50 protein-coding genes and 9 tRNA genes (1 of these 59 cut by a window edge) are annotated in these 49,867 nt (G+C 47.6%); 42 read left to right on the plus strand and 17 right to left on the minus strand.

The features are described from left to right. On the minus strand, nt 1–1,586 hold the 5' portion of the coding sequence (locus AKJ31_RS09105) for a ligand-gated channel protein (protein ID WP_053408789.1). The gene continues 373 nt to the left of window position 1, outside the view; only the first 1,586 of its 1,959 coding nucleotides appear in the window; its start codon is at nt 1,584–1,586; its stop codon lies beyond the left edge, outside the window. Between the two features lie 135 nt (nt 1,587–1,721). Here AKJ31_RS09105 and AKJ31_RS09110 point away from each other — a divergent pair, with 135 nt between their 5' ends. After that, the gene (locus tag AKJ31_RS09110; protein ID WP_053408790.1) at nt 1,722–2,624 is read left to right on the plus strand and encodes a LysR family transcriptional regulator; all 903 of its coding nucleotides are present in this window, start codon (nt 1,722–1,724) and stop codon (nt 2,622–2,624) included. On the opposite strand, the gene AKJ31_RS09115 is transcribed toward AKJ31_RS09110, so the two are convergent. Together AKJ31_RS09115 and tkt are read right to left on the minus strand one after the other, a co-directional pair. Further along, nucleotides 2,621–4,267 carry a diacylglycerol kinase family protein gene (locus AKJ31_RS09115; protein WP_072161285.1) on the minus strand — a complete coding sequence of 549 codons (1,647 nt, stop codon included), beginning with the start codon at nt 4,265–4,267 and terminating at the stop codon, nt 2,621–2,623. The two genes, AKJ31_RS09110 and AKJ31_RS09115, sit on opposite strands and share 4 nt — an antisense overlap. Nucleotides 4,268–4,432: 165 nt before the next feature. Further along, nucleotides 4,433–6,427 (minus strand): transketolase, encoded by a 1,995-nt coding sequence (tkt, locus tag AKJ31_RS09120; protein ID WP_053408792.1) that lies wholly within the window; start codon nt 6,425–6,427, stop codon nt 4,433–4,435. 305 nt (nt 6,428–6,732) lie between these two features. Here tkt and metK point away from each other — a divergent pair, with 305 nt between their 5' ends. From metK to ruvX, 8 genes are all read left to right on the plus strand, one after another. Beyond that, a complete protein-coding gene (gene metK / locus AKJ31_RS09125; protein WP_053408793.1) occupies nt 6,733–7,887 on the plus strand; it encodes a methionine adenosyltransferase in 1,155 nt (384 codons plus the stop codon). Between the two features lie 273 nt (nt 7,888–8,160). Next, entirely contained in the window at nt 8,161–8,958 is a 798-nt protein-coding gene (locus AKJ31_RS09130) for a DUF2189 domain-containing protein (RefSeq protein ID WP_053408794.1), read from the plus strand. A gap of 83 nt (nt 8,959–9,041) precedes the next feature. Further along, nucleotides 9,042–9,539 (plus strand): SprT family zinc-dependent metalloprotease, encoded by a 498-nt coding sequence (locus AKJ31_RS09135; protein WP_053408795.1) that lies wholly within the window; start codon nt 9,042–9,044, stop codon nt 9,537–9,539. Nucleotides 9,540–9,617: 78 nt separating this feature from the next. After that, nucleotides 9,618–10,319 (plus strand): deoxyribonuclease I, encoded by a 702-nt coding sequence (endA, locus tag AKJ31_RS09140; RefSeq protein ID WP_053408796.1) that lies wholly within the window; start codon nt 9,618–9,620, stop codon nt 10,317–10,319. A 104-nt stretch (nt 10,320–10,423) separates the two neighbouring features. Further along, nucleotides 10,424–11,155 carry a 16S rRNA (uracil(1498)-N(3))-methyltransferase gene (gene rsmE, locus AKJ31_RS09145; RefSeq protein WP_053408797.1) on the plus strand — a complete coding sequence of 244 codons (732 nt, stop codon included), beginning with the start codon at nt 10,424–10,426 and terminating at the stop codon, nt 11,153–11,155. Between the two features lie 13 nt (nt 11,156–11,168). After that, nucleotides 11,169–12,119, plus strand: a complete 951-nt coding sequence (gene gshB, locus AKJ31_RS09150) for a glutathione synthase (protein ID WP_053408798.1) — start codon at nt 11,169–11,171, stop codon at nt 12,117–12,119. 58 nt (nt 12,120–12,177) lie between these two features. Then, entirely contained in the window at nt 12,178–12,741 is a 564-nt protein-coding gene (locus tag AKJ31_RS09155) for a YqgE/AlgH family protein (RefSeq protein WP_053408799.1), read from the plus strand. Between the two features lie 23 nt (nt 12,742–12,764). Further along, complete coding sequence (gene ruvX, locus AKJ31_RS09160) at nt 12,765–13,187, plus strand: Holliday junction resolvase RuvX (RefSeq protein ID WP_053408800.1); 423 nt, start codon at nt 12,765–12,767, stop codon at nt 13,185–13,187. A 92-nt stretch (nt 13,188–13,279) separates the two neighbouring features. Here the strand turns inward: ruvX and AKJ31_RS09165 are convergent, their stop codons facing one another. Together AKJ31_RS09165 and AKJ31_RS09170 are read right to left on the minus strand one after the other, a co-directional pair. Then, nucleotides 13,280–14,386: a PilT/PilU family type 4a pilus ATPase gene (locus AKJ31_RS09165; RefSeq protein WP_053408801.1), complete on the minus strand. Its 1,107-nt coding sequence runs from the start codon at nt 14,384–14,386 to the stop codon at nt 13,280–13,282. 11 nt (nt 14,387–14,397) lie between these two features. Next, on the minus strand, nt 14,398–15,438 hold the full coding sequence (locus AKJ31_RS09170) for a type IV pilus twitching motility protein PilT (RefSeq protein WP_053408802.1): 1,041 nt from the start codon (nt 15,436–15,438) through the stop codon (nt 14,398–14,400). Nucleotides 15,439–15,463: 25 nt separating this feature from the next. Here AKJ31_RS09170 and AKJ31_RS09175 point away from each other — a divergent pair, with 25 nt between their 5' ends. The 7 genes from AKJ31_RS09175 (at nt 15,464) to hemW (ending at nt 20,256) form a co-directional block, all read left to right on the plus strand. Next, nucleotides 15,464–16,180, plus strand: a complete 717-nt coding sequence (locus AKJ31_RS09175; RefSeq protein WP_053408803.1) for a YggS family pyridoxal phosphate-dependent enzyme — start codon at nt 15,464–15,466, stop codon at nt 16,178–16,180. Between the two features lie 51 nt (nt 16,181–16,231). Next, nucleotides 16,232–17,050 carry a pyrroline-5-carboxylate reductase gene (gene proC, locus AKJ31_RS09180; RefSeq protein WP_053408804.1) on the plus strand — a complete coding sequence of 273 codons (819 nt, stop codon included), beginning with the start codon at nt 16,232–16,234 and terminating at the stop codon, nt 17,048–17,050. Between the two features lie 36 nt (nt 17,051–17,086). Beyond that, nucleotides 17,087–17,644, plus strand: a complete 558-nt coding sequence (locus AKJ31_RS09185; protein WP_053408805.1) for a YggT family protein — start codon at nt 17,087–17,089, stop codon at nt 17,642–17,644. Continuing rightward, nucleotides 17,644–17,934 carry a DUF167 family protein YggU gene (yggU, locus tag AKJ31_RS09190; RefSeq protein ID WP_053408806.1) on the plus strand — a complete coding sequence of 97 codons (291 nt, stop codon included), beginning with the start codon at nt 17,644–17,646 and terminating at the stop codon, nt 17,932–17,934. The genes AKJ31_RS09185 and yggU overlap by 1 nt, the downstream gene beginning before the upstream one ends. Nucleotides 17,935–18,004: 70 nt before the next feature. After that, nucleotides 18,005–18,436: a DUF4426 domain-containing protein gene (locus tag AKJ31_RS09195; RefSeq protein WP_053408807.1), complete on the plus strand. Its 432-nt coding sequence runs from the start codon at nt 18,005–18,007 to the stop codon at nt 18,434–18,436. Between the two features lie 36 nt (nt 18,437–18,472). Continuing rightward, nucleotides 18,473–19,075: an XTP/dITP diphosphatase gene (locus tag AKJ31_RS09200; protein WP_053408808.1), complete on the plus strand. Its 603-nt coding sequence runs from the start codon at nt 18,473–18,475 to the stop codon at nt 19,073–19,075. Next, on the plus strand, nt 19,075–20,256 hold the full coding sequence (hemW, locus tag AKJ31_RS09205; RefSeq protein WP_053408809.1) for a radical SAM family heme chaperone HemW: 1,182 nt from the start codon (nt 19,075–19,077) through the stop codon (nt 20,254–20,256). Before AKJ31_RS09200 ends, hemW begins: the two co-directional genes overlap by 1 nt. Here the strand turns inward: hemW and AKJ31_RS09210 are convergent. The 3 genes from AKJ31_RS09210 to trmB form a co-directional block, all read right to left on the minus strand. Continuing rightward, nucleotides 20,253–20,879 (minus strand): DNA-3-methyladenine glycosylase family protein, encoded by a 627-nt coding sequence (locus AKJ31_RS09210; protein ID WP_053408810.1) that lies wholly within the window; start codon nt 20,877–20,879, stop codon nt 20,253–20,255. The two genes, hemW and AKJ31_RS09210, sit on opposite strands and share 4 nt — an antisense overlap. A gap of 29 nt (nt 20,880–20,908) precedes the next feature. Beyond that, the gene (gene glsB, locus AKJ31_RS09215; RefSeq protein WP_053408811.1) at nt 20,909–21,829 is read right to left on the minus strand and encodes a glutaminase B; all 921 of its coding nucleotides are present in this window, start codon (nt 21,827–21,829) and stop codon (nt 20,909–20,911) included. 109 nt (nt 21,830–21,938) lie between these two features. Further along, on the minus strand, nt 21,939–22,658 hold the full coding sequence (gene trmB, locus AKJ31_RS09220) for a tRNA (guanosine(46)-N7)-methyltransferase TrmB (protein WP_053408812.1): 720 nt from the start codon (nt 22,656–22,658) through the stop codon (nt 21,939–21,941). 206 nt (nt 22,659–22,864) lie between these two features. Here trmB and mutY point away from each other — a divergent pair, with 206 nt between their 5' ends. The 13 genes from mutY (at nt 22,865) to AKJ31_RS09285 (ending at nt 28,823) form a co-directional block, all read left to right on the plus strand. Further along, nucleotides 22,865–23,929 carry an A/G-specific adenine glycosylase gene (mutY, locus tag AKJ31_RS09225; RefSeq protein WP_053408813.1) on the plus strand — a complete coding sequence of 355 codons (1,065 nt, stop codon included), beginning with the start codon at nt 22,865–22,867 and terminating at the stop codon, nt 23,927–23,929. Between the two features lie 9 nt (nt 23,930–23,938). Beyond that, nucleotides 23,939–24,211: an oxidative damage protection protein gene (locus tag AKJ31_RS09230; protein WP_053408814.1), complete on the plus strand. Its 273-nt coding sequence runs from the start codon at nt 23,939–23,941 to the stop codon at nt 24,209–24,211. A gap of 281 nt (nt 24,212–24,492) precedes the next feature. Next, nucleotides 24,493–25,629, plus strand: coding sequence for a membrane-bound lytic murein transglycosylase MltC (mltC, locus tag AKJ31_RS09235; RefSeq protein ID WP_053408815.1), 1,137 nt, complete (start codon nt 24,493–24,495; stop codon nt 25,627–25,629). Between the two features lie 103 nt (nt 25,630–25,732). Next, a tRNA-Phe gene (locus tag AKJ31_RS09240) sits at nt 25,733–25,808 on the plus strand. A gap of 55 nt (nt 25,809–25,863) precedes the next feature. Then, nucleotides 25,864–25,939 (plus strand) — tRNA-Thr (locus AKJ31_RS09245). Nucleotides 25,940–25,946: 7 nt separating this feature from the next. After that, nucleotides 25,947–26,022: transfer RNA gene (locus tag AKJ31_RS09250), tRNA-Phe, on the plus strand. A 40-nt stretch (nt 26,023–26,062) separates the two neighbouring features. Beyond that, a tRNA-Asn gene (locus AKJ31_RS09255) sits at nt 26,063–26,138 on the plus strand. A gap of 336 nt (nt 26,139–26,474) precedes the next feature. Further along, complete coding sequence (locus AKJ31_RS09260) at nt 26,475–28,100, plus strand: methyl-accepting chemotaxis protein (RefSeq protein ID WP_053408816.1); 1,626 nt, start codon at nt 26,475–26,477, stop codon at nt 28,098–28,100. A gap of 221 nt (nt 28,101–28,321) precedes the next feature. Beyond that, nucleotides 28,322–28,397: transfer RNA gene (locus tag AKJ31_RS09265), tRNA-Phe, on the plus strand. 54 nt (nt 28,398–28,451) lie between these two features. Next, nucleotides 28,452–28,527, plus strand: a tRNA-Thr gene (locus AKJ31_RS09270). Nucleotides 28,528–28,550: 23 nt separating this feature from the next. Further along, a tRNA-Asn gene (locus AKJ31_RS09275) sits at nt 28,551–28,626 on the plus strand. Nucleotides 28,627–28,666: 40 nt separating this feature from the next. Further along, a tRNA-Thr gene (locus AKJ31_RS09280) sits at nt 28,667–28,742 on the plus strand. A 5-nt stretch (nt 28,743–28,747) separates the two neighbouring features. Then, nucleotides 28,748–28,823 (plus strand) — tRNA-Asn (locus AKJ31_RS09285). 335 nt (nt 28,824–29,158) lie between these two features. On the opposite strand, the gene AKJ31_RS09290 is transcribed toward AKJ31_RS09285, so the two are convergent. From AKJ31_RS09290 to mlaF, 8 genes are all read right to left on the minus strand, one after another. After that, nucleotides 29,159–29,887 (minus strand): 1-acylglycerol-3-phosphate O-acyltransferase, encoded by a 729-nt coding sequence (locus AKJ31_RS09290; protein WP_053408817.1) that lies wholly within the window; start codon nt 29,885–29,887, stop codon nt 29,159–29,161. A 119-nt stretch (nt 29,888–30,006) separates the two neighbouring features. Further along, nucleotides 30,007–31,266: a UDP-N-acetylglucosamine 1-carboxyvinyltransferase gene (gene murA, locus AKJ31_RS09295; RefSeq protein ID WP_053408818.1), complete on the minus strand. Its 1,260-nt coding sequence runs from the start codon at nt 31,264–31,266 to the stop codon at nt 30,007–30,009. A 9-nt stretch (nt 31,267–31,275) separates the two neighbouring features. Further along, the gene (gene ibaG / locus AKJ31_RS09300; RefSeq protein WP_053408819.1) at nt 31,276–31,530 is read right to left on the minus strand and encodes a BolA family iron metabolism protein IbaG; all 255 of its coding nucleotides are present in this window, start codon (nt 31,528–31,530) and stop codon (nt 31,276–31,278) included. Between the two features lie 13 nt (nt 31,531–31,543). Next, nucleotides 31,544–31,852 (minus strand): STAS domain-containing protein, encoded by a 309-nt coding sequence (locus AKJ31_RS09305; protein ID WP_053408820.1) that lies wholly within the window; start codon nt 31,850–31,852, stop codon nt 31,544–31,546. Further along, complete coding sequence (gene mlaC, locus AKJ31_RS09310; protein WP_053408821.1) at nt 31,849–32,490, minus strand: phospholipid-binding protein MlaC; 642 nt, start codon at nt 32,488–32,490, stop codon at nt 31,849–31,851. Before mlaC ends, AKJ31_RS09305 begins: the two co-directional genes overlap by 4 nt. A gap of 9 nt (nt 32,491–32,499) precedes the next feature. Beyond that, nucleotides 32,500–32,982, minus strand: a complete 483-nt coding sequence (mlaD, locus tag AKJ31_RS09315; protein WP_053408822.1) for an outer membrane lipid asymmetry maintenance protein MlaD — start codon at nt 32,980–32,982, stop codon at nt 32,500–32,502. A gap of 2 nt (nt 32,983–32,984) precedes the next feature. Further along, nucleotides 32,985–33,773 (minus strand): lipid asymmetry maintenance ABC transporter permease subunit MlaE, encoded by a 789-nt coding sequence (mlaE, locus tag AKJ31_RS09320; RefSeq protein ID WP_416340955.1) that lies wholly within the window; start codon nt 33,771–33,773, stop codon nt 32,985–32,987. Further along, nucleotides 33,773–34,570, minus strand: coding sequence for a phospholipid ABC transporter ATP-binding protein MlaF (gene mlaF / locus AKJ31_RS09325; protein ID WP_053408824.1), 798 nt, complete (start codon nt 34,568–34,570; stop codon nt 33,773–33,775). Before mlaF ends, mlaE begins: the two co-directional genes overlap by 1 nt. 242 nt (nt 34,571–34,812) lie before the next feature. Here mlaF and AKJ31_RS09330 point away from each other — a divergent pair, with 242 nt between their 5' ends. From AKJ31_RS09330 to mgtE, 12 genes are all read left to right on the plus strand, one after another. Then, nucleotides 34,813–35,784: a calcium/sodium antiporter gene (locus AKJ31_RS09330; protein WP_053408825.1), complete on the plus strand. Its 972-nt coding sequence runs from the start codon at nt 34,813–34,815 to the stop codon at nt 35,782–35,784. A 19-nt stretch (nt 35,785–35,803) separates the two neighbouring features. Continuing rightward, nucleotides 35,804–36,769 carry a KpsF/GutQ family sugar-phosphate isomerase gene (locus AKJ31_RS09335; protein ID WP_053408826.1) on the plus strand — a complete coding sequence of 322 codons (966 nt, stop codon included), beginning with the start codon at nt 35,804–35,806 and terminating at the stop codon, nt 36,767–36,769. Further along, the gene (gene kdsC / locus AKJ31_RS09340; protein WP_053408827.1) at nt 36,769–37,326 is read left to right on the plus strand and encodes a 3-deoxy-manno-octulosonate-8-phosphatase KdsC; all 558 of its coding nucleotides are present in this window, start codon (nt 36,769–36,771) and stop codon (nt 37,324–37,326) included. Before AKJ31_RS09335 ends, kdsC begins: the two co-directional genes overlap by 1 nt. Then, nucleotides 37,323–37,886 (plus strand): LPS export ABC transporter periplasmic protein LptC, encoded by a 564-nt coding sequence (lptC, locus tag AKJ31_RS09345; protein ID WP_053408828.1) that lies wholly within the window; start codon nt 37,323–37,325, stop codon nt 37,884–37,886. Before kdsC ends, lptC begins: the two co-directional genes overlap by 4 nt. Next, on the plus strand, nt 37,867–38,364 hold the full coding sequence (gene lptA, locus AKJ31_RS09350; RefSeq protein WP_053408829.1) for a lipopolysaccharide transport periplasmic protein LptA: 498 nt from the start codon (nt 37,867–37,869) through the stop codon (nt 38,362–38,364). The genes lptC and lptA overlap by 20 nt, the downstream gene beginning before the upstream one ends. A 2-nt stretch (nt 38,365–38,366) precedes the next feature. Then, nucleotides 38,367–39,092 carry an LPS export ABC transporter ATP-binding protein gene (gene lptB / locus AKJ31_RS09355; RefSeq protein WP_053408830.1) on the plus strand — a complete coding sequence of 242 codons (726 nt, stop codon included), beginning with the start codon at nt 38,367–38,369 and terminating at the stop codon, nt 39,090–39,092. A 51-nt stretch (nt 39,093–39,143) separates the two neighbouring features. Next, a complete protein-coding gene (locus AKJ31_RS09360) occupies nt 39,144–40,604 on the plus strand; it encodes an RNA polymerase factor sigma-54 (protein WP_053408831.1) in 1,461 nt (486 codons plus the stop codon). Between the two features lie 25 nt (nt 40,605–40,629). Next, entirely contained in the window at nt 40,630–40,917 is a 288-nt protein-coding gene (gene hpf / locus AKJ31_RS09365) for a ribosome hibernation promoting factor (protein WP_053408832.1), read from the plus strand. 4 nt (nt 40,918–40,921) lie between these two features. Next, nucleotides 40,922–41,368: a PTS IIA-like nitrogen regulatory protein PtsN gene (gene ptsN, locus AKJ31_RS09370; RefSeq protein ID WP_053408833.1), complete on the plus strand. Its 447-nt coding sequence runs from the start codon at nt 40,922–40,924 to the stop codon at nt 41,366–41,368. Further along, nucleotides 41,368–42,237 carry an RNase adapter RapZ gene (rapZ, locus tag AKJ31_RS09375; RefSeq protein WP_053408834.1) on the plus strand — a complete coding sequence of 290 codons (870 nt, stop codon included), beginning with the start codon at nt 41,368–41,370 and terminating at the stop codon, nt 42,235–42,237. The genes ptsN and rapZ overlap by 1 nt, the downstream gene beginning before the upstream one ends. Before the next feature lie 4 nt (nt 42,238–42,241). Continuing rightward, complete coding sequence (locus AKJ31_RS09380) at nt 42,242–42,520, plus strand: HPr family phosphocarrier protein (protein WP_053408835.1); 279 nt, start codon at nt 42,242–42,244, stop codon at nt 42,518–42,520. Nucleotides 42,521–42,625: 105 nt separating this feature from the next. Further along, nucleotides 42,626–43,981, plus strand: coding sequence for a magnesium transporter (gene mgtE / locus AKJ31_RS09385; RefSeq protein ID WP_053408836.1), 1,356 nt, complete (start codon nt 42,626–42,628; stop codon nt 43,979–43,981). A gap of 60 nt (nt 43,982–44,041) precedes the next feature. Here mgtE and metH read toward each other — a convergent pair whose 3' ends face one another. Next, a complete protein-coding gene (gene metH / locus AKJ31_RS09390) occupies nt 44,042–47,722 on the minus strand; it encodes a methionine synthase (protein WP_053408837.1) in 3,681 nt (1,226 codons plus the stop codon). 170 nt (nt 47,723–47,892) lie between these two features. Here metH and AKJ31_RS09395 point away from each other — a divergent pair, with 170 nt between their 5' ends. Continuing rightward, a complete protein-coding gene (locus tag AKJ31_RS09395; RefSeq protein ID WP_053408838.1) occupies nt 47,893–49,215 on the plus strand; it encodes a cation:proton antiporter in 1,323 nt (440 codons plus the stop codon). The last annotated feature ends 652 nt before the right edge of the window (nt 49,216–49,867 follow it).

The following is a 49,867-nucleotide window of genomic DNA, read 5'->3' on the forward strand; positions in this document are numbered from 1 at the left end:
ACCGTGTCACTGACTGGCATCGCGAAAGTCGCCTCAACGCCTTGGGTCACCGCTTCGTCAACGTTGATACGGTATGTTGGGTCAGCCCCCCATTGGTTTGGTCCGTCGGTACACAGCGTGTCCGGACACACCACTCGTGTGATCTTATCTTTGAATTCGTTATGGAATACCGTCAGGGACGCATCCAGTCCTGATTCGCTTTGGTACATCAGGCTGATTTCTTTGTTGAGTGAGGTTTCCGGATCTAGGTCTGGGTTACCGTAAATGTTGCCGCCACCGCTGACTTGCGCCCAACCCTCGGTAATTTCACGTAGCTGAGGAGAGCGGAAGCCTGTAGCCACACCACCTTTCAAAGTCCAAGCTGGGTCAATTCGCCAAACACCGTAAGCTCGAGGGCTAAAGTGCGAACCGTAGTTTTCATCGTGGTCTAAACGTCCACCCAAAGTTAAGCTAAATGGTTCAACAATGGTCCATTCGTCTTCAATAAATACCGCCCACTGGGTGTTTGATGTTTCCGTCTTTGATGAAGCTTTGTTCGACGTAAAATCCTCCAGCTCGGCATGGTTCGCATCGACACCCGTCGTCACCATGTGGTTGCCGATATTGGTCGCCAAACTCGATTTGAATGTCGTATTCACGATCGTCATTTCACGCGATTTATTCTCACTCTCTTCGCGCTGCAGGTAAGTATCTGAATAACCGAGCGACTCCCAGTCCCCTGTGTGACTTACCGTCACGTAAGTACGGCGGTACTCGTTGAGTGAGTCCTCACAGCCGCCACGACAGCCCGATGTAGGTACCGACAATCCCACGTTGCCACGGCGACTTTGTGCGGAAGTACCACCTTCTAGTTGAACCGAATGGCGGTCGTTGATTTGATAAGTGAGCTTAGAAGAGATGCTTTGCAGGTCTTTGTCTTCATAGCCGTGTTCAATGTCGTCTTCTTCACGAGCAGTGTACTGACCATAAACTTGCAGTGATAAGTCTTCCGCTATCGGGCCATTCAAGAAGAAATTAGCACTTTGCTCACCGCCAGAACGGCTGTTCTCTTGCACTACTGTGCCAAGCTGTACGTTACCGGTCCATTCAGGTGCGTCTTTTCGAGTGATCACGTTGATCACACCACCAATCGCATCTGAACCGTAGAGTGTAGACATTGGGCCGCGGATCACCTCAATACGCTCAATTGCTTGTAGCGGTGGTAGCCAACCTTGTTCAATCCCTGGACCATCACTGTTTGGGCGAGTTTCACGAGTACTCTGACGCTTACCGTCCACTAGGATCAAGGTGTATTTTGACCCCATGCCACGAATACTGACATCCGTCGTATCACCACCGCCGGTGACCACGACACCCGGTACACTTTTCAGCGCGTCGGTCACATCACGGTAGTAACGAGACTCTAAGTCTTGGCGGGAAATAACACTGATACTCGCGGGAGCATCAGCCTGTGATTGTTCGTAACCTGATGCAGTCACAACCACTGTATCCATTTGAGATACTGCATCATTGGCAAACACATGAGGAACACTGACGAAGGCTAAAACACCAGTCGCACTGAGAACCGGCAGTTTGAGGGTAGACATCTCTATCTCCATAATTGATAATGATTATTATTTTCGAACGAGAATTATTCATAAATAGAATGAGATGTATAGTGAGACTTGTGGAACGGTTTTTCCCAAATATGGAACGCTTTGTTTGCGGGTGTAGGAATTAAAATGCACGATCTAGCTTCGATTCGCGCTTTTGATGCGCTCAATCAACACAAAAGCCTGACTGCCGCGGCCAAAGCACTCAACCAGCCAAAATCAACGTTGAGCCGACGCTTAGCGCAATTAGAAGAAGACTTTGGTCAGGCGCTCACAACCCGCCAAGGTAATCGCTTGGTGTTGACTCGCGCTGGCGAGATCTTTGCACACTACAGCCGACAAATACTCGAGCTCAGTGAAGAGAGTTACGATGCGCTGCAAGGATTGAACAACCAAGTGTCTGGCTCGCTGAATATTGTCTGTCACGCTGCTTTGGTACGCAGTTGGTTGGGTGATGTACTTAACCAGTTCCTCGCCGATAACCCACAAGTCAGCATTCGACTGACCAGTGACTTTTCTGATCAGCACCACGACCCAGATTTATTTATCTGGCTGGGTGAACACGGAGAGTTGGACTGGCGCAAGCAAACACTTGGTCATTTTCGCTATACGCCGTTTGCCGCTCCAAGCTATCTTGAAAAACACGGGGCGTTCAAACATCCAAGAGATTTACTTACCCACCCTTGGATTGACTTCGGCTCTGTGCGGGAAAACGGGTTGCAGCTTACCCATCCACAACATGGCAGTTACTACCTTGAGCCAATGACCAGTCGTTTATACAGTGACAACATCGCGATGCAGATCGACAGCATCGCGAATGGACACGGGGTTGGCTTGCTCCCGACTTGGACGGCGCAAGGATACGAAAAACATCATCCAGGCCGAATCACAGCCTGCCTTGAAGGGTGGTTGTCTGAGCCTATCGCGATCAATTGCTACACGCCAGCCGGGCGCCCTCCGCTGCGTTTATCCGCTCTGCTCGAAAGCATCCAACGCAGCGTTCCAGAACTGTGGTTGAATTGTTCTGTTTAAAGGGTCACATCCGCAAGGTCAGGCTCTTTCGGCGACATTACGCTTAATGCATCGGGCTTGACCTTAATTTGCAAGCGTTCACCTTCAAACAACTCGCCATCAATAACGTACTTGAGACCATCAGGGTGATGAATTTGCACCGACTCCACTTGTTTGTGCTCAGTAAATCCACCGATTTTTTCAGAAGTAAAACCGGAGAGCACTAACTCGGTCAATGACAATACGTGCATTCCCGGCAGCTCCGCTTCAGGGATCCAAGTGACGTCCAACTTACCATCATTGATGTCGGGTTCACCGCTCCCTTGCGCCAGCAAAGTGCTGAATGGCGCGGCATTGGCAATAACCATACTGTGGGTATCGATCACTTGCTCTTCTTGATCGTCAAAACGTACATACAGCGAGAGCACTTCTCCGCTAGTGACTGCATTAAGGAAGCCTTTTAGATACGCCCCTTGCCCGTCGTTGTTCTTTTCATCCCGGTTCGCGAATTCGATCATCTGTTGCTCGAAGCCAACCGCGACGATCAGTAGCGCAATCTGATCATTGCACTGCGCGACGTCGATCATCCGTGTATCACCGTGTATGATCGCATCACACGCCATAGTGACTGGGGTAAATTTAGAGCGAATCCCCCACATTGCATGACAGAGCGCATTCGCAGTACCACAAGGCAGAATCGCAAAACGTATGTTGCTGCCGACCATTTCTGCTGCAACTTCATTGACCGTCCCATCGCCACCAGCGGCAATAACCATATCGGGCTGTTGAACCAGAGCTTGCTTAGCCAATTGTGCAGCCGTTACCTGCTCGGTGGTTTCTTTTATCTCGATAGTAAAATAAGGCGATAACGTCGCCAAAATATCCGCTTTGTTCTCAGGCCATTTGCCGCCGCCAGAAACAGGATTAGCGATAATGACGATCTGTGGTTTGGCCAGGCCAAACTCTTGGTTGGCGATGTATTCTTGCAGCGCTTTGTACTGCGAAGAGTTAAGTCGCGCGCGATGACGAATTGACTGGATTTGCTCCATCACCTCAGCGATGCTTTTGTCCGGGTCTCGAGCTAACAAGTAGGCGACCATGATCATCACCGAGCGTCCACGTCCTAACGCACAATGTACCACCACCGAGCGGTTCTTCTTGCGTTGTGATTCAATCCAACGCACCGCTTTTAATAAGGTAGGAAAATCAGGATAAGCATGGTCGAGCACGGGAACATTCAAATATTCGATCCCCTCGCCGACTAGCGATACATTTAAGCTCTCAAACTCAGCCGTAACGTCTAATACCGCGTCAATCTCATGCGCGTGTAACGCCTCGACATCGGCTGGCGTTAATCTGGCCGCAAGAAACAAACCGGGTTCAATACGCTGAATACTGGGCAGTGAGGTAATCGAGCGTATTATGCGGTTGTATGTGTAGACGCCCAGCATAAAAGGCCAGAAGAGAATTCTAACGGCTTTCGGGATGGTTCCATCGCTGCGTTTACGGAAAATACGTCCGTTATTTTTGTAATAGGCCAATGCAACCAAGGCTAAGGATATTGCAACCCACAACATCAGCACAGCTAAAACCCACCAAGGGCTCAACAACGACAAGACGAAAGCAACAATGCTACCGAACATATAATAGGTGGCTATTCGCATACACACTCCATAATTTGGTCTAAAAGCACGATGGGGCGAATAGTGAGTATAGTTACTCTATGTCATTTTTTAACTTTATCTATCAAACACTTCTGTCGCATTAATTAGAATATAAAAAAAGAGAGCCATCGATGATGGCCCTCTTTTTCTTCAACAGTCGTTCACTTACGCTAGCAATTCTTTTGCTGTGTTCACTACGTTTTCAGTCGTGAAGCCGAACATCTTGAACAGTTCGCCTGCAGGTGCAGATTCACCGAAAGTTGTCATACCGATGATCTTGCCGCCAAAGCCTACGTACTTGTACCAGAAGTCCGCGATGCCCGCTTCGATAGCGATACGCGCTGTTACGTCTGATGGCAGTACTGCTTCACGGTAAGCCGCGTCTTGCTTGTCGAATGCATCCGTTGATGGCATTGAAACAACGCGTACTAGCTTACCTTCTGCTGTTAGTTGTGCTGCTGCTTCTACTGCGAGCTCAACTTCTGAACCTGTTGCAATCAAGATAAGTTCTGGCTTGCCTGCGCAATCTTTCAGGATGTAACCACCTTTTGCGATGTCCGCAACTTGCTCAGCTGTGCGCTCTTGTTGTGCTAGGTTCTGACGCGAGAAGATAAGCGCTGTTGGCGCATCTTTACGTTCGATAGCTAGTTTCCAAGCCACTGCTGATTCAACCTGGTCACATGGACGCCATGTGCTCATGTTTGGAGTCAGACGTAGAGACGCCATTTGCTCAACCGGTTGGTGAGTTGGGCCATCTTCGCCAAGACCGATAGAGTCGTGCGTGTACACTTGGATGTTCTGAATCTTCATCAGAGCTGCCATGCGCATTGCGTTACGTGCGTATTCCATAAACATTAGGAATGTTGCGCCGTAAGGAACGAAACCACCGTGTAGAGCGATACCGTTCATGATAGCCGTCATACCGAACTCACGTACGCCGTAATGCACGTAGTTGCCAGAGAAGTCGTCTGCTTCAAGAGACTTAGAGCCAGACCACATAGTAAGGTTAGAAGGCGCAAGGTCAGCAGAGCCGCCCATGAACTCAGGTAATAGCGCACCGAACGCTTCTAGTGCATTTTGTGATGCTTTACGTGATGCGATGTTCGCTGGGTTTGCTTGAAGGTCAGCAATGATTTGGCTTGCTTTCTCTTCCCACTGCGCTGGTAGCTCGCCGTTTACGCGGCGTTTGAATTCTGCAGCAAGCTCTGGATATGCAGTTTCATAAGCGACAAACTTCTCGTTCCACTCCGCTTCTTTCGCCGCGCCTGCATCTTTTGCATCCCATTCTGCGTATACGTCTGCTGGGATTTCAAACGCTTCGTATTCCCAACCTAGGAATTCACGTGCCGCTTTAATTTCGTCAGCGCCAAGTGGTGCACCGTGACAGTCGTGCGAGCCAGCTTTGTTTGGTGAACCAAAACCGATAATCGTCTTAGTACAGATTAGCGTTGGGCGAGGGTCTGCTTTAGCCGCTTCAATTGCTGCGTTAATCGCTTCAGGATCGTGGCCGTCTACCGCCGGAATTACGTGCCAACCGTACGCTTCAAAACGCTTAGGTGTATCGTCAGAGAACCAGCCTTCTACTTCACCATCGATAGAGATGCCGTTGTCATCCCAGAACGCGATCAGTTTGCCTAGACCTAGCGTGCCAGCCAGAGAACATGCCTCGTGCGAGATGCCTTCCATCAGACAGCCGTCACCCATGAACACGTAAGTGAAGTGGTCAACGATGTCGTGGCCTTCTTGGTTGAACTGCGCTGCTAGCGCTTTTTCTGCCAACGCCATACCTACCGCGTTAGTGATACCTTGGCCTAGTGGACCCGTAGTGGTTTCAACACCAGGTGCGTAGCCGTACTCAGGGTGACCCGGAGTTTTAGAATGCAGTTGACGGAAGTTTTTCAGATCGTCGATAGATAGCTCGTAACCACTTAGGTGAAGCAAAGAGTAAATCAGCATAGAGCCGTGGCCGTTTGATAGTACGAAACGGTCGCGGTCAGCCCACTCTGGGTTAGTAGGGTTGTGGTTTAGATGAGAACGCCAAAGAACTTCAGCGATATCAGCCATACCCATAGGGGCGCCAGGGTGGCCAGAGTTAGCTTTTTGAACGCCATCCATGCTTAAAGCGCGGATCGCATTGGCAAGGTGTTTACGAGACGACATGTCTGCTCCTGAGTACATTAAGCGATACGAAAAATGGGTCATAATTCTCTCAAAGCCTCAGAGGCTGTGCAAACGTTTTCCAAGCCAGAAGCTCACAAATATCGCAGCTTTCGCTCCAAATCGTTCAATTTAACCAGAATTAAAGCAAACGTTTGGTTATAACAAAAACCAAAAAAGAGCTTGTAATTCGAGCAATCAAATTTAAAATAGCCGTCTAGATGTAGATACACCTACATATATTAGTATTAATTTGCTCTGGAGCGTTTATCATGCTCCAGTTTTTAACCAAATAAAGTGGAGCTAACATGGCTAAGCACCTGTTTACTTCTGAGTCAGTATCAGAAGGTCATCCAGATAAAATTGCAGACCAGATTTCTGATGCGGTTCTTGACGCGATTCTAGAGCAAGATCCAAAGGCTCGTGTTGCCTGTGAGACTTACGTTAAAACTGGTATGGTAATGGTCGGTGGTGAAATCACGACTTCTGCATGGGTTGACATTGAAGAACTAACTCGTCAAACCGTTCGTGAAATCGGCTACGTTCATTCAGACATGGGGTTTGACGCTGACTCTTGTGCAGTACTAAACACAATCGGTAAACAGTCACCAGACATCAACCAAGGTGTTGATAAAGCTGACCCTAAAGAGCAAGGCGCGGGCGACCAAGGCATCATGTTCGGTTACGCATGTAACGAAACAGACGTTCTAATGCCAGCTCCAATTACTTACTCCCACCGTCTTGTTGAAAAACAAGCAGAAGTACGTAAAAACGGCACTTTACCTTGGTTGCGTCCAGACGCGAAATCTCAGGTAACATTCCAGTACGACCAAGGCAAGATCGTTGGTATCGACGCAGTTGTTCTATCAACTCAGCACTGTGATTCAATCTCTACTCCAGACCTACGTGAAGCAGTAATGGAAGAGATCATCAAGCCAGTACTGCCTTCTGAATGGATCAACAAAGAGACTAACTTCTTCATCAACCCAACAGGCCGTTTCGTAATCGGTGGCCCAATGGGTGACTGTGGTCTAACTGGTCGTAAGATCATCGTCGATACCTACGGCGGTGCGGCGCGTCACGGCGGCGGTGCGTTCTCTGGTAAAGATCCATCAAAAGTAGACCGTTCTGCAGCATACGCAGCACGTTACGTTGCGAAAAACATTGTTGCGGCTGGCCTAGCTGACCGTTGTGAAATCCAACTTTCTTACGCTATCGGTGTTGCTGATCCGACATCAATCATGGTGGAAACGTTCGGTACTGAAAAAGTATCTCACGACATCATCATCGAAGCAGTACGTCAGTTCTTCGACTTACGCCCATACGGCCTACAAGAAATGCTGAACCTTCTGCAGCCAATCTACAAGAAGACAGCAGCATACGGTCACTTCGGTCGCGAAGAATTCCCTTGGGAAGCGACTGACAAAGCGGTACTTCTACGTGAGTTCGCTGGTCTTAAGTAATTTAAGCCACTGACAGTGAAAAATTCGAAAGAGCTTCTGGGCAACCAGAAGCTCTTTTTTATTGTCGATAAAAAGTCCCCAACAAATTTGTATTTTTTTGCCAAGCGGTCAATAGTTAAAAATATGTTAACGAAAGTAATCAATCACGCTGTTTGTTTCGTAAACACTATAAACTCTTGCCCCAGATACGAAGTCATTACAACCGGGCATCGAGTTTCAAACACGCCAAGCCAAGTGGTTTGGTGAGAACAGAGAATCGATCAAGGAGGATATATGCCTCGTACGGTTAATCCACATGACTTCAGCGATAAGCGAAAGGAAGTCTCAGATAAAGAGTATGCACGTACCATCCCATGTAACCAACTGAGCATCTCCGCCCCTTTTCATTGGTTATCGCTTGGTCTGCATGATTTTGTTCGAATGCCGCTGATTAGCGTGTTCTACGGGCTGTGCTTTATGGTCGCAGCGATAGGTATCGTATTGTTAGTACAATGGCAAGGCACACACTTAGTCGTGCTCCCAAGCCTGATTGTTTACATGCTTATCGGCCCATTCCTTGCGTTAGGTTTATACGACGCTAGTTGGGAAAGAGAAAAAGGCCACAAAGCCAGCCTACTCCACTCGATGAAAGCTATCGGTCGCAACTCAACGTCACAGTGGGCGTTTGCGGTATTACTTGCGGTTTGTATGATCTTCTGGATGCGTATTGCTGCCCTGCTCCACGCGCTCTACCCTTCGGTGCAAGGCGCACCACTCGCTGACTTTTTACCTTTCTTAGTCATCGGCTCACTGGTGGGCTTTGTGCTGGCAGCCGTGGTGTTCAGCATCTCGGCATTTTCAATTCCACTGATGATGGAACGTCGAGTAGACGTTATGACAGCCGTATTCAGCAGCTTTAACGCGGTTAAATCCAACATCCCAGCGATGATCGTGTGGGCACTATTGATTTGCGGCGGTATTTTGGTCGGCTTTGCCACCTACGGGATTGGTATGTTGTTTACTATGCCGATTCTTGGCTACGCCACTTGGCACGGGTACCACGAAACCATCAAGAAAAAACATACTCCTTAACTTCTGAGTAAGATTCGGTTTATGATGCGCCCCAGCCTAAGTGCTGGGGTTCTTTGTTTGTAGTAACAGTGGCTGGAGTAAGCGTGGATATCGAAACACAATATCGGATTGAACAAGTCATCGCCGGTTGCCTACAACAAGCCCAGACGGCATTTGGGCGGCGCTTTGCTCACCCTTCGGTCAGCTTCAAACTCAGAGGCAAAGCCGCGGGGAAAGCGTACTTGCAACTCAACGAAATCCGCTTAAACCCTGTGTTACTTGCTGAAAGTAGACAGGCGTTCTTGGAAGAAGTCATCCCACATGAAGTGGCCCATTTAGTTACCCATCAAGTTTATGGTCGCGTTCGACCACACGGCAAAGAGTGGCAAGGCGTGATGGAAGCGGTATTTGGTATCCCCGCACGAACAACCCACAGTTTCTCGGTTAACTCAGTCCAAGGCAAAACATTCGAATACCGCTGTAACTGCACGACCTACCCATTGTCGATTCGTCGCCACAACAAAGTCCTTCGCCAGCAAGCAAGTTATCGCTGTCAGCAGTGTAAAAACACGCTGAGTTTTACTGGAAAACAGCTCTCTTAATTTACTTATTTCGCTTTAATTAATTCATATTCTGCGTGTTAGACTTAATTTTCTAATACTTTTCTAATACGTAGAACAATGAAGATACTATCCGTTATTGCTGTCTCGCTCAGCTTGCTTGTTAGCTCTGCATTTGCTGCCCCGCCGAGTTCTTTTTCTAAAGCGAAAAAAGAAGCGGTAAAAATTTATGCCGACCACCCAACCAGTTTCTACTGCGGTTGTGACATTCAGTGGCAAGGTCGTAAAGGCGTGCCAGATTTACAATCGTGTGGTTACGAAGTGCGTAAACAACAAAAACGCGCCTCTCGAATCGAATGGGAACACGTCGTACCAGCTTGGCAGTTTGGCCATCAACGTCAATGTTGGCAAACCGGCGGGCGTAAGAACTGCACTAAGAACGACCAAACTTTCCGCTCAATGGAGGCCGACCTACACAACCTCACCCCTGCCATTGGTGAAGTCAACGGTGACCGTTCCAACTTTAACTTTAGCCAGTGGAATGGCGTCGATGGCGCGACCTACGGGCGATGCGAAGTTCAAGTAAACTTCAAGCAGCGCAAAGTCATGCCACCAGACCGCGCAAAAGGCTCGATTGCACGTACTTATTTGTACATGAGCAAAGAGTACGGATTCAAGCTGTCAAAACAGCAAACCAACCTAATGACTGCTTGGAACAAGCAATATCCGGTCGACGAGTGGGAATGCGAACGCAATCAACGCATTTTCAACGTCCAAGGCAACCACAACCCATATGTGTTTGAGGCCTGCCAAGCACGCTAGTATTGAAGGTGTTTCTTGCAATAAAGAAACACCTTTTCCCCTTGTTTTTTCGCTATAAAGCATCCATGTTAGGAGTTAACTTTAACTCTCTTGCTGGAAGCCTCATGCGAATCCCACGAATTTACCATCCAGAAACCATCCACCAGCTCGGTGAACTATCACTGAGTGAAGACGCAGCGGGACACATTGGTCGCGTTTTGCGCATGAAAGAAGGCCAAGAAGTGCTTCTATTTGATGGTAGCGGTGCTGAATTCCCAGCAGTTATTTCAGGTGTGTCGAAAAAGTCGGTTGAAGTCGAGCTGAAAGAGCGCGTTGAACGCAGTTCCGAGTCTCCGCTTGACCTGCATCTTGGCCAAGTCATTTCGCGTGGCGACAAGATGGAATTTACGATCCAGAAGTCGGTCGAACTAGGGGTGAATACTATTACGCCTCTGATTTCCGAGCGTTGCGGAGTTAAACTCGACCAAAAGCGTTTTGAGAAAAAGCTCGCACAATGGCAGAAGATTGCGATCAGCGCCTGCGAGCAATGTGGACGTAACACGGTGCCGGAAATTCGCCCTATCATGCACCTCGACGAGTGGTGCGCGGAAGAGTACGACGGCCTGAAGCTCAACCTACATCCACGCGCAAAATACTCAATCAATACCCTACCGACCCCGGTTGAAAAAGTTCGTCTATTGATTGGGCCTGAAGGCGGCTTATCGGCAGATGAAATAGCCAAAACCCAAGAGTATCAATTCGAAGAGACGTTGCTTGGCCCACGCGTTTTGCGTACCGAGACCGCGGCTCTGACTGCAATTACTGCCCTTCAAGTTCGTTTCGGCGACCTTGGTTAAACGGAGAAAAATAATGATCAAATTAGGTATCGTAATGGACCCTATCTCGTCCATTAACATCAAGAAAGACTCTAGCTTTGCCATGATGCTTGAAGCGCAGCGCCGCGGCTACGAAATCCACTACATGGAGATGAACGACCTGCACCTTGACCAGGGTGTTGCTGTGGCTGACACCAAAGTAGTTGAGCTGAAAGAAGATCCAAACGGCTGGTACGAGTTCAAATCAGAGCAAACTATCGAGCTTTCTGAGCTAGACGCAGTACTGATGCGTAAAGATCCTCCGTTTGATACCGAGTTCATCTACGCGACTTACATTCTTGAGCGCGCTGAAGAAAAAGGCACCTTGATCGTCAACAAACCGCAGAGCCTGCGTGACTGTAACGAGAAGTTGTTTACCGCGTGGTTCCCTGAACTGACACCAACTACTATCGTGACGCGCAAAGCAGACAAGATCAAAGCGTTCCGCGAAGAGCACGGTGATGTGATCCTTAAACCACTTGACGGTATGGGCGGCGCGTCTATCTTCCGCGTCAAAGAGAACGATCCAAACGTATCAGTGATCATCGAGACATTGACGAACCACGGCCAAAACTACGCCATGGCGCAGACGTTTGTTCCTGATATCAGCAATGGTGACAAGCGCATTTTGGTGGTTGACGGCGAAGCGATGCCTTACTGTTTGGCACGAATTCCTGCCAAAGGCGAGACGCGTGGCAACTTGGCCGCAGGCGGTACAGGTGAAGCACGTCCTCTAAGTGAGACAGATAAACAGATCGCTGCCGCTGTAGCGCCTACACTTAAGGAAAAAGGTCTGATATTCGTTGGCCTAGACGTTATTGGCGATAAACTGACCGAAATTAACGTAACAAGCCCGACGTGTATTCGTGAAATTGAAGCAGCATTTGATATCTCAATTACCGGCAAACTTATGGATGCGATTGAACGTCGTATCAACAAGCAATAAGTATTGCCTTGTGAGTGTTAGGGCGGGAGTTTCCGCCCTGTGATAAGTTGGAGTCTTTATGAATTTAACCAACCATTTCTTAGTGGCGATGCCCGGGATGAAAGATCCCTACTTTCAACGCAGCGTTATCTATGTGTGCGAACACAATGATGAAGGTGCGATGGGTCTAATGATTAATGCTCCAATCGATATCACCGTCGGCAAGATGCTTAAACAGGTCGATGTCCAACCGGTTCACCCGCAACTGCATACCGACAGCTTAGACAAGCCGGTACTCAATGGCGGCCCCGTGTCGAGCGACCGCGGTTTTATCCTCCATCATCCGAAAGACCACTACGAGTCGAGTATTCAGATGACGGATTACCTTTCTGTCACAACTTCCAAAGATATTTTGAGTGTGCTCGGCACAGAGGCTGAGCCTAACAACTACTTGGTGGCGTTGGGCTACTCAGGTTGGGAGGCTGGCCAGTTAGAAAGTGAATTGTCGGAAAACTCATGGTTAACTATCGAAGCTGACCCTGACGTGATTTTCAATACACCAATTAATGAACGTTGGAGCAAAGCGGTACAGATGCTGGGTATTGACGCCTCTCAGCTATCTTGTGAAATTGGCCACGCATAACCAGCAGTAAACACAGAGGATTTATGTCCAGAACCATTATGGCTTTTGACTTTGGTACCAAGAGTATTGGTAGTGCCATCGGCCAAGAAATTACCGGAACCGCGTCTCCGCTAAGAGCTTTTAAAGCCAACGATGGCGTACCAAATTGGGACGATATCGAGAAATTAATCAAAGAGTGGCAACCGAACTTATTAGTGGTAGGTCTACCAACGGACCTACGTGGTAAAGACTTAGAAACCATTACACCTAGGGCAAAAAAATTCGCCAACCGTCTACACGGACGTTTTGGCTTACCGGTCGAGTTGCATGATGAACGCTTATCAACGACCGAAGCGCGTTCTGAACTGTTCGAAATGGGCGGCTATAAAGCACTAAGCAAAGGCAACGTCGACTGCCAGTCAGCGGTGATTATCCTCGAAAGCTGGTTTGAAGCGCAGTGGGGCTAAAGCCATAGCGCTAGCAGCAAAATATAAAAGAAAGGCTTGATGATTTCATCAAGCCTTTCTTTTTTCAGCATAGTGATTAACGACGATTGGTATTAGTTCATATCAATTTTCACGTTCATCAGCGTGCTACTGTTTGGCGCATCACCACGTTGCGTCTTCAGCATCAAACGTAGGTCATTCGCCGAGTCAGCACTGTGCATCGCGTCGTCTTCGTTGATCTTACCGTCGATCACTAATTGGTAGAGAGATTGGTCGAACGTCTGCATGCCGACTTCTTTTGACTTCGCCATGGTTGATTTAAGTTCGTGTAACTCTCCACGGCGGATCAAATCCGAAATTCTTGGGCTGTTAAGCAAGATTTCAAACACCCCATGACGCCCCTGACCGTTTTTATCGCGGATCAGTTGCTGTCCGACGACACCACGCAAGTTCATCGATAGATCAAACAAGAACTGCTCTTTCTGATCTTTCGGCACCAAATGTAGAATACGTTCTAACGCTTGGTTAGCGTTATTGGCGTGGAGTGTCGCCATACACAAGTGACCAGTTTCGGCAAAGGTCATCGCGTATTCCATGGTTTCTCGCGAACGAATCTCACCAATCAGAATCATGTCTGGCGCTTGGCGCAACGAGTTCTTGAGCGCGACTTCATAGCTTTCAGTATCTAAGCCGACCTCTCGCTGCGTCACGATGCAGCGTTGGTGTTCATGGACAAATTCAATCGGGTCTTCGATCGTCAGTATATGCCCCGTACGGTGTCGATTTCGATACCCCGTCATCGCTGCCATAGTGGTGGATTTACCTGAACCTGTTGCACCGACGACCAACACTAGGCCGCGTTTAGCGATCGCCAAATCTTGCAACACATCTGGCAACTTCAGCTCTTCAAACGTCGGGATAGCGGTTTCAATACGACGAATCACTGCACCAGGTAACTCACGCTGGTAAAACGCGGAAACACGATAGCGGCCAAAATCACGCACAATGGCGAAGTTTGCTTCTTTGCTTTCGTCAAACTCGCTCTTACGCTGCGGGTCCATCATATTGGAGAGTAGCGCGTCCACGTCGGCCTGAGAAAGCTTATCACCATGCGCTCGTAACTCACCGTCAACACGGTACAGCACTGGCGCTCCTACCGTAATATACAGGTCAGAAGCTTTCTGATTATTCATTCCCTGAAGGAAAACATTTACGTCCATTTGTGCCTCTATCAATACATGCTGACCGATTCGGACTCGATCTTCTTCGCGACTTCTTCTGGATCAACTCGCCCTTGCGCGATCAACTGTTTGGCATTTTGCTCCATCGTCTGCATCCCGTGTGCCGCACCGGTTTGAATGATCGAGTACATCTGAGCCACTTTATCTTCGCGGATCAAGTTGCGGATCGCTGGTGTCGCCATCATGATCTCGTGGCAAGCGGTACGACCGCCACCGATACGTTTAAGGAGCTTTTGCGCGATAACCGCACGCAGTGATTCTGACAACATCGAGCGAACCATATCTTTATCGCTACCAGGGAAGACATCGATAATACGGTCGATGGTTTTCGCCGCGCTACTGGTGTGCAAAGTACCAAAGACCAAGTGACCTGTTTCCGCTGCGGTCAGTGCCAAGCTGATGGTCTCTTTGTCACGCAACTCACCGACTAGAATTACATCCGGGTCTTCACGCAGCGCACTACGTAGCGCGTTATTAAAGCTGTGGGTATCACGGTGCACTTCTCGCTGGTTGATCAAACATTTGTTATTGGTATGCACAAATTCGATCGGGTCTTCGATAGTCAGAATATGTTTGTTGTGGTGACGATTAACATGATCGACCATCGCCGCTAGGGTAGTCGACTTACCCGAGCCAGTTGGCCCTGTGACTAACACAAGCCCCTTTTCCATGCTGGCGATCTTTTCGAAGATCTGCGGCGCATCCAGTTGTTCTAAGGTTGGGATATCAGTCGGGATGGTACGAAACACAGCAGCACAACCGCGAGACTGGTTAAAGGCGTTAACACGAAAACGTCCAACATTCGGCAGTTCAAAGGAGAAGTCGACTTCCAGACGCTCTTCATATTCGCTGCGTTGTGCGTCGTTCATGATCTCAAAAACCAAACGATGCACGTCAGAATGACTAAAAGCAGGCACGCCGAGCTTTCTTACTTCACCATCTATACGTACCATTGGAGGAACACCCGCAGAAAGATGTAGATCTGACGCGTTATGTTTTACACTAAAATCCAGTAACTCAGTGATATCCATTTATTTTCCTTAAGTAAAATCTGCTATGAACAGTATTCAACAAAATATTGAACAGATCACCTCACAGATAGAAGATGCACAGCAAAAATGCGGACGGCGTCGAGAGTCGGTGAAACTTCTCGCGGTTAGTAAAACAAAACCTGTAGAAGCAATTTTAGACGCTGCTCGCGCAGGTCAGAAAGCTTTTGGTGAAAATTACGTTCAAGAAGGCGCTGATAAAGTCGCTTATTTTAGTGAGCATCACCCTGATTTGTCACTCGAATGGCACTTTATCGGTCCGATTCAGTCGAACAAATCGCGCCACGTCGCCGAAAGTTTTGACTGGGTTCATACCGTCGACCGCGCAAAAATTGCCAAGCGCCTCAACGATCAGCGCCCAACGCACCTGCCTGCTCTACAAGTACTTATCCAAGTCAACACCAGTGGTGAAAGCTCCAAATCTGGCGCAAGCGACGCAGAAATCTTTGAGTTGGCGGAGTTGATTTCTGCCCTTCCCAACCTCACTTTAAGAGGATTGATGTCGATCCCAGCGAACGTCTCGGATTATCAATCTCAACTAGTGGCGTTCAAGCAACTGGCAGAATTGAAAGATAAACTTGCCGCGCGCTACCCTGAGCTCAACCTAGATACACTGTCGATGGGGATGAGTGGTGATATGCAGGCCGCTATTGAAGCGGGCAGCACCATGGTGCGAATTGGAACGGCGATTTTTGGCGCTCGCGACTACAGCTCTAAACAATGAATAATCAGTCGCGATAAGCACAAATAATACACCACAACGGAAAACAGACACATGGAACATAAAAAGATTGCCTTTATCGGTGCGGGTAACATGGTGAGAGCCATTATTTCTGGCTTAGTCGCAGATGGTTATCCAGCGCAAAACATCGTGGCAACCGCGCCTTCAGAGACACGCCGCTTGCCACTAGAGCAAGATTTTGGCATCCGCACCACCAGCGACAACATCTTGGCTGCTACAGAAGCCGATGTGGTGGTTTTGTCTGTGAAGCCACAAATGATGGCAGAAGTATGTGAACCACTACAATCTATCGATTTCAGCAACAAACTGGTGATTTCGATCGCTGCTGGCATCAATTGTTCGCGCTTAAACGAGATGCTGGCAAGCAAATTGAACTTGGTGCGCGTGATGCCAAATACGCCTTCTCAGCTCGGTTTGGGCATGAGCGGCCTGTTTGCTCCTGAGCACGTAGCACATCAAGATAAAGAGTTCGCTGCGCAGTTGATGCAAGCGGTGGGCAAAGTGTGTTGGGTCGAGCAAGAATCTGGTATCAACAACGTTATTGCCGCTGCCGGTAGTGCTCCTGCGTACTTCTTCCTGTTTATGGAAGCCATGCAGGCAGAAGCTATCGCACAAGGGTTTGATAAAGACACTGCGCGCTTACTGGTACAACAATCAGCGCTTGGCGCAGCAAACATGGTGGTTGCCAATCCAGACACTGAATTATCGACATTACGCGAGCAAGTCACGTCGAAAGGCGGTACCACCGCGGAAGCATTACGCACGTTTAACGAGCATCAACTTTCCGATATCGTAGCAAAAGCGATGCAAGCAGCGGTTGCTCGTGCTGAAGAAATGGAAAAACTATTTTAATATTGAGCTTATCGCTCACCGAAGTAAGGGTAACCCATGAATTCAATGAGTTTTCTGATTTCCACCTTTTTTGATTTATACATAATGGTGGTGATCTTACGTATTTGGTTACAGGCTGCACGTGCAGACTTCTATAACCCGTTCTCACAGTTTATCGTTAAAGCAACTCAGCCGGTGATTGGCCCGCTACGTCGAGTGATCCCATCGGTAGGTAATCTCGATTTAGCCACGGTGCTATTCGCGTATGTACTGTGTGTGCTTAAGTTTGTCGTCTTGATCCTTATCGCGTCAAACGGCTCAGTATCGTTCAGTATGGACTTTTTGTTCCTTGGCGCATTATCGCTAGTTAAAGCAGCGGGCGGACTACTATTCTGGGTGTTGTTGATTCGTGCAATCCTAAGCTGGGTAAGCCAAGGTCGTAGCCCAATCGAGTACGTCTTCCACCAGCTAACAGAACCAATGCTAGCGCCAATTCGTCGCGTTATCCCAGCGATGGGCGGCTTTGATTTAAGCGTACTGGTACTGTTTATCGCACTGCAATTCGCCAACATTTTACTCGGAGACTTAATCGGTCCGATGTGGTTCCGACTATAATGATAAAGGCAGTCTGGAAAGATGGCGCAGACCTTGTCCTGCGGCTTTATATTCAACCTAAAGCCAGTCGGGACAAGATTGTTGGTCTGCACGGTGACGAGCTAAAAATCGCCATCACCGCGCCTCCTGTCGACGGAAAAGCCAACGCACATCTGAGTAAGTACCTAGCCAAACAGTTTAAAGTGGCCAAGGGATTAATAAGCATAGAAAAAGGCGAGTTGGGCCGTCACAAACAAGTCAGAGTTCACTCTCCCGTACAAATCCCGCAAGAAATTGAAGCCATCCTTTGATGGCTTTTTGTTTATCGATAGCGTCAAGCGACCAAAGCGTTTGAAGCACAATGTCGCAAAAGGAAGCACTATGAATAAATGGATAATACTGCTGCTCGCAAGCGTGTTTGCCATGCCAAGTTGGGCAGAACAGTTTAAATATATCAAAGACGTTGAGGTGCACTACTCAGCATTCAACTCGACGTTTTTAACCGCAGAAATGGCAAGAAACTACAGCCTGAAACGTAACGGCTATTCAGCTATTTTGAACATCAGCGTATTGGATAACTCTCAAGCAGGAAAGCCAGCGATTACCGCCGATATTTCCGGTAACAGCCGCAACTTGGTCGGTCAAATCCGCCAACTTAACTTCCGCGAAGTGAAAGAAGGCAATGCGATTTACTACCTCGCAGAGTTCCCAGTTTCAGAAGAAGAAAGTCTTACCTTTGATCTCAACGTTAATGCTGGCATTAAAGGCAACGGCACATTAAAGTTCACCCAGAAATTTTACGTGGAAGAGTAGCGCTACTCTTCCCGCACCAATCAGTAAGAGTCATCGATGAAAGAGAAAAAAATTGTATTAGCGACGGGCAACCAAGGTAAGGTCCGTGAAATGGCCGACCTATTGTCGGATTTCGGTTTTGAAGTGATGGCGCAAAGTGAGTTTAACGTTTCGGAAGTGGCTGAAACTGGCACCACTTTTATCGAAAACGCGATCATCAAAGCTCGCCATGCCGCGAAAGAAACTGGCTTAGCTGCTATTGCCGATGACTCAGGTCTAGAAGTCGATTATCTGCAAGGCGCTCCGGGTATTTACTCTGCTCGCTATGCGGGTGAGAACGCTACTGACCAGCAGAACCTAGAAAAGCTGCTGGACGCGATGCAAGGCGTACCAGAAGCCGAGCGTACGGCTCGTTTCCACTGCGTACTGGTACTGATGCGCCACGAAAACGACCCTACACCGATTGTTTGCCACGGTAAGTGGGAAGGCCGCATCCTGACGCAAGCTCATGGTGACAACGGCTTTGGTTACGACCCTGTGTTCTACGTCCCTGAAGATGATTGTGCTTCTGCAGAGCTGGAACCGGTACGCAAAAAACAACTTTCTCACCGTGGCAAAGCGCTCAAGCAACTGTTTGCTACCCTGTCTGAGCAGCAATAATGAGCCAACTGACGCCTCCTGCTTTAAGCCTTTATGTACACATCCCGTGGTGTGTGCAAAAGTGTCCGTACTGCGACTTTAACTCGCACGCACTCAAAGCTGAGATCCCAGAGCAGCAGTACATTGCCGCACTATTGGAAGACCTCGACAGCGACATCGGACGCTACCAGCTCAAGGCTAATCCGCGTCCGCTGCATTCGATTTTTATCGGTGGTGGTACGCCGAGCCTTATATCTGCTGAAGGCATCGCCGAGCTGCTGAAAGGCATTGAGCAGCGTATTCCCTTCAAGCCTGAGATTGAGATCACCATGGAGGCCAACCCAGGCACGATTGAAGCCGAGCGTTTCGCTGGCTACCGCAAAGCCGGTGTGACGCGTATATCTATCGGCGTGCAGAGTTTCGAGCAATCAAAACTCGAACGGTTGGGGCGGATTCATGGTCAGGACGAAGCGGTCAATGCGGCCAAATTGGCGCACCAGATCGGCCTGAACAGCTTTAATCTCGACTTGATGCACGGTTTGCCAGACCAATCAGTCGAGCAAGCTCTGGCGGACTTGGATAAAGCGATTGAGCTTAACCCGCCTCATTTGTCGTGGTATCAGCTCACTATCGAGCCCAACACCATGTTCTACTACAAGCCTCCGACGCTCCCCGACGACGATGACCTGTGGGACATTTTTGAGCTCGGCCATAAAAAACTAGCCGCAGCGGGCTACGTACAGTACGAGATTTCTGGCTACAGCAAACCAGGTTATCAGTGCCAACACAACCTCAACTACTGGCGTTTTGGCGATTACCTCGGCATCGGCTGTGGCTCTCACGGCAAGCTAAGTTTTGCAGATGGGCGCATCATTCGCACCACGAAAGTGAAGCATCCCAAAGGTTATTTGGCGGCGTATCAGAATATGGTCAAGCCGTACTTAGATAGCGAAGTGAATGTCGCCGAGCAAGACCGTCCATTTGAGTTCTTTATGAACCGTTTTAGATTGATGGAAGCGTGTCCGAAACAAGACTTCATTGATACTACTGGATTGGGCTTTGATGCGATTCAATCGACGATCGACTGGGCAAAAGAGATGGAGTACCTGAGTGAGTCAGAGACACACTGGCAAATCACCGAGAAAGGTAAACTGTTTTTAAACGACTTGCTTGAAGCCTTTATGACTGAAGACGAGGACTAGTCCTCTTTCATCAGCTCTGCGTCCATCACTTCCCACACATGCAGGGCAAAGTAAGTACGATAAGGCGTCACTGACTGAAGAATCTCATCAGCACTGACGCCCTGTTGCTCCGCCATACGCTCCAGTCCACGTTTCAACGCCAGATCGCCATCAGACCAAACATCCGGATGGGCAAAGAAAAACATCAGCGCCATTTCGGCAGTCCATTGCCCGACGCCCCACAACTGCACCAGTTGCTCAGTAATGAACTGTGCGTCGTCGCTTTGATGTACCGATGGGCAGATAATGCCTTCTTTCAACGCATGGTTGATGCCTAGCAAGGTTTTGACTTTGGCGTTAGACAAACCACAACTTCTGAGCGTGTCGTAGTGTTCGTCCACCAGCAACGCATCCAATCCGCCTTGCTGTGACTGCGCCTCTACACGGTGCCATATGGTTTTCGCTGCGGTGACAGACAACTGCTGCCCCGCAACCGCGCGGCTCAAATACGCAAGGAACTGCTCTGGCGGCTGCTTCTCGATATGCTGTGGACCGTTGCTGCTGACCATTGCGTGCAACACAGGATACGCGACCAGCTTACTCAACAAGTCCGCGTGGATCTTTTTCGAATCTAGCTTTGCCATAACGCCTCCTTGCGTACGATAGTTTAAGTCTAGAAGATAGAGCGGCCGATACGCTCAGAAAGCAACTCCAGCGCTTTGGTGCCCGCGAGCGAGTTACCCGATGGGTCAAGCTCTGGTGACCACACAGCGATGGTCATTTCGCCCGGTACGATAGCGATAATACCGCCGCCGACACCGGATTTCCCCGGCATACCGACGCGGTAGGCGAACTCACCCGCGCCATCGTACAAACCACACGTTGCCAACAGCGCATTGAGCTGCTTGGTTTGCGTTGGTGTGATCACTGGCTTACCCGTTTGCACCGACGTCCCTTTGTTGGCCAAATAGCTAAATGTTTTGGCGAGGTCAACACAGCTCATTCTTAGCGCACAAGCGTGGAAGTAGTTGTTGAGTACTGGGATCACTTCGTTTTCAAAGTTGCCAAATGAGCGCATCAAATAAGCAATCGCCGCGTTTCTGTCACTGTGCATCATTTCTGAAGCGGCAACCACCTTGTCGTAACAGATATGTGTATCACCAGAAAGCTGACGTACAAACTCCAACAAACGCTGACGCGGCGCCGATAAGCGGCTATTCAGCAAATCAGCCACCACAATCGCACCAGCGTTGATGAAAGGGTTACGCGGGATGCCCTGCTCCATCTCCAACTGGATCAGCGAGTTAAACGCCTGTCCAGACGGCTCTTTCCCCACGCGCGTCCAAATCTCTTCGGGTTTATAGAGGCACATCGCCAAGGTCAGGCTCAGCGCTTTAGAAATGGATTGAATCGAGAACGACTCATCTGAGTCGCCGGCTTTGATCACTTCCCCCTGATTGGTAAATACCGCGATCCCCAACTTATCTGCCGGAACTTTGGCTAATGCGGGAATGTAGTCAGCGACTTTCCCGTGACCAATAAGAGGACGAACTTCACTTAGGATTTCAGCTAAAATTTCTTTTGTTGGTTTCATTACTTACCTATTTATCGAAGGCTTATTATTTTTCTTATAGGGTAAAAAAAGCCAACATCGCGAAATGTTGGCTTTCCTTGTCATTCAACTATCTTTGCGCAGTAAGTGCTTATTTTACGCGCTTATATTTGATATCCCACACGCCGTGCCCCAAACGGTGACCGCGCGCTTCAAATTTCGTTAACGGACGCTCTTCAGGACGAGGAACAAAGTCACCGTCTTCCGCGATATTCTCAAAACCAGGTGCTTGATTCATGACTTCAACCATGTGTTCCGCGTAGTTTTCCCAGTCCGTCGCCATGTGGAAAATACCTTCGCCGATGATAAGCTTCTGGCGCACCATCTCTGCAAACTCAAGCTGCACGATACGACGTTTGTGGTGACGCTTTTTGTGCCATGGGTCTGGGAAGAACAGTTGCAGTGTCGCTAGGCTGCTATCTGGAATCATATTCGCAAATACTTCCACCGCGTCATGGCACATCACACGTAGGTTAGTGACGCCAGCTTCACGTGCATCAGATAGGCACGCACCCACACCTGGGCTATGTACTTCGATACCAATGAAGTTCTTCTCTGGAGCATTCTTTGCCATTTCAACTAAAGATGCACCCATACCAAAACCAATTTCTAGTACCACAGGGTTGTCGTTACCGAACACTTCTTTCCAATCAAGAAGCTGCTCTTGATAGTCGATACCCATGGTCGGCCAACACTCTTTCATCGCGTTTTCTTGACCTTTGGTCAAACGACCCTCGCGTCGAACAAAGCTGCGAACTTTGCGTATCAGTTTACCGTCTTCGTTGTATTCGTTAGTGGTCACTTCACTCATGATTTTGCCTGTCTAAAAATTGGTCTCGCCTCAAAGGGATTGTGATTATCCAAAGAATAGCCACAGGTGCAAGTCTTTTCCCTAAATTCCACGCCAACATATAGCGCGATTAACTCCACAAACATAACCACACACTTTGTCGGTTGTACAAGTTGCCTAAATTGTGGTGCAATTTTGCTATACAAATATTAAACACAGAGCAAGTCGTGACCCCTTTTGCCAAAGCCATATTAGATTGGTACGACGCCTATGGGAGAAAAAACCTCCCGTGGCAACAAAACAAGAGCGCTTACAGTGTCTGGTTGTCTGAAATCATGCTTCAGCAAACTCAAGTCGCCACTGTTATTCCTTATTACCAGCGTTTTCTCGAACGCTTTCCGACCGTGGTAGACCTCGCCAACGCTGAGCAAGATGAAGTTTTGCACCTGTGGACTGGACTGGGTTATTACGCTCGCGCGCGTAACTTGCACAAAGCCGCAAAAATGGTGGCTGAGCAGTACGGTGGGGAGTTCCCGCTCGATATCGAACAGATGAATGCACTTCCTGGAATCGGACGATCTACCGCTGCGGCGATTCTGTCTTCTGTCTATAAGCAGCCACACGCGATCCTAGACGGCAACGTTAAACGTACGCTAGCGCGCTGTTTTGCCGTTGAAGGCTGGCCGGGGCAAAAGAAGGTCGAGAACCAACTCTGGTTACACGCTGAAGAACACACACCAAATAGCGACGTAGATAAATACAATCAAGCGATGATGGACATGGGCGCGATGGTGTGTACTCGCAGCAAACCTAAGTGTTCGCTATGCCCTGTCGCCTCAATGTGTGTTTCTAACAGACAAGGTAACCCGTTAGATTACCCAGGGAAAAAGCCGAAGAAAGAGAAACCGGTAAAAGAGACTTGGTTTATCATGCTGCACCATGACAACCATATCTGGCTTGAGCAGCGTCCTCAGTCGGGCATTTGGGGCGGTCTATTCTGCTTCCCTGAAAACAGTAATGCCGAACTCGACCATTCGCTTTCACTACGCGGCGTGCAAACACCAGATATCAGCGAGCAAAAACAGTTGATCGCCTTTAGACATACTTTCAGCCACTACCACCTTGATATCACGCCAATTTTGGTAGAGCTGTCAAAGCAACCCGACGTGGTAATGGAAGGAAGCAAAGGTCTTTGGTATAACTTATCCAAACCTGAAGAGATCGGCCTGGCGGCTCCAGTAAAACAGTTACTGGAAAGCCTACCGTTTGAACTTCAATCAGAACATATTTAAGGAGTCATCATGAGCCGCACTGTATTTTGTGCTCGACTACAAAAAGAAGCCGAAGGCTTAGACTTTCAGCTGTACCCGGGTGAACTGGGTAAACGCATCTTCGACAACATCTCTAAACAGGCATGGGCTGAGTGGCAACACAAACAGACAATGCTGATCAATGAGAAAAAACTCAACATGATGGATCCTGAGCACCGCAAACTGATCGAAACAGAAATGGTTAACTTCCTGTTCGAAGGTAAAGACGTGCACATCGAAGGTTACACGCCACCGAGCGAGTAATCATCCTTTTGGTGGATAGTTTCAAAAAAGACATCACTGCGCTGCATTGGTGTCTTTTTTGTACCGATCTGACTCGCTATCGTAATTATACCAATCGTAGTAAATAACTGTTCATTCTAGCTTGTTAAAATACTCGATAACTGCGTTAAAATTTTTGATGGTAGAATAACTACTTATCGAAAAATTTTGCCTTGTTCTCAAGCATTTTTCCTACGCTATTTCTGACCATTTACTTACTGTGATTGGTATTAGAGGAGCGATAGCATGGTATTGAGATATTTATGAGAAAGTTAGCTTACTTGCTATTTGCTTTGACGCTAGTCGGATGCAGTCGAGAGTTCATCGAAGGCATGTACGATGTCAATTACGAGCCTACCAACCGCTTTGCTCGCAACCTTGCCGAGTTACCCGGACAATTTGAGAAAGATACCGCGGCACTCGACGCGCTGATCGACAGTTTCTCCGGTAATATCGAAAAGCGTTGGGGCAAAAGTGAAGTCAAATTCGCCGGTAAGAGCAACTACGTTAAATACATTGATAACTACATGAGTCGCTCAGAGGTCAATTTTGATAAAGGCTTGATAACGATTGAAACCGTGTCGCCAACCGACCCGAAAGGCCACCTCAAAAATGCCATCATCACCACCCTACTGACGCCAGATGATCCTGCTCAGGTGGATTTGTTCTCCTCTAAAGATATTCGCTTGGAAGGCCAACCCTTCCTTTACCGTCAGGTCGTCGACCAAGACAGACAGCCAATTCAGTGGTCATGGCGCGCTAACCGTTTCGCCGACTACCTGATCGCCAACAAAATCAAAGTAAAAGACGTCGACTTTAAGAAAGCCTACTACGTCGAGATCCCAATGGTCGCGGAGCAGCTTGAGATCCGCAGTTATAAATACGCTGACATCGTGCGCCGCGCATCGAAGAAATACGATATTCCTGAAGACCTGATCTACGCGATCATCAAAACCGAAAGCAGCTTCAACCCTTATGCGGTGAGCTGGGCAAACGCTTATGGCCTAATGCAAGTTGTACCGAAAACCGCGGGACGTGATGTATTTAAGCTGGTTAAAAAGCGTTCTGGTGAACCGACACCAAAGTACTTGTTTAACCCAGAGAACAATATCGATACAGGTACAGCCTATTTCTACATTCTCAAAAACCGTTACCTGAGAGACGTGAACCATCCAACATCGCTTGAATACAGCATGATCTCGGCTTACAACGGTGGTACAGGTGGCGTATTGAACACCTTTAACCGTAAAGACCGAAAACGAGCGATGAGAGATTTGAACTCACTGCAACCCAATCAGGTTTATTGGGCACTCACCAAGAAGCATCCAAACGCAGAAGCACGCCGATACTTGGAAAAAGTGACTAATTACAAGAAGCAATTTAACCAAGGTAAGACTTAAGCGCCAAAAACGCCTAAATTATCGGCAGTTAACCACTTTTTTGAATTTTTTTCTAAAAACAAGTTGACGGCAAGACCGAAAATCCGTTTAATAGCGCTCCGTCGCCCGGATAGCTCAGTCGGTAGAGCAGAGGATTGAAAATCCTCGTGTCGGTGGTTCGATTCCGCCTCCGGGCACCACAATTTCTTGATTGTTGGTGCTTTGCAACGAACAGTTAGTAAAAGAATAAAGTGTGCCGACTTAGCTCAGTAGGTAGAGCAACTGACTTGTAATCAGTAGGTCACCAGTTCGATTCCGGTAGTCGGCACCATTCTTTTGCCTCGATAGCTCAGTCGGTAGAGCAGAGGATTGAAAATCCTCGTGTCGGTGGTTCGATTCCGCCTCGAGGCACCATTATTTGGTGCTTCACTTTGAAAGAAGTGACACAAATAATTCCCCCTTAGTTCAGTTGGTAGAACGGCGGACTGTTAATCCGTATGTCGCAGGTTCGAGTCCCGCAGGGGGAGCCATATTAGAGAAAGCCTCATCACACGATGAGGCTTTTTCGTATCTAATGATCCTGCTTTGCTCCAAAGTAATGTCTCAGCCGACAAGACAACGGTAAAAACTCTCTCTAATCTCCAGATAATTTTCACGCATACTTCACACGATTCGCAGCGGTTACAAAAACAGTCGTGACTACAATCTCAGATCTCAATAAAAAATTCGCATATGACTTATTTCGAGGCAAGAATTAAATCATCTGGTCATGCAAAAGTTGTAGTGGCAGCTTTACTTTATGCATACCGCGGAAGTCGCAGTAATCCATGCCCTACTCGATTACTACAATGTGAGAAGTAAAAACGATGAAATTAAAAACACAAGCGTATTTGTTATCAGCAATTATTCTTGCCTCTTTGCTTGCGCTCACTGCATCCGGTCTATGGACCCTGCGCGTCGCGAGTAACTTGGACAACAAGGCTCGAGTCACCGAATTGTTCAACAGTGCCTACAGTATTCTGACCGAAGTGGAAAAGATGTCGCTCGACGGCACACTGGAAGAAAACGAAGCGAAAGCTCTCGCAACGCGATTACTGCGCAATAACATCTACAAAGACAATGAGTACGTTTACGTCGCTGACGAGAACATGACCTTTGTCGCCACACCACTCGATCCTCAGTTGCACGGCACCAGCTTTAATGACTTTAAAGACGGTGACGGCAATAGTGTGGGTCAACTTATTCAGAAGGTACTCGGAAATTCGACTGGAAAACTAATCGAATACACTTGGACCCAGAAACAAGCTGACGGCTCTATCGAAGACAAACTCTCCATCGCCCAGCGTACGCCGGTATGGGGCTGGGTTGTCGGCACCGGTATCGGTTTCAATGAAGTCAACGCGCGCTTTTGGTCAACAGCACAATGGAAACTTGCGATGTGTTTCATTATCGCGAGCGCGATATTAGCGGTCTTGATTTTCTCTATCCGCCGCATGCTAAATCTGCTCGGTGGCGAGCCACAAGATGTGCGTAATGCGGTTCAGTCAGTAGCACAAGGCAACATTCAAGCAAGCTTTGCCCAGCCAGCACCGGCAGGCAGTATCTATGAAGCGGTACAGAACATGAGCCAATCGCTCGCCCAATTGGTATCGAACCTTGATAGTTCAATGCACGCACTACGCAACGAGCTATCTCACGTGGAGCATCGCTCAGCAAGCATTAGCCAGTTGACCGACTATCAGCAACAATCGACCGAGATGATCGCGACGGCGATGACTGAAATGGCCTCTTCTGCTAACAACGTCGCCGATTCTGCGCGTAACACAGCACAAAACACCGATGAAGCTGATAAACAGTCACAACATACTCAACAGCTGATCCACAGTACGGTAGACAACATTCAGGGGTTGGCAGGTGAGCTTAATGCTGCAAGCCAAGCCGTCGCTAACCTCGATAACGATGTGAACAATATCGTCAAAGTATTAGATGTGATTGGTGATATCGCAGAGCAGACTAACTTGTTAGCACTTAACGCCGCCATCGAAGCTGCGCGCGCCGGCGAACAAGGTCGTGGATTTGCGGTTGTCGCGGATGAGGTTCGTAACCTCGCAGGTCGAACCCAAGACAGCACCAAAGAGATCCAGCAAATGATCACCAACTTGCAAGCCGGCTCTCGCAACGCGATCAGCACCATGCAAGTGTGTGCCGAAACCAGTGAAAGCACAGTAATTGAATCGCAGAACGCATCTGAGGCACTAAAACAGGTCGTGTTTGCTCTGGAAACAATCAGCCAAATGAGCCATCAAATTGCCACCGCAGCGGCCGAGCAGACACAAGTGAGTGACGATATTTCACAGCGAATCAACATGATTGAAGAGAGCGGCACCAAGCTGAGCAACGTTGTTGTTGAGAGTCACAACAGCACGCAATCCTTGACTCATATGGCGAATGAGCTTGAAAACTGGTTAAGCAAGTTTACGGTTAAGCAGTAATTAGTCTCTTAAACAATAAAAAGCACGCTTAAAGGCGTGCTTTTTTCCGATCAAAGTTAAACTATTCCTGTGTTTGTACGTATAACTTCTATTGCTCTCTATACACTTCCTCGCCAAAATGAGCAAAAACAGCCCACTAAGTATAGAAAAACATCAAACGATATTTTTTTTGCATTTTAGTGTTGACCTTAAACACGAAAAGCCGTTTAATACACCTCGTCGCCCGGATAGCTCAGTCGGTAGAGCAGAGGATTGAAAATCCTCGTGTCGGTGGTTCGATTCCGCCTCCGGGCACCACAATTTCTTAATTGTTGGTGCTTTGCACGAACAATAGTAAAAAGAATAAAGTGTGCCGACTTAGCTCAGTAGGTAGAGCAACTGACTTGTAATCAGTAGGTCACCAGTTCGATTCCGGTAGTCGGCACCATTCATTCTTGTTTGAAAGATAATTCCCCCTTAGTTCAGTTGGTAGAACGGCGGACTGTTAATCCGTATGTCGCAGGTTCGAGTCCCGCAGGGGGAGCCACTTTCAGTCAATAAGCTTTTAGCTTGTTGATGATAAAGGCGCCGACTTAGCTCAGTAGGTAGAGCAACTGACTTGTAATCAGTAGGTCACCAGTTCGATTCCGGTAGTCGGCACCACCTTTTCCCCCTTAGTTCAGTTGGTAGAACGGCGGACTGTTAATCCGTATGTCGCAGGTTCGAGTCCCGCAGGGGGAGCCATATTAGAGAAAGCCTCATCACACGATGAGGCTTTTTCGCATCTAATGCTCCTGCTTTGTTCCAAAGCAATGTCTCAGCCGAAACGTCGGGCCGCATTGAGTCCTGCAGAGCTAGACATATTAGAAAAACTTCATCATTTGATAAGGCTTTTTCGTATCTGCCCTACTCTCATTTCGCTCTTGTCATCGTTGTAAGCCACTAGTTTGCTTGGAAGCATATTCCCCCTAGCAATGCCCTTCATGCGCCCAAAATAACTTACAGAGCGCGTATAACAGGCACAAAAAAGCGTGCGACCTGCGCACGCTTTTCAAGATAAGTTGTTATTAGCTTTGTCGTTACTTAGCTTGGTTTAGCTGCTTAACTTCTGCATCTAACTCTTCTAATTTGGCTTTCATTTGATCACGGCAGATGTTTGCTAGTTCACGAACTTGCTCTTTGCGATAACCTTCTGTACTCACCGGTGGCAGCATCTCAACAATCACATGACCGTTGTTCCAGCGGTTAAACTTAATGTCACTAGTCGTGCTACACACAATAGGAATAATTGGTAACTCAGCACCGATTGCCGCGTGAAACGCGCCCGTTTTAAATGGCATTAAGCCACGACCACGAGAGCGTGTCCCTTCTGGGAACATCCAAACTGATACGTCACTTTGTTTAAGGTTATCTACGACTTGGTCAATCGTGCCTTTCGCTTTCGAACGGTTACCACGGTCGATAAGGATGTTACCTGTCAGCCAGTACAGTTGCCCAAACAAAGGCATCCAAGCTAGGCTCTTTTTACCAACTGTCACCACTTTTGGGGTCACCGCAGAAGAAACGGTAAACAAGTCCCAGTTATTCTGGTGGTTAGCGATGTAGACATGCTGGCCACGGTTGTACGCATCTTCTGGAATACGCAGTTCTAGCTTGATGCCGAATACACGAGACATTTTGCCAAATAGTCGACCAAAGGTGAAAACATGCTTAGGGTTACGTGGGCTAAGTAGGCAGTAGCCACAGCCAAACACAAACATAACAATTGCAAACACAGCAACTGCTAGTACACGTAATAGTGCAATCATTGTTGTTCTCCGAGAACACGGTGAGTCAAAAATTATTTGCCATGACTCTAACTGATCTAATGTTCATAAAAAAGCCGAAACTTGCGTTTCGGCTTACAAATGTTAGCTGAAGGCTAATTTTAGTCGCGGAAACGTTCGATCTTCGCGCCTAAAACACTTAGCTTATCTTCAATCTTGTCGTAACCACGGTCGATGTGGTAAATGCGGTCAACGATAGTTTCGCCTTGAGCGATACAACCAGCGATAACTAAACTCGCTGAAGCGCGTAAGTCTGTCGCCATTACTTGTGCACCGCTTAAGTGGTCACAGTCGCCACAAATTACGGTGTTACCTTCGATTTCTGCTTTCGCGCCCATACGCATCAGCTCAGGAACATGCATAAAGCGGTTCTCAAAGATGGTTTCGGTAATCACACCGCCACCTTTCGCCATTAGGTTCAATAGCGTGAACTGTGCTTGCATATCGGTTGGGAAACCTGGGTGTGGTGCAGTTCGCACGGTCACAGCCTTAAGCTCACGCCCGGTCATATCGAGTGAAATCCAGTCTTCACCAGATTCCACTTTAGCACCCGCTTCTTCTAGCTTAGCCAGTACCGCTTCCAGTAGATGCGCGCTGGTATTGCGACATACCACTTTACCGCCTGATACCGCAGCAGCCACTAAGAAAGTACCGGTTTCAATGCGGTCAGCAACGACAGCGTGTTTACCACCACCAAGGCGTTCAACACCTTCAATCGTGATCGTATCTGTACCTGCACCTGAGATCTTAGCGCCAAGCTTGTTAAGGAAATCGGCTGTATCAACAATCTCTGGTTCACGCGCTGCGTTATCCAGCACTGTTTTGCCTTCAGCAAGCGTCGCAGCACACATGATCGTAATCGTTGCGCCTACGCTCACTTTGTCCATCACAATGTGTGCGCCTTTCAAGCGGCCGTCTACGTTTGCTTTAACGTAACCGTCTTCCAGGGTGATCGTTGCACCCAACTGCTCTAATCCGTGGATATGTAAATCAACGGGACGAGCACCGATAGCACAGCCACCTGGTAAAGAAACCTGACCTTGACCAAAACGAGCTACTAGAGGACCTAGAGCCCAGATAGAAGCACGCATGGTTTTCACCAAGTCGTATGGCGCGCAGTATTCGTTGATGCTGCCCGCATCGACGTAAACTGAACCGTTACGCTCAACTTTTGCACCTAGGCGCTTAAGCAGCTCCATGGTGGTGTCAATATCACGAAGGTGTGGCACGTTCGCCACTTCTACTGGCTCTTCTGCCAAGATAGACGCAAATAAAATCGGTAGTGCTGCGTTTTTAGCACCTGAAATGGTGACTTCACCAACTAAAGGGGTTGAAGAACCCGTAACTCGAAACTTTTCCATTAATAAACCTTACAGTGACATCAACTTCTTATCACGAGCCCACTCATCAGGAGTGTAAGCTTTGATTGATACCGCATGAATGTCATTTCTTTTGATGTAATCCATCAGAGGAGCGTAAATCATTTGTTGTTTCTTAACGCGGCTCATTCCTTCGAAACAAGCATCAACAGCGACCACCTCGTAGTGGCTACCTTCGCCTTTCACGTGTAGCTCTTCTAGGTTTAGTTCTTGTTCTAAAATCTGTTGTACTTTTGCGCTGTCCACAATTCACCCCTGTTTAATTCTTTAAATGCCCGCCAAGATACTCTTCGACATTACTAAGCTGAAATAGCGTTTTCAGTTGTTTTGGCACGAAGCTGAGCATTATATGACAGTTTTGCTTTTTTGCATGCTCTATTAAATGAATTAACAGTACCATACCCGCAGAATCAACACGTTTAACCTGCTCCATATTCACCTCGATGCGTGAGGATTCAGGTTGCCATTGTTGTACTGCCTGCCATATTTTCGGCACTGAGTCGCGGTTCAGCGAACCGGTGATCAGGTAGCTATCGTCTGACTGCTTTTGCCATTGCGAGTCTGTCATTGCGCTGGGCTCTCAAACTGGATTGGCTTGGCTGCAAGCTCTTTCAGGTCTTTCGCCACGGCTGAAATGCCTTCTTGGCGCAGTTTTCCGTTCCACTCAGATTGTTTGCTTGATAGTAGGCTGATGCCTTCCGCAATCATGTCAAACGCTTCCCACTCACCAGAGCGTTTATCCTTACGCAGCTTAAATTCCAGCTTGATGTTTGGTCGCGGCGAATCAATGATTTCCACTTTGATCCCCGTAATCGACTTTGACGGGTCCAGTTTTGGCTCAGGACCAAACTGAATTTCTTGGTCGCTGTACTTCGTCAAAACTTGAGCGTAAGAGCTGATCAAATAACTACGAAACGCTTCGATAAACTCCGCAACATCTTCGCGCTTAGCGCCTTTTAGATTGGTACCCAGTAGCTTTAATGCCGCGTACTTGTCGTTGACATAAGGCATCAATTCTTCTTCAACCACAACCTTCAGGTAGTCTGGGTTTTGCTGAATCTTAGGTTGCTCTGCCTTCAAACGGCTAAACGCTTTTTCCGACACCTGTTTCATCATTTCATACGGCTGAGTTTTATCTACTTCTGCCGCTATCACCTGAAATGAAAAAAAGACTGAAACAAGAGTAAGTACTAACTTTTTCAACATACTATCCGCCTATTCACTCGCTGAGTCGCCGCCAACGCTATACAGCACTTGACCAATCAAATCTTCTAAAACCATTGCTGATTTGGTGTCTTCGATAAAATCACCGTCCACCAGCATCTGTTCATCTTCAAACACGAAGCCTGGTGTCAGCCCGATGTATTGTTCACCAATCAAACCGGATGTCAGGATCTTCACGCTCGACGTTTCTGGGAACTGGTTGTAATCACTGTTGATTGACATCGTCACAACAGGCAATAGCGACTCAGTGTCTAAACCGATTTCAGTCACTCGGCCAATCACAACGCCACCCACCTTCACTGGTGAACGAACTTTAAGACTGCCGATATTGTCGAATTCTGCCTTTAGAGTGTAAGTATCGTTGGAGCCGAAGCCTTTAACGTCAGCGACTTGAAAAATCATTACTAGAATTGCGCAAATTCCAGCAAGAACAAAGCTACCTACCCAAAGTTCTATTTTTCTTGTTTGTTGCATGCTTAGTTCCCAAACATCAGTGCGGTGAGTACAAAGTCGAGACCCAGTACTGCCAGTGAAGAGTGTACAACAGTGCGAGTCGTCGCTCGGCTGATTCCAGCCGAAGTCGGAGTCGCATCGTATCCATTAAATAACGCAATCCAAGTTACCGTGATAGCAAACACCAAGGCCTTAACCATGCTATTACCGATATCTTGACCTAATTCGACAGAGGCTTGCATCGCAGACCAGAAGCTGCCGTGGTCGATTCCTTTCCAATCAACCCCGACGAGTTGGCCGCCCCAGATGCCGACCGCCATAAAGATCATTGCCAGCAACGGCATCGAGATAACCCCAGCCCAAAAACGCGGCGCAATCACACGTTTAAGTGGGTCTACGGCCATCATTTCCATGCTAGAAAGTTGCTCGGTGGCTTTCATCAAACCGATTTCCGCGGTCAATGCAGAACCAGCACGGCCAGCAAACAATAGTGCCGTAACCACAGGGCCCAGTTCACGCAGTAACGACAATGCCACCATTTGGCCTAATGCGCCTTCCGCGCCGAAGTCGACCAGAATGACGTAGCCTTGCAAGCTGAGCACCATACCAATAAACAATCCCGACAAGACGATAATGATCAGTGACTGCACACCCACGCTATAAAGCTGTTTAACCAGCAGCGGGAAGTTTTGTATCGGCTTCGGTCGCGTAACAATAGCGCCAAACAGCATCAAGCTGGCGCGACCAAACGATTCGAGCACCGATAAGGCGCGACGTCCGCTTCCAGCGACGAAATTTGCAATATCAGCCATCATTGAAACAACTCCGCACCAATCGGCTTCGCTGGATATCTAAATGGAACCGGGCCATCCGCTTTACCTTTAAGAAATTGTTGAACCTGAGGGTTAGGATTAGTTCGAATCTCATCTGGAGAACCACAGGCAATCACTTTACCGTCCGCCAGAATGTAGACCCAATCAGCAATGCTCATCACTTCAGGCACGTCGTGGGATACGACAATTGACGTAACCCCCAGCGCTTGGTTGAGGTTACGAATCAACTCCACCAGCACACCCATTGTAATCGGGTCTTGGCCGACAAACGGCTCGTCATACATGATTAAATCAGGGTCAAGAGCAATCGCGCGAGCAAGCGCAGCACGGCGAGCCATACCACCAGAGAGTTCACTCGGCATTAGTTCTGCAGCGCCACGTAAGCCAACCGCTTCTAATTTAAGTAGCACCAGAGTGCGGATCAGCGTTTCGTCTAATTGAGTATGCTCGCGAAGAGGGAAAGCGACGTTATCAAAAACGTTCAGGTCGGTAAAAAGTGCCCCTGACTGGAACAGCATGCTCATCTTTTTACGTTCAGTGTAGAGTTGTTTGCGGCTTAATCTTGGGATGTCTTTACCGTCAAACCAAATATTGCCTGATTCAGGAGCGATCTGCCCACCAATCAGACGCAATAACGTGGTCTTGCCTATCCCTGACGGGCCCATGATTGCGGTCACTTTTCCTTTGGGCACGTGCAAGCTGATATTATCAAATATCTTGCGCTCCCCGCGGGAGAACGTTAACTGCTCAACAGTTACTAGGTCGTCTGATGTCATCGCAAACTCTTATTCGTTCTCTATGAATGGGCAATCATAAGCAGATTCATTTTGAATTAAAAGCACTGTTCGATTAATTGTGATTATATAAATAAAGCTTAATTCATTTTCCTCAGCCATAAGACAAAGATTTGAATCGCATCATTGGTTAACAATTTATTCGATCAACCGCTTCCCTTTTATAGGCCAAAGCGTCAAAATTGACGGTTAAATTCTTTCAATTGTCTAAATTAGGATGTGTCATGTTTGAAGCCGTTGCGTTTCTCGTTATCGGATTAGTATTTTTGGTTTGGAGTGCAGACAAGCTGGTTTTCGGCGCTGCAGCATTAGCTCGCAATGTCGGTATTTCACCATTAGTTATCGGTATGACTATCCTCGCAATGGGCTCTTCGGCACCAGAAATGATGGTATCGGCAACCGCAGCACTTGACGGTAAAACCGATACTGCGGTCGGTAACGTGCTGGGCTCAAACATCGCTAACATCGCGTTGATCTTGGGTATTACTGCACTAATCAAGCCGCTATCGATTAGCTCTGCGGTATTACGCCGTGAACTGCCACTGATGGTTGGTGTAACTATTTTAGCCGGTGTCTTACTTTGGGACAGCCATTTAGGCTTTTATGAAGGTATCCTATTGTTTGTGCTATTTGCCGCTTTCATCGTCGCGATGCTACGCATTAGCCAAAAAGAAAAGTCCGGTGGAAAGCCTGATCCTCTGTTGGAAGAGCAAGAGTCTGAAGTTCCAGAAGGCGTGAGCAACATGAAAGCAGGCGTCTGGGTCGTTATTGGTCTTATCGTCTTGCCTCTTGCGGCAGATATGTTAGTCGACAACGCCGTGATTATTGCGCAGTACTTCGGTATGAGTGACCTAGTAATCGGTCTGACCATCATCGCCGTTGGCACCAGCCTGCCTGAACTGGCCGCCTCTCTTGCCGGCGTAATGAAAGGTGAAGACGACATGGCGGTAGGTAATATCATCGGCTCAAACGTATTCAATATTCTTGCCGTGATGGGTATTCCAGGCATTTTAAACCCGTCAATTTTAAGTGAATATGCGATGGGACGTGATTTCTGGGTTATGCTAGGCGTCTCTTTATTATTGGTTGCGATGGCTTTAGGTAAATCACGCAGCATCAACCGCGTTGAAGGTGCGGTTCTCTTCCTCTGCTTTATCGGATACCAAAGCTACCTTATTCTTAACATGACAGCGTAATCGCTAGTTGGAGTTTGACATGTTTGATTATCGTTCTGCGGCTCTTGAAGTCCTAAATACAGAAATAGAAGCGCTACAGCAGCTCGACCAGTATTTTGACGAGAGCTTTGCCAAAGCTTGTGAACTCATCCTTGCAAACAAAAACGGCAAGGTCGTCGTTATGGGGATGGGGAAATCAGGTCATATCGGTAACAAGATTGCGGCATCGCTGGCGAGTACAGGCACATCAGCTTTCTTTGTCCATCCAGGTGAAGCATCACACGGCGATCTGGGTATGATTGCACCGGGTGATATTGTTCTGGCAATCTCTAACTCGGGTGAATCAGCAGAGATTCTTGGCCTATTCCCTGTGCTAAAGCGTCTGGACATCACCATCATCAGCATGACGGGTAAGCCAGAATCAAACATGGCAAAATGGTCTGACGTTCACTTGCAGATCACGGTTCCTAAAGAGGCTTGTCCGCTAGGCTTAGCGCCAACTTCAAGCACCACTGCGACCTTAGTGATGGGTGACGCGTTGGCTGTCGTTTTACTCCAAGCGCGCGGATTTACCGCCGAAGACTTCGCAATGTCGCACCCAGGTGGCGCTCTGGGCAGAAAGCTACTGCTAAAACTGTCGGATATTATGCACACCGGTAGCGCGCTGCCTTTGGTCACACCTACTACTGTGGTGCGTGATGCACTATTGGAGATCAGCCAGAAAGGTCTTGGCATGACCGCGGTGGTTGACGACCACCGGCAGCTAGTCGGCATTTTCACCGATGGTGATTTACGCCGAATCCTAGACAAACGTATCGATATTCATACTGCGTTGATCGGTGATGTGATGACGGTTAACCCAACTACTGCCAATCCAAACATGCTGGCCGCAGAAGGCTTAAACATGATGCAGAATAAAAGCATCAACGGCCTGATTCTTTGTGAAGACGGCAAAGTCGTTGGCGCACTTAATATGCACGACCTACTTAAAGCGGGAGTTATGTAATGTCAGAAATGGTTGAAACCTTATACCAGCCCGTGGAACCAAGCATTCTAAACGTTGCCAAAGGTATTAAGCTGCTAATTTGCGACGTTGACGGCGTATTTTCTGATGGTCGCATTTACATGGGCAACAACGGTGAAGAACTAAAAACATTTCATACCCGCGATGGTTACGGTGTAAAGTCACTAATGAATGCGGGAATTGAGATCGCCATTATCACTGGCCGTAAGTCAAAAATCGTCGAAAATCGCATGAATGCGTTAGGTATCTCGCTGGTTTACCAAGGTCAAGACGACAAGGTCAAAGCTTACCAAGACATTTGTGACAAGCTGAATATCTCACCAGAGCAAACGGGCTACATTGGTGATGACCTGATTGACTGGCCGGTAATGGAAAAAGTAGCGTTAAAAGTTTGTGTCGCAGACGGTCATCCACTACTGGCAAAACGTGCCAATTACGTGACTGCAATTAAAGGCGGTCATGGCGCAGTTCGAGAAGTGTGTGATTTGATTTTACAAGCGCGTGGTGAATTGGATGTCCATAAAGGACTGAGTATATGAGTTTATCTCGTATCGGCTATCTGCTTGCTGCTTTTGCTTTGTGTTGGTCAACTTACTATTACCTGACCAACGACAAGCAATCGGCATCACAGGTGAGTCCGAGCCTAGAACAACCCATGTTTAGCGGCAAAAACCTCAACAACACGTCGTACGACGAAAGTGGGGTTCGCAGCTACGTTATTACTTCGCTAAGCTTAGATTATTACGCTAAGAGCGGAGATACTGTCTTCAATAAGCCAGTACTGAAAGTCTTTAAAGAGGGCAGCATACAAGAGTGGGAAATCACCGCCAAAACAGGCGTGCTGGATAAAGACCATATCCTCACCCTGACCAACGACGTAGTAGTAAAAAACCTGCTACCGGAGTCGGGTTTCGACACGCTAAATACTCTTGATATGAGCATCCGCTTAGACAACCGAGATTTTTGGGCCGATAACCAAGTGATTATTTACGGTCCACAATTTGAAACCATAGGGCAAGCAATGAAAGGCAACTTTGCCGATCATAGTGCAACCCTTTACAAGAGCGTACAAGGTAGATATGAAACTCTTACACCTTAGCCTTATCTCTTGCTTACTTCTATCCAGCCAAGCTATAGCACTATCTTCGGACCAAGACCAACCAGTCTACATTGATTCCGATAGCCAACAGCTGGATATGCAAAGCAACAAAGTGACCTTTGAAGGTGACGTAAAGCTTAAGCAAGGCAGCATCAACATCAATGCGGATAAGATTATCGTTACCCGTGATCCAAAAACCGGGGCGATTCAAAATATCGATGGCTACGGTAGCCCTGCGACATTTTCTCAGCTTACCGATGATGGTAAAACGCTGGCGGGTGAAGCAATTGAGCTGCAATACAGCCTTGCGCAAGACCAGCTAACGATGAAAAAGAACGCGATGCTTTCTCAGGATGACAGTACTATCCGAGGCAACCAGATTCGCTACAAAATTTCTCAGCAGAAGCTTATCGCCGACGGTAAATCAAAAGGCGATCGCGTAACGACGATTCTTCAGCCTCAAGCAATCCAAGAATAACTATGGCGCTATTAAAAGCAGAACATTTAGCCAAGAGCTATAAAAACAGAAAAGTGGTTTCTGATGTCAGCCTCCAAGTGAAGTCTGGCCAGATTGTCGGTTTACTTGGGCCTAACGGTGCGGGTAAAACCACGTCTTTCTACATGATTGTTGGCCTTGTCGCGCGCGATGAAGGCGCGATTTATATCGATGATGAAGACATCAGTATTCTTCCGATGCACAGCCGCTCGCGTATGGGCATTGGTTACTTGCCACAGGAAGCGTCTATCTTCCGTAAGCTGTCGGTGGAACATAACATCATGTCTGTACTCGAAACGCGCAAAGAAATGACGCGTGAAGAGCGCCAAGACAAATTGGAAGATTTACTTGAAGAATTCCACATCCAGCACATTCGTCATAGTGCAGGTATGGCACTATCAGGTGGTGAGCGCCGCCGTGTAGAGATTGCTCGCGCATTGGCAGCCAACCCTAAGTTCATTTTGTTGGACGAACCGTTTGCTGGCGTTGACCCAATTTCGGTTATCGACATCAAAAAGATTATTGAACACCTACGAGATCGTGGCTTAGGTGTACTGATCACCGACCATAACGTACGTGAAACACTCGACGTGTGTGAAAAAGCGTATATCGTTAGCCAAGGACACCTGATTGCAGAAGGTTCTCCTGACGAAGTACTCAATAATGAACAAGTAAAACAAGTTTATCTCGGCGAACAATTCCGTCTATGATTAAAGTGAAGAACGGTAAGATTCTATAGCATTTAAGGCACGTAATACTGAATGAAACCCTCATTACAACTCAAGCTAGGACAGCAGTTAGCGATGACACCTCAGCTACAGCAAGCGATTCGTTTGTTGCAGTTGTCAACGTTAGATCTTCAACAAGAGATTCAGGAAGCGTTGGATTCAAACCCGCTCTTGGATGTCGAGGAAGCTGGTGAAGACCTGTCCACCACGGAAGACAAGCCTGTGAATGAGGAGAAAGAGTCCGCGCTTGAAGCAAGTGAAGCCGAAATCCAAGATAGCTCAGAGCTGATTGAAAAATCTGAGATTAGCTCTGAACTTGAAATCGATACTACTTGGGAAGATGTTTACAGCGCTAACACTGGCAGTACAGGCATTGCGTTAGACGACGACACTCCCGTATATCAAGGCGAAACAACGCAAACATTACATGACTATCTTGCTTGGCAACTTGACCTCACCCCATTCAGCGAAACAGACCGCACTATCGCTTTAGCGATCATCGACGCAATCGACGATTACGGCTACTTAACCGTTTCTCTCCAAGACATTCTCGAAAGCTTTGATAACGAAGACATCGAACTCGACGAGATCGAAGCCGTACGTAAACGCATCCAACAATTTGACCCACTTGGTGTTGCTTCAATCAATCTTCAAGACTGCTTATTGTTGCAATTAGTGACCTTTCCTGAAGATACACCATGGTTGGAAGAGGCTAAGTTAGTCCTTACTAACCACATCGACCAATTGGGCAATCGCGATTACAAACTGATCATTAAAGAGACTAAGCTTAAAGAAGCAGAGCTACGCGAAGTACTGAAGCTGATACAACAACTCGACCCTCGCCCGGGTAGCCGTGTATCCACCGAACACGCAGAATACGTGATTCCTGATGTGTCGGTATACAAAGACCATGGTAAGTGGGTAGTGACTATCAACCCAGACTCAGTGCCTAAGCTTAAAGTCAACCAACAATATGCCGCTTTGGGCAAAGGAAACAGCGCCGACAGCCAGTACATTCGCAGCAATTTGCAAGAAGCAAAATGGCTGATTAAGAGTTTAGAAAGTAGAAACGAGACGCTGCTCAAAGTTGCCAAGTGTATTGTTGAACATCAAAGAGATTTCTTTGAGTATGGTGAAGAAGCCATGAAGCCAATGGTACTCAATGATGTCGCATTAGATGTCGATATGCATGAGTCCACAATCTCTAGGGTGACCACGCAAAAATTTATGCACACCCCTCGTGGCATTTTTGAACTGAAGTATTTCTTCTCTAGCCATGTCAGCACTGACAATGGTGGAGAATGTTCATCAACTGCAATCCGCGCGCTGATCAAAAAGCTCGTGGCTGCTGAAAACAGTGCTAAACCACTCAGTGACAGCAAAATTGCAGCTTTACTCGCTGACCAAGGGATTCAGGTCGCTAGACGAACAATAGCTAAATACCGTGAATCATTAGGCATCGCCCCTTCTAGTCAGCGCAAACGCCTGCTATAAGGCCTTAAACCGAGAAGGAAAGTCTATGCAAATCAATATTAATGGCCACCACGTTGATCTAACCGATTCAATGCAAGACTACGTAAACGAAAAGTTTCAAAAGCTGGAGCGTTTTTTCGATCACATCAACAACGTTCATGTGGTCTTAAAAGTTGAAAAACTCAATCAAATCGCTGAAGCTACCCTTCACGTAAACCAAGGTGAGATCCATGCTTCTGCCGATGACGAAAGCATGTATGCCGCTATTGATTCCCTTGTCGACAAGCTGGTTCGTCAGCTAAACAAGCACAAAGAAAAACTACACACCCACTAATACCATGCAATTAAGCGAAATCCTCTCACTGGACTGCACGAAAAGTGCAGTCCAGTGCACTAGTAAAAAACGTGCTCTGGAAATGATCAGTGAACTTGTTGCTGAACAAACCGGACAAAGCTCCACTGAACTGTTTGAGTGTATGCTCAGCCGAGAAAAAATGGGCAGCACCGGTATCGGTAATGGCATCGCCATTCCCCATGCCCGTATGCAATCAAGCGATAAAGCGATCGCAGTGTTAATTCAATGTGAATCACCGGTAGAGTTTGACTCTATCGACAACCGCCCGGTTGATTTGCTATTCGCACTTTTGGTGCCAGACGCCCAATGCAAGGAGCACTTAAAAACGCTCGCTAGCATGGCTGAACGCCTCAACGATAAACAGGTTTTGAAACAGCTGCGCAATGCACAGTCAGACCAAGAGCTGTACAACATTATGGTTAACCAATAATGCGTTTAATCGTCGTCAGCGGACAATCTGGAGCAGGAAAAAGCGTCGCGCTTCGAGTACTAGAGGATTTGGGTTATTACTGTGTTGATAACCTCCCGCTTGACCTACTGGATGCGTTTGTTAAATCCGTAGAATCCAGTAAGCAGAACGTTGCGGTAAGTATCGATATTCGTAACTTACCTAAAGAGCCTGATTCAGTGAACAATGCACTGGATAAACTGAAGAACACGCCAGAACTCGACGTTAGTGTATTCTTCTTAGGTGCGAAGAAAGACACACTGCTAAAACGCTACAGCGAAACCCGTCGTATCCACCCACTTTCTCTGGGTGGAGAAAAGGTTTCACTAGAGCAAGCGATCGACAAGGAACTCAAAATCCTTGAGCCGCTCAAAGAAAATGCTGACTTGGTGATCGACAGTACCACTCAGTCATTGCACGAGCTCAGCGAAACCGTTCGCATGCGCGTTGAAGGACGCAGCCGAAAAGACCTCGTGATGGTATTCCAATCATTTGGTTTCAAGTACGGGCTACCGAACGATGCCGACTACGTGTTTGACGTGCGTTTTTTGCCTAACCCTCACTGGGAACCTGCTTTGCGACCTTTAACTGGTCTTGATGCACCGATTATCGCTTTTTTAGAGAATCACCCAGAGGTGTTAGAGCTGAAAAAGGAAATCCAACAGTTTATCGAACGCTGGTTACCCATGCTCGAGAAAAACAATCGCAGTTATTTGACCGTTGCGATTGGCTGTACTGGAGGTAAACACCGCTCGGTGTACCTAACTCAGCAAATCGCCGAGTATTTCGCTGAACAAGGGCACCAAGTACAAGTACGCCACAACACCCTAGAGCAAACCCACAAGGAATAAGCCTATGCAGCAACAGAGTAGAACAGTCCTAATCCAAAACCGCCTAGGGCTTCACGCTCGTGCTGCTGTAAAGCTGGTCGAACTGGCACAATCGTTTGATGCTGTGCTGACTATTCAAAACCATGAAGGCAAAGAAGCCACCGCTGACAGCGTAATGGGACTTTTGATGCTTGAGTCTGCACAAGGCGAACACGTCACGATCAGCGCAGAAGGAAACGATGCGTCACCTGCCCTGGAAGCGGTTTGTCATCTGATTGAAGATAAGTTTGAAGAAGACGATTAGTAAAGTTGTCACTAATTCATCTAGCGTCATATTAACTTATTAAATTACATCTAAATTTAAGTTACTATTCCAACTATTGTAACCACATAGAGTCAGGGGGAACCAATGGCCGAGCAAATTGAATTCGACCAAGCTCACCAAGCCCTCCAAGAAGTCACAGAAGCTCTAGAAAATGGCCGTTTTGTCCATGTCCGCCGTCAGCTACAGGACATGGAGCCAGAAGATATTGCCCATCTATTAGAAGCCTCGCCACGTAAAAGCCGTGACGTTCTATGGCAACTCACCGACCCGGAAGATTACGGTGAAATTCTTGATGAACTAAACGAAGACGTAAAAGACGCCTTGGTATCGAAGATGCCTCCGGAAATGCTGGCAGAAGCAACGGAAGGCATGGATACCGACGATGTCGCTTACGTTTTACGTAGCCTACCGGATGATGTATCGCGAGAAGTTCTCTCGCAAATGGACACCTCAGAGCGATTACGCGTAGAAACTGCGCTGGCTTATCCGGAAGATACCGCAGGTAGTATCATGAACACTGACGTCGTCACCATTCGTGGCGATGTGGATGTTGACGTGGTGCTACGTTACTTGCGCATGAAAGGCGAATTGCCTGAAGCGACCGATGCACTGTACGTAATCGATGAAGAAAACCGCCTAATCGGTGAATTACCGATCATCTCACTGATCACTACGCAGCCTGATATCAAAGTCGCAGAGGTAATGGAAGACGCCGACGAAGCCATCGAAGTCACCATGAGTGACTCTGACGTCGCCAGTCTGTTCGAACGACGTAATTGGGTATCTGCACCTGTTATCGACGAGAACCAACATCTTGTAGGCCGTATTACTATCGATGACGTTGTTGACGTTATCCGTGAAGACGCTGAACACTCGATGATGAGTATGGCGGGTATGGACGACGACGAAGATACCTTCGCGCCTGTCGTTAAATCAGCAAGAAAGCGTAGCATCTGGTTAGGTGCAAACGTACTTGCTGCACTAGCAGCAGCCTCAGTATCAAACATGTTCGAAGCCACGCTCGACCAAATGGCGGCGATTGCGGTCTTAATGACGATCGTACCATCGATGGGTGGGGTTGCCGGTAACCAAACCGTCGCACTGGTGATCCGTGGTCTGGCTCTCGGCCATATCGGTGATTCGAACAAACGAGAACTGCTACTTAAAGAAGCGTCGATTGGCTTATTGAACGGCATTTTATGGGCGCTAATTATCGGTGGGATTGTTGTCGCTTGGAAAGGCAACTGGATGCTCGGTGGGATTATTTCCGCCGCAATGCTGACTAACCTGCTGGTTGCGGGGATCGCCGGGGTAACCATCCCAATCTTACTGAAAAAGATGAATATCGACCCAGCTTTGGCAGGCGGTATGGCGCTGACAACCGTGACCGATGTCATTGGTTTGTCGGTGTTTCTCGGATTGGCAACAATCCTTATCTAACTTAGCCAGTTCTAGATACAAAAAGCGCAGCCCGAGAGCTGCGCTTTTTACTTTCTGGTGTTAACCGTTAATGTTTGGCCCTAACCATTTTTCGGCTTCAAGCATGTTCCAACCTTTACGCTCGGCGTAGCTCTCAACTTGATCGTGCTGGATCTGTGCGATCGCAAAGTAACGTGAATCAGGATGAGAGAAGTACCACCCCGAAACCGACGCGCCTGGAAACATTGCATAACTCGATGTTAAAGTCATACCAATGGTTTCTTCCACCTTCATCAGCTCCCATAGCGGGCCTTTTTCGGTATGTTCCGGACACGCAGGGTAGCCAGGTGCAGGACGGATACCTTGGTATTTCTCGCGAATCAGCTCTTCGTTTGACAGATTCTCATCTGGCGCATAACCCCAAATGTCTTTACGTACACGTTCGTGTAGATATTCGGCAAATGCTTCAGCTAAGCGGTCAGCCACAGCTTGGATCATGATTGCGTTGTAATCGTCACCTTGCGCTTTGTACTCATCCGCCAACTCACGCTCGTTGATACCACCCGTTACGGCAAACGCACCGATCCAGTCTTTCTTACCCGAAGATTTTGGCGCAATGTAATCTGACAGACAGTAGTTGAAACCTTTCGGTTTCTCCGTCTGCTGACGCAGGTTACACAACACTTTGGCTACTTCGGTGCGTGACTCGTCGGTGTACACTTCAATATCGTCACCCACGCTCGCCGCAGGGAACAACGCGCACATACCACGAGCTTGCATCAAACCTTCGCGCTCGACACGGTCAAGGAGCTCGTTTGCATCTTTAAACAAGCGTTGTGCTTCTTCACCAACCTCTTCGTGTTTAAAAATAGTTGGGTACTTACCGACTAGCGACCAAGTCATAAAGAATGGTGTCCAGTCGATGTACTTGCGCAAGGTAGCAATGTCGAAATCATCGAATACATGCACACCCGGTTTTGCCGGAACGGGTGGTGTGTAAGCGTCCCAATCAATCGCGACTTTATTGGCTCGCGCTTCTTCCAAAGTTACTGGCTTAGTACGCGGTTTCTTACGGTTATGTTGGTCACGAACACGCACATAGTCTTCGTTGAGTTTTTCTACGAATGCAGGGCGTAGTTCATCAGACAGTAGTGAAGTACACACCCCCACAGCGCGCGATGCGTTGTTTACATACACCACAGGATGTTTGTAATTCTGTTCGATCTTAACCGCGGTATGCGCTTTAGAGGTCGTCGCTCCACCGATCAAAAGCGGCAAATCGAAATCCAGACGCTCCATCTCTTTGGCAACGTGGACCATTTCATCCAACGAAGGAGTAATCAGGCCAGATAGACCGATAATATCAACGTTTTGTTCTTTCGCGACTTTAAGGATTTGCTCACACGGCACCATCACACCAAGGTCGATGATCTCGTAGTTGTTACACTGCAAAACCACGCCTACGATGTTCTTACCGATATCGTGAACGTCACCTTTCACCGTCGCAAGAAGGATTTTACCGTTGGTGCTACCCGCTTGTTTCTCAGCATTGATGTAAGGCTCCAAATGAGCAACGGCTTGTTTCATAACGCGGGCTGATTTCACCACCTGCGGTAGGAACATCTTACCTTCACCAAACAAGTCACCCACCACGTTCATGCCGTCCATCAATGGACCTTCGATAACTTCAAGCGGCTTCGATGCATTGACTCGCGCCTCTTCCGTATCTGCAACGATGAACTCGGTAATACCTTTCACCAAAGCGTGTTCCAAACGCTTTTCTACTGGCCAAGTACGCCACTCCAATGCAGAGGCATCTTCTTCCTTGCCAACACCTTTGCCAGCATACTCTGCCGCGATGTCCAATAGACGCTCTGTGCCATCATCACGACGGTTAAGCACGACATCTTCTACCGCTTCACGTAGTTTCTCAGGCACGTTGTCGTAAATTTCTAGCTGACCCGCGTTAACGATGCCCATATCCATACCGTTTTTAAAGCAGTGATAAAGGAATACCGCGTGAATCGCTTCGCGCACATAGTTGTTGCCACGGAAAGAGAAAGAAACGTTAGAAACACCACCAGAAATCATCGCATGTGGCAGGTCTCGTTTGATATCCGCCACCGCTTCAATAAAGTCCACCGCGTAGTTGTTGTGTTCTTCGATACCGGTCGCAACAGCGAAGATGTTCGGGTCAAAAATAATGTCTTCTGGCGGAAAGCCCACTTCGTCAACAAGGATGCGATAAGCGTTGGTACAAATCTCTAACTTACGCGCACGGGTTTCTGCCTGACCGACTTCGTCAAACGCCATCACGATCACGGCTGCACCGTAGCGACGGATCAACTTCGCCTGCTCAACAAACTTCTCTTTGCCTTCTTTCAGCGAAATCGAGTTAACGATGCCCTTACCTTGAATACACTTCAAGCCCGCTTCGATGACTTCCCACTTTGAAGAATCGACCATGATAGGCACACGAGAAATTTCTGGCTCAGACGCACACAGATTTAGGAAGCGCACCATACACGCTTCTGCATCCAACATGCCTTCATCCATATTGATATCGATGATTTGAGCGCCGTTCTCCACTTGCTGACGAGCAACTTCTAGCGCTTCGTCATACTGCTCTTCCTTAATAAGACGTTTAAAACGCGCAGAACCAGTTACGTTAGTTCGCTCACCAACGTTAATAAACAGCGTTTCCTTTTCGATGGTCAGAGGTTCTAAACCGGATAAGCGACAAGCCACGTTGAGCTCTGGTAATTGACGAGGCTTCACCCCTTCAACCGCATTGGCCATGTGACGGATGTGCTCTGGCGTCGTACCACAACAACCACCAATCAGGTTTAAGAAGCCACTCTCAGCCCACTCTTTGACATGCTCAGCCATGTCTTCCGGAGACAGGTCATACTCACCAAATGCATTCGGTAAGCCTGCGTTTGGGTGGGTGGAAACAAAAGATTCAGAGATACGAGAGAGTTCTTCAACGTATGGACGCAGTTCATCTGGACCTAGCGCACAGTTCAAACCAAACGAAAGCGGTTGAACATGACGTAATGAGTTATAGAACGCTTCTGTCGTTTGACCAGATAGCGTACGACCCGACGCATCGGTGATAGTGCCCGAGATCATTACAGGAAGTTTGATACCGAGTTCTTCAAAGACAGTATCAACGGCAAACGCACACGCTTTTGCGTTCAAAGTATCGAAGATGGTTTCAATCAGGATCAGATCGGAGCCACCTTTGATCAGCGCACGAGTCGACTCAGAATACGCTTCGACGAGCTGGTCAAAGCTCACGTTTCGATAACCAGGGTCATTAACGTCCGGTGAGATAGAACAGGTACGGTTGGTCGGGCCTAAAACACCTGCTACATAACGTGGCTTATCTGGCGTTTTTGCGGTCCACTCATCAGCGACTTCACGCGCTAGCTTAGCCGCAGCAAAGTTGATTTCTTCGCTCAGGCTTTCCATATCGTAGTCAGCCATCGCGATAGTTGTCGCATTGAAGGTATTGGTTTCCAGAATATCAGCACCTGCTTCGAGATATTCTGAATGAATTTCTTTGATTAACTGAGGCTGACTCAGAACCAACAAGTCGTTATTACCCTTTAGATCGCAATGCCAATCAGCAAAGCGCTCGCCTCGGTAATCTTGCTCTTCCAATTTGTATCCTTGGATCATGGTGCCCATACCACCATCAATCAATAAGATACGTTGCTTTAATTGGGCTTCAATTTGTTGTCTCACATTACTTCCCACTGTACAGCCTCATTCCTTTACTAATGGCTCCATCCTATCACAGAACAAAAAGAAGTATAGACGTCTAAAACAACTTAATTTATCACTCACACAATACAAAAAAGTGTTTGCTATTTAAGCACGCTAGGACCAAAATCCTCATTCACAATTTGTTACATACAGAGATATTTATGTCGGTCTATTACACGCTCTGTTTTCTATCCGCTGCAGCAATGATTATTGCTTTTATAAATAGCAAGATAGGAAAAATGCAGACTACCATCGCCATTACCGCAGGCTCGATGGTGTTGTCGTTACTCATCCTTATTGCAGGCCAAAACGACTGGTTCCACCTTACAGAAATTGCTTCGAAGACAATGTCGAGCATTAACTTCGAAGATTTTTTGTTAAAAGGTATCTTAGGTTTCTTGTTGTTTGCCGGTGGTCTTGGAATTAAGTTGCCAAACTTAAAAGATCAGAAATGGGAAATTACCGTGTTGGCATTAGGTGCGACCCTTTTCTCCACCTTCTTTATCGGTTTTGCTCTCTATGGTTTCTGTCAATTACTCAACATCCCATTTAACCTCGTCTACTGCCTACTCTTCGGCGCTCTGATTTCACCAACCGACCCAATTGCGGTTCTCGCTATCGTCAAAAAACTAGATGCTCCTAAGCGTATCTCGACTCAGATTGAAGGTGAGTCGCTGTTCAACGACGGTTTCGGCTTGGTTATCTTTGTTACTCTATTTACCATTGCGTTTGGCAGTGAAGCTCCTACTGTTGGTAGTGTGACTCTGTTGTTCATCCAAGAAGCGATTGGCGGCATCGTCTACGGTTTTGCCTTAGGTCTGTTGTTCCACTATTTAATCAGTGCTACCGACGACCACTCAATGGAATTATTGCTGACTATCGGGATACCAACCGCAGGTTATGCATTTGCAGAGGTGATCCACGTATCGGGTCCATTAGCGATGGTAGTCTCGGGGATCATGATTGGTAACTGGACTCGCTTTATCGGCTTTTCAAAAGAGAGTGAAGACCACTTGGACCACTTCTGGGAGTTAGTGGATGAATTCCTTAACGGCGTGCTGTTCCTATTAATTGGTATGTCGATGCTACTATTCGAATTCCACCAAGAAGACTGGATCTTGATGGCTTTCGCTGTACCGCTGGTATTAGCATCTCGTTACTTGAGTGTGTTCTTCTCTTACATCGGCTTTAAGCGTTACCGTCAGTACAACCCTTGGTCAGTTAGAATCCTAACTTGGGGCGGATTACGTGGTGGCCTCGCGTTAGCCATGGCGCTATCCATTCCGTCTGGTATTTGGGTGGTCCAAGATAAACTGATCGATGTAAAAGAGATCGTTCTAGTGATGACCTATGCGGTGGTGGTTTTCTCGATTCTTGTTCAAGGCTCAACGATCACGCCAATGATTGAAAAGGCGAAACAAGCCGAACGAGAAATGAACCGCGATACGAAAGAGAAAGAACAACTGCAAGAGCAGTCTAACTAACTTCTCAATAGTCTTTCAAAAAGCCCGGTAGATACTACCGGGCTTTTTTGTATCTAGCTCCCGGCTAGCTTGTTCTATTTATAACAATTAGTAGAGTTAACAAAGGCTCACTTAAGAGCAAAAGGAATCCAGCATAAACTCAATACACTAGTAGAACATCGAGCTTCCTTATGTAGAGATCAGAAACAAGCATTCCTAGATATTGATTCCTCCAGAATTGCTAAGTAATACGAAAGACAGAGGATAGAATTTGTTTGTACACAGAGCCACCCTATGAGTAGAGGAAAAATAGTGAGGGTTTAGGATCTTTGAAAAAGGGCATGGGAAGATTATAACAAGACGATGACTAGTCATTTGACTAAGCTTGCTAAGTCAGCATCGAGGCGGCGGTTTGTTTAAGATTAAATTGCTCCTCTGTGATAGGAAATAGAGTAAGTTCAGATCATTAACAACAGAGAAATTCAGTCCTAAGGTTCGGTTTTGAATAAGTGATGAAATGGTCGGTCTTGCGCTCAATTGGCTTAGAACACAAGCGAGGCTCATTCGATTTCCTTTCCACATACGAAAAAGCCCTAGCATTTCTGCCGGGACGCGTAGTTTAGGGCTTTGTCTGAATCAGTGGCGGACGGCGGGGACTCGTTGGTCGAAGACC

Source organism: Vibrio hepatarius (genome assembly GCF_001274785.1).
GTDB classification, from domain to species: domain Bacteria; phylum Pseudomonadota; class Gammaproteobacteria; order Enterobacterales; family Vibrionaceae; genus Vibrio; species Vibrio hepatarius.

What these genes read in the sequence shown, in the direction of transcription:
- AKJ31_RS09110 (WP_053408790.1), top strand. Translation starts at nt 1,722, where the DNA reads ATGCACGATCTAGCTTCGATTCGCGCTTTTGATGCGCTCAATCAACAC.
- AKJ31_RS09115 (WP_072161285.1), bottom strand. Translation starts at nt 4,267, where the DNA reads ATGCGAATAGCCACCTATTATATGTTCGGTAGCATTGTTGCTTTCGTC.
- tkt (WP_053408792.1), bottom strand. Translation starts at nt 6,427, where the DNA reads ATGTCGTCTCGTAAACACCTTGCCAATGCGATCCGCGCTTTAAGCATG.
- metK (WP_053408793.1), top strand. Translation starts at nt 6,733, where the DNA reads ATGGCTAAGCACCTGTTTACTTCTGAGTCAGTATCAGAAGGTCATCCA.
- AKJ31_RS09130 (WP_053408794.1), top strand. Translation starts at nt 8,161, where the DNA reads ATGCCTCGTACGGTTAATCCACATGACTTCAGCGATAAGCGAAAGGAA.
- endA (WP_053408796.1), top strand. Translation starts at nt 9,618, where the DNA reads ATGAAGATACTATCCGTTATTGCTGTCTCGCTCAGCTTGCTTGTTAGC.
- rsmE (WP_053408797.1), top strand. Translation starts at nt 10,424, where the DNA reads ATGCGAATCCCACGAATTTACCATCCAGAAACCATCCACCAGCTCGGT.
- gshB (WP_053408798.1), top strand. Translation starts at nt 11,169, where the DNA reads ATGATCAAATTAGGTATCGTAATGGACCCTATCTCGTCCATTAACATC.
- AKJ31_RS09155 (WP_053408799.1), top strand. Translation starts at nt 12,178, where the DNA reads ATGAATTTAACCAACCATTTCTTAGTGGCGATGCCCGGGATGAAAGAT.
- ruvX (WP_053408800.1), top strand. Translation starts at nt 12,765, where the DNA reads ATGTCCAGAACCATTATGGCTTTTGACTTTGGTACCAAGAGTATTGGT.
- AKJ31_RS09165 (WP_053408801.1), bottom strand. Translation starts at nt 14,386, where the DNA reads ATGGACGTAAATGTTTTCCTTCAGGGAATGAATAATCAGAAAGCTTCT.
- AKJ31_RS09170 (WP_053408802.1), bottom strand. Translation starts at nt 15,438, where the DNA reads ATGGATATCACTGAGTTACTGGATTTTAGTGTAAAACATAACGCGTCA.
- AKJ31_RS09175 (WP_053408803.1), top strand. Translation starts at nt 15,464, where the DNA reads ATGAACAGTATTCAACAAAATATTGAACAGATCACCTCACAGATAGAA.
- proC (WP_053408804.1), top strand. Translation starts at nt 16,232, where the DNA reads ATGGAACATAAAAAGATTGCCTTTATCGGTGCGGGTAACATGGTGAGA.
- AKJ31_RS09185 (WP_053408805.1), top strand. Translation starts at nt 17,087, where the DNA reads ATGAATTCAATGAGTTTTCTGATTTCCACCTTTTTTGATTTATACATA.
- yggU (WP_053408806.1), top strand. Translation starts at nt 17,644, where the DNA reads ATGATAAAGGCAGTCTGGAAAGATGGCGCAGACCTTGTCCTGCGGCTT.
- AKJ31_RS09195 (WP_053408807.1), top strand. Translation starts at nt 18,005, where the DNA reads ATGAATAAATGGATAATACTGCTGCTCGCAAGCGTGTTTGCCATGCCA.
- AKJ31_RS09200 (WP_053408808.1), top strand. Translation starts at nt 18,473, where the DNA reads ATGAAAGAGAAAAAAATTGTATTAGCGACGGGCAACCAAGGTAAGGTC.
- hemW (WP_053408809.1), top strand. Translation starts at nt 19,075, where the DNA reads ATGAGCCAACTGACGCCTCCTGCTTTAAGCCTTTATGTACACATCCCG.
- AKJ31_RS09210 (WP_053408810.1), bottom strand. Translation starts at nt 20,879, where the DNA reads ATGGCAAAGCTAGATTCGAAAAAGATCCACGCGGACTTGTTGAGTAAG.
- glsB (WP_053408811.1), bottom strand. Translation starts at nt 21,829, where the DNA reads ATGAAACCAACAAAAGAAATTTTAGCTGAAATCCTAAGTGAAGTTCGT.
- trmB (WP_053408812.1), bottom strand. Translation starts at nt 22,658, where the DNA reads ATGAGTGAAGTGACCACTAACGAATACAACGAAGACGGTAAACTGATA.
- AKJ31_RS09230 (WP_053408814.1), top strand. Translation starts at nt 23,939, where the DNA reads ATGAGCCGCACTGTATTTTGTGCTCGACTACAAAAAGAAGCCGAAGGC.
- mltC (WP_053408815.1), top strand. Translation starts at nt 24,493, where the DNA reads ATGAGAAAGTTAGCTTACTTGCTATTTGCTTTGACGCTAGTCGGATGC.
- AKJ31_RS09260 (WP_053408816.1), top strand. Translation starts at nt 26,475, where the DNA reads ATGAAATTAAAAACACAAGCGTATTTGTTATCAGCAATTATTCTTGCC.
- AKJ31_RS09290 (WP_053408817.1), bottom strand. Translation starts at nt 29,887, where the DNA reads ATGATTGCACTATTACGTGTACTAGCAGTTGCTGTGTTTGCAATTGTT.
- murA (WP_053408818.1), bottom strand. Translation starts at nt 31,266, where the DNA reads ATGGAAAAGTTTCGAGTTACGGGTTCTTCAACCCCTTTAGTTGGTGAA.
- AKJ31_RS09305 (WP_053408820.1), bottom strand. Translation starts at nt 31,852, where the DNA reads ATGACAGACTCGCAATGGCAAAAGCAGTCAGACGATAGCTACCTGATC.
- mlaC (WP_053408821.1), bottom strand. Translation starts at nt 32,490, where the DNA reads ATGTTGAAAAAGTTAGTACTTACTCTTGTTTCAGTCTTTTTTTCATTT.
- mlaD (WP_053408822.1), bottom strand. Translation starts at nt 32,982, where the DNA reads ATGCAACAAACAAGAAAAATAGAACTTTGGGTAGGTAGCTTTGTTCTT.
- mlaE (WP_416340955.1), bottom strand. Translation starts at nt 33,773, where the DNA reads ATGGCTGATATTGCAAATTTCGTCGCTGGAAGCGGACGTCGCGCCTTA.
- mlaF (WP_053408824.1), bottom strand. Translation starts at nt 34,570, where the DNA reads ATGACATCAGACGACCTAGTAACTGTTGAGCAGTTAACGTTCTCCCGC.
- AKJ31_RS09330 (WP_053408825.1), top strand. Translation starts at nt 34,813, where the DNA reads ATGTTTGAAGCCGTTGCGTTTCTCGTTATCGGATTAGTATTTTTGGTT.
- AKJ31_RS09335 (WP_053408826.1), top strand. Translation starts at nt 35,804, where the DNA reads ATGTTTGATTATCGTTCTGCGGCTCTTGAAGTCCTAAATACAGAAATA.
- kdsC (WP_053408827.1), top strand. Translation starts at nt 36,769, where the DNA reads ATGTCAGAAATGGTTGAAACCTTATACCAGCCCGTGGAACCAAGCATT.
- lptC (WP_053408828.1), top strand. Translation starts at nt 37,323, where the DNA reads ATGAGTTTATCTCGTATCGGCTATCTGCTTGCTGCTTTTGCTTTGTGT.
- lptA (WP_053408829.1), top strand. Translation starts at nt 37,867, where the DNA reads ATGAAACTCTTACACCTTAGCCTTATCTCTTGCTTACTTCTATCCAGC.
- lptB (WP_053408830.1), top strand. Translation starts at nt 38,367, where the DNA reads ATGGCGCTATTAAAAGCAGAACATTTAGCCAAGAGCTATAAAAACAGA.
- AKJ31_RS09360 (WP_053408831.1), top strand. Translation starts at nt 39,144, where the DNA reads ATGAAACCCTCATTACAACTCAAGCTAGGACAGCAGTTAGCGATGACA.
- hpf (WP_053408832.1), top strand. Translation starts at nt 40,630, where the DNA reads ATGCAAATCAATATTAATGGCCACCACGTTGATCTAACCGATTCAATG.
- ptsN (WP_053408833.1), top strand. Translation starts at nt 40,922, where the DNA reads ATGCAATTAAGCGAAATCCTCTCACTGGACTGCACGAAAAGTGCAGTC.
- rapZ (WP_053408834.1), top strand. Translation starts at nt 41,368, where the DNA reads ATGCGTTTAATCGTCGTCAGCGGACAATCTGGAGCAGGAAAAAGCGTC.
- AKJ31_RS09380 (WP_053408835.1), top strand. Translation starts at nt 42,242, where the DNA reads ATGCAGCAACAGAGTAGAACAGTCCTAATCCAAAACCGCCTAGGGCTT.
- mgtE (WP_053408836.1), top strand. Translation starts at nt 42,626, where the DNA reads ATGGCCGAGCAAATTGAATTCGACCAAGCTCACCAAGCCCTCCAAGAA.
- AKJ31_RS09395 (WP_053408838.1), top strand. Translation starts at nt 47,893, where the DNA reads ATGTCGGTCTATTACACGCTCTGTTTTCTATCCGCTGCAGCAATGATT.